Genomic DNA, 56,240 nt, shown 5'->3' with positions numbered 1-56,240 from the left:
GTTCTGGGCGGCCACTACCCGCTCCACCAGCTCCGGCCATTGCCCGGCGGTGGAGCCGTTGCGGCCCAGACCGGTGTCGATCTTGAGGTGCAGTGTGGCCGTCTTACCGGTCTCACGGGCGGCGGTGAGCACGGCGTCGAGCTCCCAACCGCTGATCCCCAGGGACACGTTGTGTTCCAGTGCGTCAAAGAAGTCGGTGCTCGTGGTGTGCAGCCACGAGAGCACGGGTGCGGTGATCCCTGCGTAGCGCAACGCGAGTGCCTCACTCACGTGCGCGGTGCCCAACAGATCCGCTCCCGCTGAGAGCGCGGTGCGGGCCACCTCCGGGGCACCATGGCCGTAGGCGTCCGCCTTGACCACGGCGATCAATTTTCGTCCGCGCGCCAACTGCGTTAATCGGACCACGTTGTGCCACACGGCCGAGAGGTCGATGACCGCGCTGCGCTCGCTGGGTTCTTCGGACTGCCACGACGTTGTTACGCTCACGCCCTCCATTGTGCCTGTTCCGCGCGCCGCCGCGCGCCTGACCACCATTACTGCACTGTGCCGCGGCGCTTCCCGCTAGGCTGGTCTGGTGCCCCAACAGACCCCGCCGCGCGTGCTGCTCGTGAGCATGCACACCTCGCCCGTGGACCAGCCCGGCTCCGGCGACGCCGGCGGCATGAACGTGTACGTTCTGCACCTGGCCCGTTCGCTGTCCCAGCGCGGTTGGGACGTGGACATGGCCACTCTCGACCGGGATCCTTTGCATCCCGCGGGCATCACGGTGGCTCCTCTGTCCAATGGTCTCCGCTTGCTCTCGGTGGCGCTTCCCGGGGCGGCCAGTGCACCCAAGGAACAGCTCCCCGAGTTCGCGGTCGAGTTCGGCCGCGCGCTCGCCACTTTTTACGACGACGACGACGACGCTCCCCTCCTCGTCCACGCCCATTATTGGCTGTCCGGGGTGGCGGCCCGTGAAATCTGTGAGGCTCTCAAGATCCCCCAGATGCTCACGCTGCACACCTCTGCGGCGGTGAAGAACCTGCGCGCCGGGCCGGGCGAGAATCCGGAACCCGCGTCCCGCGAGCTTGCCGAACGGGAGCTCGTGGCCAGCTCCTGCACCCTGGTGGTCAACACACCCGCCGAGGCCGATCACATGGTGGAGCTCTACGGGGCCTCCCGGGACCGGATTCGTGTGATTCCTCCGGGGGTGGATCCGGAAATCTTCTACCCAAGAGCGCAGACCGCCTCCGCTGATGATTCCGGTGAGCCTTCCGTCACGTCGATCGCCTCGATTGCTCCGTCTTCTTCTGCCCGTGCGGCGGGGCGGCCGTTCACCGTGTTGTGCGCGGGTCGCATGCAGCCACTCAAGGGTCCGCAGATTCTGGTGGCCGCCATGGGACTGTTGCGCCACGAGCACCCCGACTGCGCGATCAGGCTGATCCTTGCGGGGGTGGGCTCCCCAGATTTTCTGGCGGCGTTGCATCGGTTGGTCGCCGAATACGACGTGGCGGACGTCATCGAGTTCCAAGGCTCCATGCCGTCATCCGAACTGGCCGAGTTGATGCGTTCCGTGGATGCGGTGGCCATGCCGTCCTCGTCCGAGACCTTCGGTCTGGTGGCTCTGGAGGCCCAGGCATGCGGAACGCCGGTTCTGGCCACCGACGTGGACGGGCTGCGCTACGCAGTGGAGGACCATCGCACCGGATGGTTGGTGCCCGGGCGCACCCCGGAACTGTGGGCGGAGGCGCTGTACCGAGCGGCGTCGAACCCTGAGCACTGGCGGGCCATGTCCCAGGCTGCGGCGGAGCGGGCGCGCGAACTCACATGGGACCATGTGGCCGCCCAACATGAGGTGGCTTACACACGCTGCGCGGCCGAGCCCGTTAACACCTAGACTCGAGAGTGTGACCACCGCGTATCTCAGCCGTGAATCGTTGGCCAGGTATCTGGATCGATCCCGGATCACCGGCGCCGTAGCGACCCCCCGTGAAGCCAACCTCCGTAACATCCAGGGTTTCCTGGATGGCGACCAGCACCAGCACATGGGCGTCGAACAGACCAAGGACTGGACCTACAAGTCCGTGTTCAAGCTCATGCGTGATCGCGTAGGCATCAATGAGGACCCCAAGTACACGGAGGGCCAGGACTCCATTTCCGCCAACCTGTGCATTGCCGCGCTCGACAAGTACGCGGATGTTTTCAGTGAGGCCGTCAAGGGCCGCAAACGCTTGTTGTTCGCCACGGCACACCCCGCCGGGCTCGCACCCGTCTACGCCCGGCTCGCCCGAGTTGCCCGCAAGTCCGGTGCCCGTGTGCTGCGGGTGGACGGTGCCATCCCGTTCGAGGACGGTGACGTGCGGCAGGTAGAGGATGTCGTGATGGTCGAGCAGTACGGCGGTCTGCGACACACACACTCCCCCGAGCCTATGAAACTGGTTCTGGAGCAGTTGGCCGCAGAGGGTCGCGAGCAGCCGGACCTTGTCGTTTCCGACCACGGCATGGCCGGTTACGCGGGTTCGCGGGCCAAACTACGCACCATCGCCATGGGCGACTGCAACGACCCCGGTATCTTCGTGGCCGAGGCCCAGGGTGACGTGGAGGTCACCGTTCCCCTGGACGACAACGTGGCCCCGCACCTCTACAATCCGCTGGTCGACTACATCATTTCCCGCGCCGGTTTGGCGGGGCAGGACCGGCGATAGATCTGCAACCTGAGATTCTGAGCATTCTGCTGGGGTAAGAGTGGCGCGGGGATGCTTCGGATCTCAGGTACCCACTGAATCGGCGGCGCCCGGTACCGAAATGCTTCGGTACCGGGCGCCGCCGTCGGTTGAAAAACGTGTTTAGCGCTCGATCTCGCCGCGGATGAACTTCTCGACGTTCTCGCGAGCGGTGTCGTCATCGAACTGCTCGGGCGGGGACTTCATGAAGTACGAGGACGCCGAGGTCAGCGGGCCGCCGATGCCGCGGTCCAGGCCGATCTTGGCCGCGCGGATGGCGTCGATGATCACGCCGGCGGAGTTCGGGGAGTCCCACACCTCGAGCTTGTACTCCAAGGAGATGGGTGCATTGCCGAAGCCGTGACCTTCGAGGCGCACGAACGCGAACTTGCGGTCGTCCAGCCAGCCCACGTAGTCCGAGGGGCCGATGTGAACGTCTTTCGCGCGCATCTCGTGCGGCACGTTGGAGGTCACGGCCTGGGTCTTGGAGATCTTCTTGGACTCCAAACGGGAGCGCTCCAACATGTTCTTGAAGTCCATGTTGCCGCCCACGTTGAGCTGGTAGGTGCGGTCCAGCACGTAGCCGCGGTCCTCGAGCAATTTGGCCAGCACGCGGTGGGTGATGGTGGCGCCCACCTGAGACTTGATGTCGTCGCCCACGATGGGAACACCGGCGTCGCGGAACTTCTGTGCCCACTCCTCGGTGCCCGCAATGAACACGGGCAGTGCGTTGACGAAGGCTACGCCGGCGTCGATGGCGGCCTGCGCGTAGTACCGGTCAGCGTCCTCGGAGCCCACGGGCAAGTAGGAGACGAGCACGTCCACCTTGGCGTCACGCAGCGCCTGAGCGACGTCCACCGGTTCTGCATCCGACTCGGTGATCATTTCGCGGTAGTACTCGCCCAGGCCATCCAGGGTGGGGCCGCGCTGCACGGTCACGCCCAGGTTGGGGACGTCCGCGATCTTCATGGTGTTGTTCTCGGATGCCAGGATCGCGTCGGAGAGGTCCCGGCCCACCTTGGCCGCGTCCACGTCGAAGGCCGCCACGAATTCGACATCACGCACGTGGTAAGCACCGAACTGCACGTGCATCAGGCCGGGGACGGCCTCGGAGGGGTCGGCGTCGCGGTAGAAGTGCACGCCCTGAATGAGCGATGTGGCACAGTTGCCCACACCTGCAATGGCCACGCGAATGGGGTGTTCGGACACGGTTCTCCTCGGGGAATCAAGTAGTCAGTGGTCATTGTGCAGACCCGCGCCGACACACGGATGGCTGACCACCGCAGTGCCGCGCCGCACAGAACCAACTCCACAGTCTAGTCAAGCAACGGAGCGGTTAACGTACCGTTGCGGACAGTCATGCCTGGGGCTTACCAGGACAGCGCAGCCTCCACGAGCAGCAGCACAGAGACCGCCAGGAAGACCACCCCGGCGATCAGTTCCACGCCCACGGAGTGGGCTTGGAACCTTGCGGCCAGTGCCGGCACGGATCCGAACCACGCAACGGCGCAGAACCACGCCAGCCCCACCACGAACAACAGCACGGCCACGAGCATTGATTCCCACCACAGCGCATTCGCCGGAACCACCGAGGCGAACAACGCGATGAAGAACACGATGGCCTTGGCATTGGAGAGATTCGTGATGATGCCCTGCACCACCGCTCTGAACCCGGTCAGGTTCTTGGTACCCAGGATCCCCCCGCCGTGCGCGCTGGGCGCGGGTTCGGGAATTTGCTCGGCGGCCTCCACGGTGGCCGGCGACGGCGCCGCCTCACTCGAGCCGGGTACGGCACCGCCCGTCGGGCTCGCGTGGGTAGTCTCCGAACGACGTCGTGAATTCGCCTTGGCCGCGAGCGCCGAGCGAATGGAGCCGTAGCCCATCCACGCGAGGAACAGTGCACCCGCGATCTGGATGGTCAGCTTGAGGACCTCGTTCTGGTTGATCACCACCGTGACGCCGGTGAGCGAGAGGGTGATCCAGATGATGTTGCCGATCATCACGCCTAGTGCCGTGAGCATGGCCTTGCCGCGCGATGACAGGAACGCGTTGCGGAGGATGACCAGAATGTCCGGGCCGGGCGAGACGATGCCCGCGATCCACAGGCCGAGCAGGGCCAGGTACTGTGTGGTGCTCATGCGTGCTTGGAGTCCGTTGCCGCGCCCCAGATGTTGATGTCGGCATCCGTGACCAGAGAGTCGATGCGTTCGAGTTCAGCGTCAGAGAAGTCCAGGTTCTGAATGGCCGCCGCGGAATCAGTGATCTGTTCCGGGGACGACGCCCCCACGAGCGCCGTGGTGACCTGGCCTTCGGCCTGCGGACGCAGGACCCACGCAATGGCCATCTGTGCCAGCGTCTGACCCCGATCCTCGGCCATTGAATTCAGTTCCTTGATCTGCTCCAGGGTGTTGTCTGTCAACCATTCCGGGTTGAGGGACTTGCCCGCGGCAGCGCGAGACTCCCCCGGGACTCCGCCCAGGTACTTGTTCGTGAGCATGCCCTGGGCCAACGGGGAGAAGCTGATGGACCCCATGCCTGCCTCGGTGAGGGCGCCGAGCAGGTTCTTGCCGTCCGCGTGCTCGTTGGGCTTCTCGATCCAGCGGTTGAGCATGGAGTACGAGGGCTGGTGGATGAGCAGCGGGGTGCCCAGCTCCTTCATGATCTTCTGCGCCGCCAGCGTGAGGTCCGCGCTGTAGGACGAGATGCCCACGTAGGTGGCCCGACCAGAACGCACGATGTGGTCCAAGGCGCCCATGGTCTCTTCGAGCGGAGTGTCGGCGTCCGGGCGGTGGTGGTAGAAGATGTCCACCCGGTCCAGACCCATGCGTTCCAGGGACTGGTCGATGGAGTCCAGCAGGTACTTCCGCGAGCCGCCCACTCCCCCGTACGGGCCCGGCCACATCTGCCAGCCGGCCTTGGTGGAGATGATGAGTTCCTGGCGGTACCGGGCGAAGTCCTCACGGAGGATCCGGCCGAAGTTCAATTCGGCGGAGCCGGCCGGCGGGCCGTAGTTGTTGGCCAGATCGAAGTGGGTGATACCCAGGTCGAAGGCCTTGCGCAGGGTGGCGCGCATGTTTGCCACTGGGGTGTCGTCACCAAAGTTGTGCCACAGCCCCAGGGACAGCGCGGGCAGCTTCAAACCAGAGTTCCCCACCCGCCGATAGGGCATGGTTTCGTAGCGGTCCTGGGCCGCGGTCCAGACAGTGTCATCACCGAAAGTCAGCATGGGAACTAGTCTGCCACCTGACTCAAAGCGACCTGTTATTTGACTCATAAGCTTTCTCTCGAACACGTCAGGGATACTTGGGGAGGCGGGTTTCCGCCACCCCGTTAGTCCGTGTCTGACCACCAAATTCAGGAGATCGCACCGTGTCGCTCACCAATACCGCCATGGCCAGGTTGCGCGCCATGATCCTCAATGGTGAGCTGGGCCCCGGCGACAGGCTGCCCCCGGAGAAGGAACTGGCAGATCGCCTGGGCCTGTCACGTAGTTCGCTACGCGAAGCGGTCAAGGCACTCGAAGTGGTGCGGATTCTGGACATCAGGCAGGGCGACGGCACGTACGTGACGGAGTTGAACACCCAGCACCTCTCCGAGGCGATCTCTTTCGTACTGGAGTTGCATCAGAACTCATCAGTCCTGGAGCTGCTGGAAACCCGCCGCGTTCTGGAAGCTGCCGCGGTCGAATTAGCCGCAGCACGGATCTCGGAGGAGCAGCTCGAGAAAATCCAGCGGACTCTGGACGATACGGATGTGGAGAACATCGACTCGCTCGTGGACCAGGACCTGGCCTTTCACGGCATCATCGGAGATGCCGCCGGCAATGGCTATCTGAGCTCCCTGACGGGCAGCCTCAACTCACGAACTGTTCGGGCCCGCGCCTGGCGCGGGATGACGCAGCAGGGCTCGGCCGAACGCACTATGGAAGAGCACCAGGAGATTCTGGACGCCCTCCGCCGCAGGGACCCCGCGCTGGCCCGCGCCGCCATGATCCACCACCTTCAGGGCGTGGAGCGCTGGCTGCGCATTGCCCTGACCGAAACCCCCGTCTCAGACATCCCGGAAGACCTCAACGGCCCGGCCGATTGAGCATGTCAACCGGCCGGGCCGTTCTGGTTCGCTAGCATCGATCACTCGGCAGGGCGCAGGCGCAGAGCCTCCATACCACCGTCCACTGCAAGATCGACGCCACTGGTCGATGCGTTGAGTGGGCTGGCCAAATAGCAAATGGCGGAGGCCACCTCGTCCGGTTCCACGAGCCGTCCGTGCGGCTGGCGAGCGTTCAGGGCTGCCCGTTCGGCTTCGGGGTCGGGCGCCTTGGACAGCAAATTGCCGATCCAGGGGGTGTTGGCGGTTCCCGGATTCACGCAGTTCACCCGGATTCCCTCGCGCAGGTGATCCGCTGCCATGGCCCGGGTCATCGCGAGAATCGCACCCTTGGTAGCCGAGTACAGCACTCGTTCGGGCAGACCCGCGGTCGCCGCGATGGAGCACGTGTTGACCACGGACGCGTGCTTCGATTTCCGCAGGTACGGCAGCGCCGCCCGGGTCACGCGGACCATACCGACCACGTTGATGTCCCAGACGCGGTGCCACTCATCGTCGTCGTTGGCGGCGACGTCACCCTGGGCCCCGATTCCGGCATTGTTGATCACCACGTCGATCCCGCCCAGTTCGGCCACGACCTTGTCGATCGCGTTCTGGACCGAGGCGTCGTCGGCGACGTCGCACTGGACCTGAACCGCGCCCGTGGCAGCGTTCGCGGGGTTGAGATCGAGAACGGCAACTTTGGCACCTTTAGCCTGCAAAGCCCGGGTCGCGGAATCTCCGATCCCCGAAGCACCTCCGGTGACAACGGCCACCAGTCCATCGAATTCTTGTGAGCTCATGAATGTCTCTCCTCGTTACTTCGGTGCTGGCCGGTTCAGGAACGGGCAACCATGCGGTGACGCTGTTGACCGATACCCTCGATCTCCACCTCCACCACGTCGCCGTCCTTCAAATACGGGAACTTTCCGGACAGCGCTACGCCCTTGGGCGTGCCGGTGGAGATGATGTCCCCCGGTTCCAGCTGCATGTAATGGGACAGGTGCTTCACGATGTACTCGACCGAGAAGATCATGTCCGAGGTCCGCGATCCCTGCCGCGGCTCGCCGTTGACTGAGGAACCCAGTGCCACGTCGTGCGGGTCGAACTCATCCGCGGTCACAACCACCGGCCCCAGTGGCATGTAGTCCTTGATGCACTTGCCCTTGGACCACTGGCCCCCCGAGTCTTCGATCTGATAGGCACGCTCGGACAGATCGTCCGCCAGGGTATAGCCGGCAATACATTCCGCAGCTTCTGCTTCGGTCTCCAAATAGGCCGCTTGCTTGCCCACCACGATGACCAGCTCGACTTCCCAGTCGCTCTTCTCTGACCCCGGTGGCAACGCGATGTTGTCGTTGGGGCCGGTCAAGGTGTTGGGAGTCTTGAAGAAGATGATGGGCAGTTTGGGAGGTGCGTCACCCGACTCGGCAGCGTGCTCCACGTAGTTCTGGCCGATGCAGATCACCGCAGAAGGCCTGGTGAGTGGCGCACCGATGCGCTGACCGGTGATGTCCGCGTTCGACAGCTCGCCGCGTTCCAGGGCAGCTCGCAGGGATTCGATCCCCCCGGTCGCGAAAAACTCCGGGTCGAAATCCTTCACCGCTGCGGAAGCATCGTAATGCGCCCCCTGATATTCGACGACCGGGATTTCTTGCCCCTTCTCGCCCACTCGCATCAGTTTCATGTGTTCCTCCGTGTATCTCGTTGAGCAGTAGTGTCTTTGGATCAGTGATTGGTGATGAGCCCCGCATCCGCGGCTGCGGACCAGAATTCGTCCGGGACAGGTGTCTCGAAGAGCTCCACATTGCGGCGCACGTGGTCCGGAGTCCTCATCCCCACCACGCTGGTCACGATCGCCGAATGGCGCATCGGGAAGGCCAGAGCTGCGGCAGGCAAGGTGGTGCTGTACTCTGCCGCGAGATCCGCCAGTTTCCTGGCCCGCGCGAGGAGCTCCGGCGGAGCGGCGTCGTAGTTGTAATGCGCGTCGTCCGGGACATCCTGGCGGGCCAGGAGACCCGAGTTGAAAACTCCCACCGCATTGACTTTCACGTTGTGCTCCACGCACGCGGGCAGCAACGATTGAGCCGCCTCCTGTTCCAGGAGCGTGTACCGGCCGGCCAACATGATGATGTCCGGTTGAGTTTCCCTCACGAACCGTTCCAGCATTTGCCACTGGTTCATGCCGGCACCCCAGGCTTGGATCACGCCTTGCTCGCGCAGCTCTGACAAAGCGGGTACTGCTCCGTGCAACGCCTGCTCCCAGTACTCATCCGGGTCGTGGATATAGGCGATGTCCACCCGGTCCAGTCCCAGGCGTTCCAAGGATTCCTCGAGGGACCGCTTCACGCCGTCCGAGGAGTAATCCCGCACGCGGTACAGGTCATCAGGAACTTCGAATCCCTCGGTGTCCTTTCCCTGAGGATGTGGGTTGTCCCGGAGCAAACGTCCCACCTTGGTGGAGAGAATGAACTCGTCGCGCGGCTTGGTCTGCAGAAATGCGCCGAGCCTCCGTTCCGAGAGTCCCAACCCGTAGTGCGGTGCGGTATCGAAGTGGCGAATTCCCAAGTCCCACGCCGTTTCGAGCGCCTCACGGGCCGTGGCGTCATCGACCGTGCGGTATAGGTTTCCGAGCTGTGCCGCCCCGTAACCCAGTCGACCGTGACGGGCGATTGCTTCTTCGAGTGATGGCTTCATAACGGTTGTCCTCTTGACGTTCACAAGTTGTTCTGGTGGTTGCTGTGCGGAGCGCTCTCCGCATTGGTAGCGGTCGCACTGGTAGCCGTCGCTGTCTGCTCACTCAGGCCGTAGATCCGCTGCGCGGTCAAGGATGCGATTGACTCGAGCGCTGGCCCGGTCAGGTCGGGTTTCAGCAGCTGGATCTGGAACTGAATGCAGTCCCGTGGTCGGACCCATCCCTTCCCCGATACCGGTGCGTCAGAACCGAGCATGACGCGTTCGTGGCCGAAGTTCCTGAGCGCAAACCGCAGCGGCGCGCTGCACAATTCAGCGGCCTCAGGTGTCAGCACTGTTCGCGAGGACTGCTCGGTTGCCGGCTCCGATCTGGCTCTCTGCGGCTGATACGGCGGGGGCATTTCGGCGACCAGGCCCGAACACTTCACAACCACCCGGGGGTCGGCCGCCAGCGTTGCGATGTCGTCACGCCAGCGCGTCAGGTCCTGCCCCAGCGGAGGCTTTCCCAGATGGTCAAGCACCAGGGTTCCGTCCGTGTCGAGCATCCGCAGCATGTGCGTCACCTCCACGAGCTGGTGGGCCCGAACGCACACGTCGAACGGCAATCCGGCCGAATGCACTGCAGCAATGACGCCGACGACGTCGCGAGACGCCAATTCTCCCGGGCCAAGTTCTTGCAGGTTGTGTCTGACTCCAGCCACGCGTGGTGTGTCTGCGAGCGCGCTCATCGTGTCCTGAGTGGCACCCATCCCATGGGGTAATGCCGCGATGATGCCCAGGACCTTGTCGTTCCGTTCGGCAATGTCGAGCAGCCATTCCAGCTCAGCTCTCTCGTAGCCGACGTCGACCCCCGCCTCCACCAGCACCGAGGGCAGAGGTTCCGATTCCTCGAACAGGTCCTCCGTGGGAAGGCCTGCTCCTCGGACCCAGTTCCACGGCAGGTGGTGCAGATCCCACAGGTGACGGTGGGAATCCACCACGGGCACCAGGGTGTGCTCGGGGGCCGACGTCGTCTGATTCATTACTACGCAGCCCTCCCCGCGCCGGTGGTGTTCACCAAGGTAGGAGTTTCCGGGATCACGCCTACCGTGAGCAGGAGATTGGCGTACTGGCGCTGCTCACCGGTGGCGATGACCACAGCCACGTCATTATCGCGAGCACGGTCGTAGAACGTGAACCGTTCCAATCCCGTCAATTCGACCTGGGATCCGAGGGTCTCGCCGTAGCCCTCGACGGCCGGCGAAGCGGCGCCGTCGGCGTTCTCCATGTACTCGGCGGCCTCTACCGGAACCGTGGTAATTAGGAGCTCCAGAACCTGGTCCGCCGTCAGCAACCCCGGTGCCACGTTGAGCGGGATCCGTGTGGCGCGAGGGCCCACCCCCGTGACGTGGGGGTAGTTGCCATCGGCGATGAGGATCTTGGTTCCGTGACCGCACCGGGCCAATGCGGCCAACAACTCTGGATGGGTGATTGGTGTTCGCATCATGAGTTACTGCCCGCGGTCTGCTTGTCGGTCACGGACTTGACCTCACCGAAAATCTCTTCTTCGATCTCCTCGAGGGAACGGCCCTTGGTCTCCGGCACCCGCAGAATCGTGTAAGCCGTTCCTGCCACTGACAGGACCGCGAAGACCATGAAGATCCACGGGCCCATGCCTGCGAGCAGCATGGGGAACACCAGGGCGAAGGTCGCATTGAGCAGGTACTGCGTGAAGGTGATGATGCCGGTACCGATAGCGCGAGTCTGCAGCGGCAGGATCTCCGGAACGTACAGCCAGAACACCGGGCCCAGTCCGAAGCCGAAGGAGAAGGTGTAGACGAACACCGCAGCCACGGCGATCCACCCGGATTCGGCGAAGAAGGTCAAGACGACCATCGCCACTGCCTGACCAGCCATGGAGACGGCGAGCATTTTCACACGGCCCATCTTGTCGATCAGCGGTAGAGCAATGGCTGTGGAGATCACCAGGGCCGTGCCCACGCCGTAGTTGGCCACGGCACCGGGGTTGTTACCAAGCCCCTCCACGTCCTTGAAGATGATGGGCGCGTAGTAGACCACCGCGTTGATGCCGGTCCACACCTGGAAGAACGTCAGGATGGCAAGAATGGTGAGCGGTTTCCGCGCGTCGGACAGGACACCGCCCAGGCCCTTGGTGGGGCGGTCCAGGACCTCTTCGATTTCCTGGATTTCCTTGGCCGCGAATTCCTTACCACCGCGCATGGTCCGCAGAACGTTGAGCGCGTCTCGGGAACGACCACGCATCATCAACCAGCGAGGTGAGGGCGGAGCGATGACCATACCCACGAAGAAGATCACTGCAGGAATCACGCCCAAGCCGAGCATCCAGCGCCAGCCGTCGGGGGTGCTGTGGAAGATGTCGCCCACCGCGTAGGCGGCCAGGATTCCGACATTCACGGCAAGCTGGTACAGGCCGGTCAGCAGACCACGAACACGCGTGGGTGCCAACTCCGACAGGTAGATCAAGCCGAACATGTTGGCAATACCGATACCGAATCCCAGGAAGAACCGCGCAGCCATCAGGCCAACGGGGCCCGAAACAATGGCGCAGAACAAGGATCCGAGAATGAAGATCACACCACCAACCAGCAGGATCTGCCGCCGGTCGAAGCGACGAGCCGCAATGGTGGAGACCACGATGGAGGGCAGCGCGCCGTAGAGCAGCAGCGAGGTGATGAGGCCGGTCTGTGATGCCGTGAGGCCAAATTGGCCCTCGAGCAATGGCAAGGCACCCGAGATGGCCCCGGAGTCGAAGCCGTACAACAGGCCGGACAAGCCCGCCAGTACCGCGACCAGGTACACCTTGCGCGGGATCGGCTCGCGCATGAAGTCTGCCTGGGCCGCCATACCGGGAGCAGCCGACGTTGCTGCGCCAGTTGTACGTGTGTCACGCGTTTCGCCGTGAATTTCAGGCGCGCCAGCGGCGCGCGATGAACCGAAATTGGACATGAGAACCCCTAAAGGTCATTCGTGGGTCGGCATCTTTGCCGGCCCTCACGTTGGATGAGGTAAAAATCAGAACTGAGGCGGGCGTCGCTAGACGCTGACACCCACGGGGGTGTCGGTGGTCGCCCACTCGGCACCGTTCGGGAACTCGTACCGGGCCAAGGATGGCTGGGACATTTCCGCTGTGGAGCCCGGCGCTTCGGGCGGCCAGTACCGTCCGTCATGGACGTCCACGGGTGTCAGAAAATGTTCGTGCAAGTGGTCCACGAACTCGATCATGCGGGAGTTGTCCAGCTGCCCGGAGATGGCAATGGAATCAAAGAAGGACAAGTGCTGGACCAGTTCGCACAGGCCCACTCCCCCTGCATGGGGGCACACCCGCACGCCGAAGTGCGCAGCGAGTAGCAGGATGGTGATGTTCTCGTTCACACCTGCCACGCGGCAAGCGTCCATCTGCAGAACTTGAAGACTCTTTGCCTGAAGCATCTGTTTGAACACCACGCGGTTCTGCACGTGCTCACCTGTTGCCACGGGAATTGGAGCGATCGCCTCGGCAATTGCCGCATGCCCGAGGACATCGTCCGGGCTGGTGGGCTCTTCGACCCAGGCCAGGTCGTAGGGAGCCAATTCACGAACCCACTCGATGGCATCTGCGACATCCCATCGCTGATTCGCGTCAATGGCGATCGGGAAATCCGGGCCACACACCTCGCGAGCCTTGCGGACTCGACGGATGTCGTCCTGAAGATTGGCTCCCACTTTGAGTTTGATCTGTGGGAAGCCATCGGCCATGGCTTCACGCGCTAGCCGCTCGAGCTTCTCATCGGAGTAGCCCAGCCACCCCGGAGAGGTGGTGTAGGCGGCGTAACCCTCCGCTCGCACTCGGTCGATGCGTGCCTGCTTTTCTTCCGCCCCGCGCCGCAGGATATTCAGAGCCTCCTGCTCCGACATGGCATCGGTGAGGTATCGCAGATCGATGAGCCCGAACAGTTCCTCGGGCGACATCTCCGCCAACAGCAGCCACAAGGGCTTATTGGCCTTCTTGGCCTTGAGATCCCACAGGGCATTGATAACAGCGCCGATGGCCATGTGCATCACGCCCTTTTCGGGGCCGAGCCAGCGCAACTGTGAATCGTTATTGAGTTCTCGCCACACACTTCCCAGGTCATCCAGGAGGGGTTCGACCTCCCGTCCGATGAACCGTTGGACGACCACCTCAATGGCCGCTGCTTGGACGTCGTTGCCACGTCCGATGGTGAAAACGAAGCCGTGGCCTTCCACTCCGTCGGGGTGGTCGGTGCGTAGTTCAAGGTACGCCGCTGAGTAATCGGGATCGGGGTTCATGGCGTCCGATCCGTCCAACTCCTTGGAGGTGGGGAACCGAATGTCTCGCACTCGGCTTTCGACAATGGTGCTCATGCTTGGCCTTTCGCAGGCGGATCGCTGAAGTGTGCTCTCGGGTCCAGGCGGCGGGTTCATCCGATGTCTGCTCAATGGTGTTTGTTGCGAGTCATCCACCGCTTGTGACTGGAGTCACGTGATTGACGTCTCCCACAGAGTAAACATCTGATGTTTAGTCCGTCAAGAGCCCATTACGCGATTTTTTGCCGCTCTTTTTCCTGATTGGTCCGATGGTTATGGGAGTCCACCACGCCGAAACCCGTAGCCAGAAGCGCACCGGCCACGTTGTGCCAGATGGTGGCCACCGCTGAGGGCAGTGCGCTCATGGGTTCAAAGTTCTGATGACACAGCGCCGCAGCCAGTCCAGCGTTCTGCATACCCACTTCGACGCTGATTGCCCGGCGTTCGCGGTAGCCCAGTCGGGCCAACCTCGCCGCCGCCCAACCCAGGGCAAACCCGAAGGCGTTGTGCAGCACCACCGCCACAAAGACCATCCCCAGTGCGGACGCAAGAACCTGCGCGTTCGCGGCCATAATGCCCGCGATCACCACGGCCAGAGCGGCAATGGAGAGCCATGGGATCACGGAGCTGACGCGAGAAACCAGACGTTTTGCGACGATGCGAACGAGCACACCCAATAGCACGGGGATCAGAACAATGGTGAGGATCTGCTTGAGCATGGCGGCAAAGGAGACGTCCACGTAGCTACCGGCCAGCCACAGAATCAGCAGCGGTGTCATGAGGGGTGCGACCAGGGTCGAAACGGCCGTGGTGCACACGGACAATGCAACGTTGCCATTTGCCAGATAGGCCACGATGTTCGATGAAGCCCCGCCCGGTGCCGACCCCAGAACAACCATCCCGACAATCAGAATCGGGTCGAGCTGCAGAGCTACACCCACGCCCAATCCGGCCAGGGGCATGATGATGTACTGGGCAATCGCACCCAGGATCACCGCGTGGGGCTTGGTGGCAAGAATCTTCAGATCGGGTAAGGCAATGGTCATACCCATGAAGAACATGACCACTCCGAGCAGCGGCGTGATCGCCGGCCCGAGAGCCGAGGCTTGCTGATGGAACACCAAGCCGAGCAGGCCAGCGAGAATAATGATGAGAGGAAAGGCCAGCACGGACATGCTGGACCGAGAGAGGCGCGCCAAGGGAACTCCTGATTGAACAGGAGCAGACATCGGATGATTATGACGTGAGCCTGATCATACACACGCGGTGCGTGGATACCAGCTCATTGCGCACCGCCGGCGGAACATCGGATGACCTCATGATCACCCACCCCGAGCCAACCAAATACGTGAACGATCAGGTGCGCGTTTGCTTCGTTGAATTCAGAAACGGAAAAGCCGCGACAACCAGGAATCCGTCGATTCCGGTCGCCGCGGCTTTAGCCCTGCTCAGACGCGCAGCACGGCAGCGGTGTTGGGCGCCAGCGTGACCTTTCCGGGGGTGTCCAGCCCGGGCTCGACGCCGCTCGCAAACAGCACCTGGGGCGCGTCACCACCCATGAGGGGCAGCTCGCGTTCCTGGTCGGACAGGTTGATCGCGGTGACCACACCGTGCTCTGATTCGGGTTCGCTCATGCGCTTGAACACGAACCACTGCTCGTCGTCATTGGCCTGGGTGGCCATGGTGGCCCAGTCCTGGTTGGTCAGCTCGGGGGTGTTGCGGCGCAGCGCGATCAGGTCGCGATAGGCGGTGAAGATCCGTTCGTGATCGCCCTGGTGCACCTCGTCCCACTTGAGCTTGGAGCGCTCGAAGGTCTGCGGGTCCTGCGGATCCGGCACGGACGCGTGGTCCCATGCCATGGCCGCGAACTCAGCCTTACGGCCCTCGGCCACAGCCTTACCCAGCTCCGGTTCGGGGTGAGCCGTGAAGAACTGCCACGGTGTGCTCGCGCCGAATTCCTCGCCCATGAATAGCATGGGCGTGAACGGCTGGGTCATCAGCCATGTGGCTGCGCACAGTGCACGGTCAACGCTCATGGTGTGGTTCATCCGGTCACCGGCCGCGCGATTGCCCACCTGGTCGTGGTTCTGCAGGAACGTGACGAACTGCCACGGGGACACCTCGGACGGGTTGATTTCCCGACCGTGCGAACGCCCGCGGAACGTGGAGTACGTCCCGTTGTGGAAGTACGCGGTGTGCATGGTCTTCTCCAGGGCGTGCAGGGAATCGAAGTCCCCGTAGTACCCGTGGTTCTCCCCCGTGAAGGCCACGTGAGCGGCGTGGTGCACATCGTCCAGCCACTGAGCATCCATGCCCTGCCCGTGTTCCTCGGCGGGGATGATCATGCGCGGATCGTTGAGGTCTGATTCCGCAATCGTGAACTGGCCTTTACCCGTGCGCTCGGATTCTTCGGCCACTCGTTCTGCAATTTCCTGCAGGATGTGCTTGGCGCGGGTGTCCGCGAGCGCGTGCACGGCATCCAGGCGGAATCCGTCCACGTGATACTCGCGCAGCCACATGGTCACGTTGTCCAGGATGTATTCGCGCACCCCGTCCGAGCCCCAGTCGTCCAGGTTGATCAGGTCACCCCAGCTGGAGGCACCAGGCTTGAAGTAATCTGCGAACAACGGCAGATAGTTACCGCTGGGACCCAGGTGGTTGTAGACCACGTCCTGGATCACACCGATTCCCTTGGCATGGCAGGCATCTACGAAGCGCTGATAAGCCTCGGGGCCACCGTAGGATTCGTCCACGGTGTACCAGGCCACCCCGTCATAGCCCCAGTTGTGGTCGCCGTTGAAGCCGTTGACCGGCAAGAGCTCTACGTAATCCACGCCCAGGTCCGCCAGGTAGTCGAGCTTCTCGATGGCCGAGTCCAGCGTGCCCTCGGGTGTGAACGTGCCCGGGTGCAGTTCGTACAGCACGGAATCCTTGAGCAACGGAGGCCGCCAGGCGGCGTCGCTCCACTGGAATTCCTCCGGATCAAAGGTGCAGGACAGATCGTGCACACCCTGCGGCTGGCGCCGCGAGCGCGGATCCGGCAGCACGTCGGAGACAGAGGTGCGTTCCTTGTCCGTGCCCTCGTCGAAGACCTTGGTCAGCAAGTAGCCGTAACGCACGGTTCCCGACGCCGCCTGCTCACCTTCCGCGAGCGTCCACCACCCGGGTCGCTCGGCCAAGCCCTCCATGGGGTGGTCGACGCCCTCCACGCGGACGGTGACTTCGCGGGCGTGGGGTGCCCACACGTCGAAACGATGATCGTTGGTCATGCTCAGCGGTCCTTTCGGCGCAGCAACGCCACGGGATAGATGTCAAGGAGTTCGGCGAGCTGTACGCCGCCGGTCGAGGTAAAGGTGCGGCGGGTCAGGATGTCTTCCCAATCGCCGTCGCTCAGGTTCACAGTTTCGTCCGTCCAACCGCCGGCCTTGGTCAGACCCACGGGGAAGCGCGTCACCACGGTGGCCGCGCCTCCGCGGTCGAAACCCAACGCGTGATCGGCCAGGGCACCAGTGATCTTGAGCGGTTCGTAGCCGGTGAACAACTCGGGGTGTTCACGGCGCAGTCGCAGCGCCCGGGAGGTCAGCAGCATGCGGGCGGCACCGGTCTCGTCCACCGACGGCGAGCCGCCGTCAGTACCCGGAAGTCCTGAGTCCAGAGCGGTGAGCAATTCATCGCGAACTTCGAAGTCCACGGGACGCCGGTTGTCCGGGTCCACCAGGGACGGCTCCCACAGCTCCTGTCCCTGGTACACGTCCGGCACGCCCGGCAGGGTCAACTGCAGGGCGGTCGCCGCCATGCCGTTGGACCAGCCCGGGGCGGTGGCGCGCTCCACGAAACCCTCCACGATGCCCCTGGCTCGCGGGTTGGTGAAGACGAAATCGATGAAGCGGGTCAGTTCCTTCTCGAACTCCTCGTCACCATCCACCCACGCCGTGGACACGGAAGCTTCACGCACGGCCTTCATCGCGTAGTCCACCGCACGGTCACGCTCGAGCGGCCACGCACCCACGATGGCCTGCAGTACAAGGTTGATTGCCGGGCCGTCCTGCAGGGAAATCCCCGCGTCGCGGGCTCGCGAGTACAAGGTGGCGAGCACCTCGGACCAGGCCTTGGCCGATTCGGACAGCACCGTGATACGAGCGCGGACCGAGGCCGAGCGCTTGGTGTCGTGCGTGGTCAGAGCATTCATGGTGTCCGGGGATTCCCGCTGCCGCTGCGCGGCCAGCTCGTGGAATTCGGCTGGTGTCAGTGAGAACACGGAGGGATCACCGCCCACTTCCGTCAGGGACGTCAGTTTGGTGAACCGGTAGAACGCGGTGTCCTCCACGCCCTTGGCCATGATCATGCCGGAGGTCTGCTGGAAACGCTTTGCAACCTCGGTCATTTCCTCCACCGACGCCGCTGCGTCACCCAACACTGCGGCGAGATCGTCGATCACGGCGCTCAGTTCCGGGCGGGCCTTCTTCGCGGCAGCCACGGCTTCGCGTTGATAGTCGACGCCGAACGGCAAGTAGGTGCGGTACACCGGGAAGTTCGCGAGGATTTCCGCGAGGCCGTCGTAGGCCTGTTCGTCCGAATGTCCGAAGTTCTCGGGGAGGTTGCGCACCAGTCGGTGCACCTCGGCGGCCAGACCCACATCGGCCATGCGGCGCTTGGTGTCGTGGATCAGTTCTTCCCACCGCACGGGGTCGCCTTCGCGCAGCTTGGTGTCCAGGGAGGCCAACTCGTAGTGGCCCTCCGGGTTGGTCAGCACGCGGTCGATCCAGCCGAGCGAGTCGTAGCCCGTGGTGCCCGCGGTCTTCCACTGCTGCGGCAGCGACTCTCCGGGTTCCAGGATCTTCTCGACCGTCGTCCAGGCACCGCCGGTGACATCCGCGAGCTTCTCGAGGTAGTCCTCGGGGTCGCGCACGCCGTCCGGGTGGTCGATACGCATGCCGTCCACGAGCTTCTCGTCGAACCAGCGGCGCACCTCCACGTGGGACTCGTCGAATACCTTCTGGTCTTCCACGCGCACGCCGGCCAGCGTGGTGACCGTGAAGAACCGGCGGTAATTCAGCTCCGAATCACCGCGGTGCCAGTTCACCAGTTCGTAGTTCTGCTTGGCGTGCGCTTCCTGCGGCGAATCGCCCTCTTGATAGCTGCCCTCCGCCAGCGGGTACACGTTCTCGTAATAACGCAGGGCGCCGTCCTCGACGGTCAGCGCGGAGAGGTCTTCGTCCCCGTCACCCAAGACCGGAATCAGGAGCTTGCCATGACCTGCGTCCCAATCCACGTCGAAGGAATCAGCGTGCGGGCTGTTCTTGCCGTCCTTGAGCAGCGACCACCACCACGGGTTCTCCTGCGGTACGGCCACACCCTGGTGATTGGGAACGATGTCCACCACCACGCCCATTCCGGCGTCTCGGGCGGCCGCCGAGAGCGCGGCCAGGCCATCCGCTCCCCCGCGTTCGGGATCGATTTCGGTCGGATCGGTTACGTCGTAACCGTGATCCGAGCCGCTCGTGGCACGCAGGATGGGCGAAAGATAGACCCAATCCGCGCCCAGGCGCTTCAAGTACGGGACGAGTTCCGCCGCGCGGAACAGGTCCTGCTGTGAGGTGATTTGCAACCGGTACGTTGAGGTGGGAGTCAGCACCCTTCCAGTCTTGTCGCTCACGCCCCGCAATGCCAGCCACTCCGCCACGAGCGAGAACGAGTCGTGGACAGGGTGCGCGACCGTTAACGCAACCGCCGACGCCGCCCGGTACCGGGCGGCGTCGGCGGTTGTGTCCGGCGCGCCCTCGGTCAGGGCGCGCTCACTCTGCGAATTGCTACTGAGCCTGGGGTGCTTGGGCGTAAGCGGCCACCGAAGCGGCCACGGACGCGTCCGGCTCTTCCTCGGGAGCTTCCCACGCGCGCAGGACCACGGTGGACTTACCGGCCAGCGTGATCTGCGTGGAGTGATCACGGATCTCGCCGTCACCGTGCTCGCCGGCCGTGTCCAGGATCTCTTCCCACTTCTCGCCGTAGTTGGCTGCGGGCAACGTGAACTCTACTTCCTCGGGAGCCGAGTTGAAGTAGACGATGAAGTTGACGTCCACGATCTGGCGGCCGCGCATATCCTCGCCCGCAATGCCCTGACCGTTGAGCCACATACCCATGGAGCGGGTCAGCGGTTCGTCCCAGTCCTTCGGCACCATGGGGGTGCCGTCAGCGTTGAGCCACGCAATGTCCGGCATGGGATCTTCGTCCGAGCGCTCACCCATGTCCACGGGGCGACCGTCGAAGAACTGCGAACGGCGGAACGTGGGGTGGTTCTGGCGCAGGTGCGTGATCGCTGCGGTGAACTCGATCAACGGGCCGTCCATGCGCTCCCAGTTGATCCATGACAGCTCGTTGTCCTGACAGTACGTGTTGTTGTTGCCGTCCTGAGTGCGGCCCAGCTCGTCGCCGTGCAGCAGCATGGGCGTGCCCTGGGACAACAGCAACGTGGTCAGGAAGTTGCGCTGCTGGCGGGCGCGCAAGGCCAAGACATTGGGATCGTCCGTGGGGCCCTCCTCACCGCAATTCCAGGAACGGTTGTGGGACTCGCCGTCATTGTTGCCCTCGCCGTTGGCATCGTTGTGCTTCTCGTTGTAGGACACGAGATCGCGCAGTGTGAAGCCATCGTGAGCGGTCACAAAGTTGACGGACGCGAACGGACGGCGGCCACTGTTCTCGTAAAGATCCGCGGAACCGGTGATACGGGAGGCGAACTCGCCCAGGGTTGCGGGCTCACCGCGCCAGAAGTCACGCACGGTGTCGCGGTACTTACCGTTCCACTCGGTCCACTGCGGCGGGAAGTTACCCACCTGGTAGCCGCCGGGGCCGATGTCCCACGGCTCGGCAATGAGCTTGACCTGCGAAACAATCGGGTCCTGCTGCACGAGCTCGAAGAACGTGGAGAGCTTGTCCACATCGTAGAACTCACGGGCCAGGGTCGCGGCCAGGTCGAAGCGGAAACCGTCCACGTGCATCTCGGTCACCCAGTAACGCAGCGAATCCATGATCAGCTGCAACGAGTGCGGGTGGCGCACGTTCAAGGAGTTACCGGTGCCGGTGTAGTCCATGTAGAACTTGTGGTCGTCGTCAACGGTGCGGTAGTACGCGTTGTTGTCGATGCCCTTCATGGACAGCGTGGGACCCATGTGGTTGCCCTCGGCGGTGTGGTTGTAGACCACGTCCAGGATCACTTCGATGTCGGCCTGGTGCAGTGCCCGCACCATGGCCTTGAACTCCTGCACCTGGCTGCCCAGGTGAGAGGCCGAGCTGTACTCGTTGTGGGGGGCGAAGAACGCAATGGTGTTGTAACCCCAGTAGTTACGCAGACCCTGATCCAACAGCGTGGAGTCCTGCACGAACTGGTGCACGGGCATGAGCTCAATGGCGGTCACGCCGAGCTTCTGCAGGTGTTCGATGACCGAGGGGTGTGCCACGCCCGCGTACGTGCCGCGCTGCTCATCCGGAACGTCCGGGTGCTGCATGGTCAGGCCCTTGACGTGGGCTTCGTAGATCACGGACTTGTGGTACGGGGTGTGCGGGGTGCGGTCACCCTCCCAGTCGAAGAACGGGTTGATCACCACGCCCTTCATCATGTGCTCGGCGGAGTCCTGATCGTTGTAGGAGTCCTCATCGCCAAAGTGGTAAGAGAACATGGACTCGTCCCAGTCCATGCCGCCTTCGACGGCCTTGGCATAAGGGTCGAGCAACAATTTGTTGGGATTGCAGCGCAGACCCTGGGAAGGATCCCACGGGCCGTGCACGCGATAGCCGTAGCGCTGACCGGGCTGCACCTGGGGGAGGTAGCAATGCCACACGTAGCTGTCCACGGCGGTGACGTCCACGCGGGTTTCCTGGCCGTCCTCGTCGAACAGGCACAGCTCCACTTTTTCGGCCACTTCCGAGAAGAGGGCGAAATTGGTGCCTGTGCCGTCGAACGTGGCGCCTAACGGATAGGCGTGACCGGGCCAAACTTCCATGGGGTTGTCTCCTAGAGATTGATGTCATGGCGAACGACGTTGCGTACGCGCGGGCGCGTTGGGACGTCATTGGCCAACACCCAAGAATAGCGGGTACTTACTGTCGCGTTGTGCGTAATACCTTGCGCACGTTGGCCGCCAACACCGTGGGAGGCACCGGGCCCTCTCCGTCCACGCGCGAGGCGAGCGCGTGCACACCGGCTCCGAGGGCGGCTGCGGCGGCCCAACGGCCGTCCTCGCGGGCCCACGCGCCCAGGTTGCGGAGGGCATCCGGGTGCTCGGCCACGTGAGCCACCACGGTGCCCAGAATTCCGGCGAGCGTGTCGCCCGAACCCGCAGTGGCCAGCCATGGACTGGCTTGCCCGATGCTCAAGCACACTTGCTCGACCCCGTCCTCGTCGGAGCCGGGTGACGCGATGATGGTGGTGGCGCCCTTGAGAAGAACCGTGGCACCGGTCAGCCGCGCCGCCTCGCGTGCCCAATGAACGGGTGCTGCTTCGATGCGGTCGCGGTCCGGGGCATCATCCGTGACACCGAACCCTTTGAGCCATTCGAAGACCTGCTCCAATTCCCCCGCATGCGGGGTCAGAATCTTCTGAGCCCCGAGCCGCCCGTCCGCGACAGCCTGTGCCGCTGGGGTGAGGGCACCGGCATCGAGAACGGCGGGCTCCGGGGACTCGATCACGGCCTGAACGCGTGCGGATTGGCTTTCATCGTCCGCGACACCGGGTCCCGCCAGCCATGCCTGGACGTGCACGTCCCAGGGCTGATCGTCCGAACACACAACCTCGGGGCTCTGGGCCAACACCATGCCGCGGGTGGTGGCGTCACCCAGGAAACGAATCATGCCCGCGCCGGAGTTCACCGCGGCGTTGGTGGACATGATGGCCGCACCCGGATAACTCGGGGTACCCGCCACCACACCCAGCACCCCGCGCGTGTACTTGGTGTCCGTGGGAGTGGGACGGGGCCAAGCCTTGAGAATGTCCCTGGCTTCGAGCCGGAAGACCGAGGGGTCTTCCAAGCGCTCCTCAATCCCAATGGGTATGACCGTCAGCTGACCGGAGACCTGCTCCCCCGGAGCCACCACGTGGGCCACCTTGGCCGCGCCGAACGTCACGGTGGCGTGAGCCTTCAACACCGGCTCGGGAGCCTCCCCGGTATCGGCATCCACACCGGACACCACGTCGCACGCGACGATGCGAGGACCCGTGGGGCTGGTGCGTTGAAAGGCGTTGAAATCCTGAACGAGTGCAGCGACCTCGCCCCGCAGACCGCCCGAGGCGCCGGTGCCGAGCACGGCGTCAACCACGAGGTGCGCGGACGTCAGTTTGGACAGGGCCTGACCACGATCCACGGTGTGAAATCCGGCGATCGATGCATCGGGCTCCGCATTCGGGTCGCTTGCCTCGTCCTGCCCTTCGAGTCGAACCACGGATCCGCCCAGCGCGCGCAGTGCCTTGAGCCCCTGCGGATGAGCCTTGGACCCGGTCAGAATTGCAGTCACCATCACGCCCGCACGGCGTAGGAACGATCCCGCCCATAAACCGTCTCCACCGTTGTTGCCGGAGCCCACCAGGATGATGGCTGTGGTGCCGGACAGCAAGCCCTTGCGATTGGCGCGGCGTAGATGTGTTTCGCAGACCCGGGACAGCCCCAGTGCGGCTCGGCGCATCAGGATGTCCCCGTACCCCGCATCGAGCAGGGGTTGTTCGGCAGCGCGTACGCTGGCGCCGGTGTATGCGTCAATCACTTCTGGGACCTCCCGATCCTTCGGCCACAACGAATGCCACGGCCATCCCGCCGTCATGGGAAATCGTCACGTGCCACGACTCCACGCCCCGGCGTTCGGCCACTTCTGCCACCGTACCCGTGGTGTGTAAACGGGGCGCACCGTGTTCGTCATTGGTGATCCAGCAGTCCTGCCAGATCATTCCGGGCGGAGCCAGCAGCGCCTTGGCCGCGGCTTCCTTGACGGCGAACCGCGCGGCGAGCGAGTTCAGGGAAAGGTCGCGCTCGTGTTCCACGAACAAGCGTTCCCGCAACCGAGGCGTCCGCTCCAGCTGCCTCTTGAACCGTTCCACGTCCACGATGTCCACGCCCGTTCCCACGATCATGCCCGCCAGCCTACCCGCGGGTGCGGACACGAATAACGACGGCGGGTGCCCACCGAAAATTCGGTGGGCACCCGCCGTCGGCGATGCGTGGGACGAGAGTCTTACTCGACGGTCACGGACTTGGCGAGGTTACGCGGCTGGTCCACGTCGTAGCCCTTGGCCGTGGAAAGCTCCGCAGCGAAAATCTGCAACGGCACGGTGGCCAGCAACGGCTGGAGCAGCGTGGGTGCCTCGGGCACGTAGAAGATGTGATTGGCGAAGTCCTTGACGGCCTCGTCACCTTCTTCCGCAATCACGATCGTCACGGCACCGCGAGCGCGGATCTCCTGAATGTTGGAGACCACCTTAGCGTGCAGCGAATCGCGGCCCTTGGGAGAGGGAACGATCACGAACACGGGCTGGCCCTCATCGATCAGAGCGATGGGGCCGTGCTTGAGTTCACCGGCGGCAAAGCCCTCGGCGTGAATGTACGCAATCTCCTTGAGCTTGAGCGCACCCTCCATGGCCACGGGGAATCCCACGTGACGGCCCAGGAACAGCACGGACGACGCGTCCTTCATGGCCTGTGCCAGATCCTTGACGTCGCCCTCGATCTCGTCGAGCACACGCTGGATCTTGGCGGGCATGGCCTCCAGCTCGGTGAGCATGGTGGCGATCTCGTCCTTGAACTTGTTGCCGCGCAGCTGTGCCAGGTACAGCCCTAACAAGTAGGCCGCGGTGATCTGCGCAAGGAACGCCTTGGTGGAGGCCACTGCGATCTCGGGACCGGCGTGCGTGTAGAGCACGGCGTCCGCTTCGCGGGGAATCGTGGAACCGTTGGTGTTGCAAATGGCAACCACCTTGGCGCCCTGTTCCTGCGCGTGCCGCACGGCCATGAGGGTATCCATGGTCTCTCCGGACTGGGACACGGCCACGACCAGGGTCTTCTCATTGACAATGGGGTCGCGGTAACGGAACTCGTGGGCCAATTCCACTTCGGTGGGAATCCGGCACCAGTGCTCAATGGCGTAACGAGCGACCTGACCGGCGTAGGACGCCGTGCCGCAGGCGATCACCACGATCTTGTCGATCGAGCGCAGAACGGTTTCGTCAATCTTGATTTCGTCCAGGGTCAAGCGACCGGACTCGTCCAGGCGGCCCAACAGGGTCTGCTCCACGGCGGAAGGCTGATCGTGGATCTCCTTCTCCATGAAGGACGGGTAGCCGTCCTTCTCCGCTGCGGCGGCATCCCATTTGATGTCAAAGGGCTTACCCTCCGCCGGGTTGCCGTTGAAGTCCACGATCTTGTAGTCATCGGCGGTGATGGTGACGATTTGGTCCTGCCCCATCTCCACAGCCTTCTTGGTGTAGTCGATGAAACCGGAGACGTCAGAGCCCAGGAAGTTCTCGCCCTCGCCCAGGCCGATGACCAACGGGGAGTTACGGCGGGATGCCACCACGCGGTCCGGGTGATCGGCATGCACAGCCAGCAGGGTGAACGCGCCTTCCAGACGACGGCTCGTGTCCTGCATGGCCACGGTCAGGTCCTTGGAGTCGGCGGGCTGCGCGTTGTAGGTGCGAGCCAACAGCACCGCGGCGACCTCGGTGTCGGTCTCGGACACGAAAGTCTCGCCCTCGGCGGCCAGCTCACGCTTGATTTCATTGAAGTTCTCGATGATGCCGTTGTGGATCATGGCGAGCTTGCCGCCGTCCACCACGTGCGGGTGCGCGTTGACGTCCGACGGTCCACCGTGGGTGGCCCACCGGGTATGACCGATGCCGATCTGGGAATCCGGCAGCGGATCGGCCTCCAGCTCGGCCAGAAGGTTGGTCAGCTTGCCAGCCTTCTTGCGGTAATCCACTTTGCCGTCCGCGATGACAGCGACGCCGGCGGAGTCATATCCACGGTATTCGAGGCGACGCAAACCCTCGAGAATCACGTCCAACGCGTTGTGTCCACCGGCTTTGACGTCCGGGGATCCTACATAGCCCACAATTCCACACATGCGGAGAACTCTACCGGAAACCACCCGCGTCACTGCTGTTACCTGCCACACCACCGGCCATAGACTGGTCTGAACATGAGCACACAGTCACTGACTCATCGCGCATCCCCGTTTGTGGAGCTGGACCGACAGACGTGGTCGCGCTTGTCGCACGAAATAGACGTGCCCCTTACCGCGCAGGAAATCGAGAACCTGCGCGGTCTTGGTGACCGCCTGGATGTGGATGAGGTGCGTGAGGTCTACCTCCCCCTTTCCCGTTTGCTCACGCTCTATGACGCCTCCGCGAATCACCTCAACTCGGAGACCAACGCCTTCCTGGGTGAGGATCACGCACGAACCCCTTTCGTCATTGGCATCGCGGGTTCCGTGGCGGCCGGTAAATCGACGACTGCGCGCTTGTTGCGTGAAATGCTCTCGCGCTGGCCGTCCACCCCCAACGTCCAATTGGTTACCACGGACGGGTTCCTCTACCCGAATGCGGAGCTGGTCCGTCGCGGGCTCATGGATCGCAAGGGGTTCCCGGAGTCCTACGATCGCCGTGCGCTGTTGCGTTTCATGTCCGAGATCAAATCCGGCGCACCCGAGGTGCGGGCGCCCAAATACTCACACACCACCTACGACATCCTCCCGGACGAGGAGATCGTGGTGACCAAACCCGACGTCGTGATCGTGGAAGGCCTGAACGTGCTCGCGCCCGCCAAGCTGAGCCCGGGAAACCGTGCGGCCCTGGCACTGAGCGACTTCTTCGACTTCAGTATTTACGTGGACGCACGCACCAGTGACATCGAGCACTGGTACGTTGAGCGATTCCAGGCGTTGCGCAGCTCAGCGTTCGCGAATCCTCAGTCCTACTTCCACCGCTACGCCAACCTCACGGACGCCGAGGCCGTAGAAGTGGCCACGGATATTTGGCGACGCATCAACGAACCCAACTTGGAACAGAATGTTCGCCCTACCCGGGGACGGGCGCGACTCATACTTTCCAAGGACCAAGATCACAAGACCAGACGCGTGCTACTTCGAAAGAATTGATACCTTTCGATGACTAATTCATGACTTGTCACTAGTGCGTATACCAATAATGCGGGAATTAGCAAGGTAGCTTTCTAATTTAAGTGTGATGTTGGATAACTTTGCTCTTTTTTGTTTCCTGTTGGCCAGCGGTCTGGGTAATCTATCGCCATGCTTAATGGTTTCAAAGAATTCATCATGAAGGGCAATGTCCTCGACCTTGCCGTCGCCGTCATCATCGGCGCTGCCTTCGGCCAGATCGTCAACGCTCTGGTTGAATCCGTCCTCATGCCCGCCATCTCCGGCATTGTGGGCTCTCCCAACTTCGACAATTTCGCGCTGGTCACCTTCAACGGCAACGACATCAAGTTCGGTGTCCTGCTGACCGCCATCGTCAACTTCCTGCTGATCGCAGCCGCTGTCTACTTCGCCATCGTCCTGCCGATGAACAAGATGATCGAGGCTCGCAACCGTCGCCTGGGCATCGACCCCGCCGCCGAGGAAGCCGATCCCAACACCCTGCTGCTCACTGAAATCCGCGACGCACTGGTTGCAGGCAAGGGTGGCACCGTGGACGGCCCCGGTTCCAAGACCCTGTAATTCTTTCCAACTATCCCGACTACTGCTGAGGCCCCGCTTCCAGAAGGAAGCGGGGCCTCAGTAGTTAAAAAGCGAACCGGAACCGGATCAGCTCAGGCGAAGGTGCTGCTCCACGATCTTCACTAGTGCCTCGGCTTCATGTCGGGCCTGCTCGTGACTGGCGGCCTCGACCATGACACGCACCACCGGTTCGGTACCGGACGGGCGCAATAGGACACGCCCTTCTCCGCCAAGGCGCTCCTCGGTCTCCGCCACTGCGGCAAGTACCTCGGGGTGAGTCTTGGCAGCGGCCTTGTCCACGTTGGCCACATTGATCATCGTCTGCGGCATGCGGGTCATGACGGAGGCCAATTCGGACAGCGGCATTCCGGTCTGCGCAACGCGTGAAGCCAACATCAGGCCGGTCAGCAGACCGTCACCGGTCGTGGCGTAATCGGCCATGATCACGTGACCCGACTGCTCGCCACCCAGGTTGTAACCGTTGGCGACCATGGATTCCAGGACGTACCGGTCACCCACCGCTGCTCGTTCCAGGCGGATGCCCTGCTCTTCGAGTGCCAGCTGCAGACCCAGGTTGCTCATGACCGTGGCCACCAGGGTGTCCTGGTTGAGCTTGCCTGCGTCCTTCATGGCCATTGCAAGGATGCACATGATCTGGTCGCCGTCCACCTCGGTACCGGTGTGGTCCACGGCCAGGCAGCGATCGGCGTCGCCGTCGTGGGCGATGCCGAGATCCGCGCCGTACTTGATGACCGCTTCCTTGAGTGGCCCCAGGTGGGTGGAGCCCACGCCGTCATTGATGTTGAGGCCGTCCGGCTGGGCGCCGATCACGTGAATATTGGCACCGGCGTCGCGGAAGGCATCCGGCGAGGAACCGGATGCCGCGCCGTGGGCACAGTCCAGAACCACCGTGAGACCGTCGAGACGCTGCGGAATCGCGCCGACCAGGTGCAGGATGTAGCGGTCCTCGGCGTCCGAGAGCCGGTTGATGCGGCCGACTTGAGCACCCGTGGGGCGCAGGAACTCGCGCTTCTCGTAGACTTCCTGGATTTTGTCCTCGATGGAGTCCGGCAGTTTCTTACCCCCGTGGGCAAGGAACTTGATGCCGTTGTCCGGAGCGGGGTTGTGGGATGCGGAGATCATGACACCGAAATCGGCGTCGATGTCCGCCACGAGGTACGCCGTGGCCGGAGTGGGAATCACCCCGGCGTCGTAGACGTCCACGCCGGAGCTCGCCAGACCGGCGGTGACCGCCGCCCCGATGAACTCGCCGCTCGCGCGACCGTCCCGTGCGACCACGGCTCGAGGTCGGACGCCGGGCTTGGCGTGCCCGTGGCCCAACACGATCGCGGCTGCTTGAGACAGCTCCATTGCAAGGTCAGCTGTGAGGAGGCCGTTCGCGAGTCCGCGAATGCCGTCCGTTCCAAAAATTCTAGACATCGCCTGTCATCCTACGACGTGCCACGCGAGAACCGCGAAGCGCATCGACTAGTCGTTGCCGGGTCGGACTACCGGAAACCCGTCCGGGTTGACTCCGTTGTCGTCCATGACGTCGTTGGAACCGCCCACGATCTTGGGGTCGGGCGTGCCCACTACGGAGTGGTCCTTATTCGGGTAGTCGAACTGGGACAGGACGTGGCGCATGGCTTCCAGGCGGGCGCGCTTCTTGTCGTTGGACTTGATCACGGTCCAGGGAGCGTCCCCGGTATCCGTGTAGAAGAACATGGCTTCCTTGGCCTCCGTGTAGTCATCCCACTTGTCCAGGGATGCCACGTCGGTCGGTGACAGCTTCCACTGACGCACGGGATCCGTACGACGAGCCTGGAAACGAGCCAACTGCTCGGCACGGGTCACCGAGAACCAGAACTTGATCAGGTGGGTGTCTGAGTTCACCAGCATGCGCTCGAACTCGGGGGCCTGACGCATGAATTCGTAATACTGCTGCGACGTGCAGTAACCCATCACGCGCTCCACGCCGGCACGGTTGTACCACGAACGGTCCATCAGCACGATTTCGCCACCGGAGGGCAGGTGCTTGATGTAACGCTGGAAGTACCACTGGGTCTGCTCGATGTCGGTGGGCTTCTCGAGCGCCACCACGCGAGCACCACGTGGGTTGAGGTGCTCGGTGAAGCGCTTGATCGAACCACCCTTGCCCGCGGCATCGCGGCCTTCAAAAATGATCAGCAGCTTCTGACCTGTTTCCTTGATCCAGAGCTGAAGTTTGAGGAGCTCGATCTGCAGAGCACGCTTGGTCTTCTCGTACTCCTTGCGGCTCATCTTCTCGTCGTACGGGTAGCCGCGCTTCCACGCATCGGAGCGGGACAGTCCGGCATCGTCGTGGAGCTTGCGGCCGAGTTCCGCAATCTCGTCCAGCTCAGCCGCGTAATCCTCGACCACGGAGATGCGGTGGTGCTCTTCCTGGTCGATCTCGCTCGTCACGACATCCTTTTCCTGGGCGAGTTCCTCAGCGACGGCCTTCTTGTCCTGGTCCTTCTTCGCCGAAGTCTTGCTCTGGTTCTGGTCCGCTTGCGTGCTCATCCGGGCCCTCTCGTGGATTCGGGTGCGGAGCCACTGTGCTCCGCGTCCCATTTTACGCCCCATTTGCTTCTTGTTCGGGTCGCGTTGGCCGGTTGCGCGGGCACGAGTCGCCGACGCCGCTCCCCCACCACGTACGCGCTAGGCCACTTGAGACGCGAAACCGCCATATGTGCCATTAGAACCTTGCCGCGCACATTGTGCGCCGTTAGAACCCTTCTACAGCTGCGCAAGGGCTCTACCGAAACATGAGATGCCTGCAAGGGCTGTAGCGACACTTAAAACGAAGCGGGCCCCGCGCTTCGGCAAAAGCCGAAATGCGGGACCCGGTTCGTAAACGCTGGATTAGCGCTTGGAGTACTGCGGAGCCTTGCGGGCCTTCTTGAGGCCTGCCTTCTTGCGCTCGATGACGCGGGCGTCACGAGTCAGGAAGCCGGCCTTCTTGAGTGCCGGGCGGTTGTGCTCCAAGTCAATCTCGTTCAGTGCACGGGCGATGCCGAGACGCATGGCACCGGCCTGGCCCGAGGGGCCACCACCGGAGATGCGAGCGGTCACGTCGTAAGCGCCTTCGAGGTCCAGCAGACGGAACGGATCGTTCACTTCCTGCTGGTGGAGCTTGTTCGGGAAGTACTCGGCCAGTTCGCGGCCGTTGACGATCCACTTGCCGGACCCGGGGACCAGGCGCACGCGGGCGATGGCCTGCTTGCGACGGCCGACAGCCTGACCGGAAACGGTGAGGGGTGCGCGCTCGGAAGCGGGGGCACCACCTTCGACGGGGCCGGTGGATTCCGAGGTGTAGCTGCTCAGCTCCTCGGTGCCGTCAGCACCTTCGACAATCTCGGTAACTTCTACTTCTTCAGTATTCTGAGCCACGATTCTCCTTGTTGTGCTCTCGTTGGCCCGAATTACTGGGCGACCTGGGTGAATTCGTAGGGCTTGGGCTGCTGTGCCGAGTGCGGGTGCTCGGGGCCTGCGTAGACCTTCAGCTTGGAAAGCTGCTGAGCGGCCAGCTTGTTCTTGGGCAGCATGCCCTTGATGGCCTTTTCCACTGCACGGGTGGGGTTCTTTTCCAGCAACTCTGCGTAGTTGGTGGACTTGAGACCGCCCGGGTAACCGGAGTGGCGGTAGGCACGCTTCTGTTCCAGCTTGGCGCCGGTCAGTGCGACCTTTTCTGCGTTGATGATGATGACGAAATCGCCCATGTCCACGTGGGGAGCGAAGGTCGGCTTGTGCTTCCCGCGCAGCAGTGTTGCGGTCTGGCTGGCAAGACGACCCAGGACTACGTCGGTGGCGTCGATGACGTGCCACTGACGCTGGACGTCACCGGGCTTCGGAGTGTACGTACGCACGTTGATCTGCCTTCGTTTGTCTACTGATGACACGAGAGACCGTGTCGGGTTGTTTCGCTGTGCTTCGGGGCCAGGGTGAGAGCCTGGCGGCATCCGCGCTCCCGCAACCCGGTGCACCAATCGGTCGTGCGCTCTGCAACATGAGCAACCGCTTTGGGTACACGTGACCGAGGCGGGCACGCACAACAGCAATCAATGTTACCGGAAGCTTCAAATCCGCGCCAATTAACGGATCCTCCGCGTTTCCACACACACGACGTCCGCCGACGGCGCGCTCCCACCTATCGCGGTCAGAATCCCGTCAGGGTCATCGCCAGGGGCAGTACCAAGGCCGCGATAATGCACAGGATCATGGGAAGGAAGCGCCGTGAGTTTCCTCCGGCGATAGCCCCGAGCAGGCCGAGGGGGAAAGAGAGCCAGGTGCCCGCGGAGTACCCCAGCAGGGCGAAACTCACGGCGGCCAGGCTAAGGAAGGCACACACCCACGCCACTTTCGGGGCGATGGGCCCGTCCCAGATGGGACTCGTCTGACGTTCTGAGGTTGCGCTGGTCATGAATGCCTCCGGGTCAGAGCCGCAAAGATGAGTGCTCTTCTACCGAGACTACGCGTTCAACCAGTCGGTAACCAGGGGTTCAGTCCTCCGGACGCTTGGCCCGAGTCTGTTCCGCACGGGCGGCCAGTTCGTGATCCGCGGGGTACTCGACGGATTCCAGAACCAACCCGTGCGGGGGTGCGAGCAACACGCGAGCGTCGCGCACGCGCGCCTCCAACCGCTCCCCCAACCAGTCCTGTTCGTAGCGCCCCTGGCCCACCCGTGTTGCGGCGCCCACCACGGAGCGGACCATGTGGTGGCAGAATGCGTCCGCCTGCAGCCGCACCGTCACAAGACCCGAAGCATCCCGTTCCACCGACGCGGATTGCAGTTCGCGAATCGTCGTTGCGCCCTCCCGCGGCTTGCAGAAACTCAGGAAGTCGTTCAGCCCCAGTAGATCGGTCACTGCGGCATTCATGGCAGGGACGTCGAGCTCCTCATTGACCCACCACGCAAAACCACGCGTGAGCGGATCGTGGCCGCTGGCGGCGTCGGAGATGCGATAGGCATAGCTACGCGACAACGCCGAGAACCTAGCGTCGAAACCGGCGGGTGCCAGAGCGGCGTCGTGAATCACCACGGCACCGAGGGCTGGTTGAAGACCCAGAACCGACCGGTCCTTACCGAGCACTCGATTGAGCGCACCGTTCAACCTGCGCACCAGAGCCGCCCCGGGGGCAACCTCCGCGCCACGCGTCACCGTCTCCCACGCATCGACCGGAACATCCACGTGAACGGTCTGACGGCGAGCATGCACACCCGTATCCGTGCGACCGGCCACCACGGTGCGCAACGGATGGCGCAGCACCAGCTCGAGCGCGGCCTCCACCGCTCCCTGCACCGTGGGCAGGGAAGGCTGCGCCGCCCACCCGCTGAACGGAGCGCCGTCGTAGGCCAAATCGATCCGCAGACGAACCAACTCACCCGACATGTTCATAACCTCCCGAAAAACGACGACGCCGCCGCAGGTTACCTGCGGCGGCGTCGATCAAGCAGCTACGTGCTTACTCGGAGATCTTCTGAGCGGCAGCGCCACCGGCCGGCTGGAAACCAGCGGCCTCGGCGTTGGCCGGGGAATCGAACCAGATCTCGGCGGTGGTACCGGAGTACCAGCGGGAGCCGGGAACGTGGTACTTCATGGAGTTCTTGTTGCCCTTGATGGAGAAGCCCTCGGGGGCTTCGCCGGACTCCAACGGTGCGTGTGAACCGGCGAACTCAGCGTCCTGGTTCTCGGCTGCGACCTCAGCTGCCTCTTCAGGGGTCTCGGGAGCCTGCTCTTCAGCGGGGATCTCCTGAGCCTTGACCTCTTCGGCAGTGGTATCAGCCGGGGTGTCGACCGGAGCAGCCGGGGCTGCAGCAGCCTTCTCGGTGGCCTTCTCGGCCTCGGCAACGGTGGACTTGGAAGCAACGGGCTCCATGACCAGCTCGATGACGGCCATGGGGGCGTTGTCGCCCTTGCGGTTACCGATCTTCGTGATACGGGTGTAACCACCGTCGCGGCCGTCCATGGCCGGAGCAATGGCGGTGAACAGCTCGTGCACGACGGACTTGTCGTTGAGCTGACGCATCACACGGCGGCGAGAAGCCAGGTCACCGCGCTTGGCGAAGGTGATCAGACGCTCGGCCACCGGGCGAAGGCGCTTGGCCTTGGTCACCGTGGTGGTGATGCGCTTGTGCTCGAACAGCTGCTGAGACATGTTCGAGAGCATCATGCGCTCGTGGGTAGGCCCGCCGCCGAGACGGGGTCCCTTGGTAGGGGTAGGCATAGTAGGTCTCCTGGTGGTCGGTCTCTCGCGTGGCTAGCAGGCTGCCTCGTGAGAAACGGGAAAGTTGTAAGACTTCAGTCGAGGTCGACGTCGAACGGGTTGTTGTTCTCGTCCTCGTCCTCCAACGAAGCTGCGTGCGCGGCGAGGTCGTAACCTGGCGGGGAGTCCTTGAGAGCAAGTCCGAGCTCCTGGAGCTTGGCCTTGACCTCGTCAATGGACTTGGCGCCGAAGTTACGGATGTCCATCAGGTCTGCCTCAGAGCGTGCAACCAGTTCACCCACGCTGTGGATGCCCTCACGCTTCAAGCAGTTGTAGGAACGAACCGTCAGTTCGAGATCCTCGATGGGCAGAGCCATGTCAGCGGCAGCGGCAGCGTCCGTGGGAGACGGGCCGATCTCGATACCCTCAGCCGTGGTGTTGAGCTCGCGAGCCAGACCGAACAACTCGACCAGGGTGGTACCGGCGGAAGCAACGGCATCACGCGGGGTGATGGCTTCCTTGGTCTCCACGTCCAGGATGAGCTTGTCGAAGTCGGTGCGCTGCTCCACACGGGTGGCTTCCACGCGGAACGTCACCTTGAGCACCGGGGAGTAGATGGAGTCGACCGGAACGCGACCGATCTCGGCATCCGCTGACTTGTTCTGCGAAGCAGAAACGTAGCCGCGGCCGCGCTCGATCGTCAGTTCGATCTCCAGCTGGCCCTTGGAGTTCAGGGTGGCAATGTGCAGTTCCGGGTTGTGGACCTCGACACCGGCCGGAGCCGAGATGTCAGCGGCGGTCACTTCGCCGGGTCCCTGCTTGCGCAGCCACGCGGTCACGGGCTCGTCCTCCTCGGAGGAGAGCGAGAGCTTCTTGATGTTCAAGATCAGCTCGGTGACGTCTTCCTTGACACCGTCCACGGTGGAGAACTCGTGCAGCACACCGTCAATGCGGATGCTGGTCACGGCGGCACCGGGGATGGAGGACAAGAGAGTGCGGCGCAGGGAGTTGCCGAGGGTGTAGCCGAAACCGGGCTCGAGCGGTTCGATCACGAACCGGGAGCGGTTATCAGCCACTACCTCTTCGGTGAGGGTGGGGCGCTGTGCGATGAGCACTGATGTTTCCTTTCAGCGTGCCTCCGCCATATGACGCACGCAGGTGGTGGAAAACAAGGGGTGAGGTGCGCGGAGATCAGGCGAGATCACCGCGTCGATGCGCGGGCACCGAACCCTGAGGGTTCGGTGCTCACGCTGCACGCATCAAACGCGACGGCGCTTGGGGGGACGGCAACCATTGTGAGCGGACGGGGTGACGTCCTGAATGGAACCAACCTCGAGCCCGGTGGCCTGCAGTGCGCGGATAGCGGTTTCACGTCCGGAACCCGGTCCTTTGACGAACACGTCAACCTTGCGCATGCCGTGCTCCTGAGCACCCTTGGCTGCGGCCTCGGCGGCCTGCTGAGCGGCGAACGGGGTGGATTTACGGGATCCCTTGAAGCCCATGCCGCCGGCGGAAGCCCACGACAGAACGGCACCGGAGGGGTCGGTGATGGAAACGATGGTGTTGTTGAACGTGGACTTGATGTGGGCCTGGCCCTGAGTCACGTTCTTATTAACCTTGCGACGCGGCTTACGAGCAGCCGTCGCGCGAGTTTTCTGAGCCATGAATTCTCCTACAAAGATCTTCGACGTTGATCAGCCACCGGCTTGGGTGGCGACCACGATTACTTCTTCTTGCCGGCGACCGTGCGCTTGGGACCCTTGCGGGTACGTGCGTTGGTCTTGGTGCGCTGACCGTGGACCGGAAGGCCACGGCGGTGACGCACACCCTGGTAGCTGCCGATTTCGACCTTGCGGCGGATGTCGGCGGCAACCTCGCGGCGCAAATCGCCTTCGACCTTGTAGTTGCCTTCGATGTAGTCGCGCAGCTCGACGAGCTGAGCGTCGGTGAGATCCTTCACGCGCACGTCACCCGAGATGCCGGTGGCCTCAAGGGTTGCGAGTGCACGGGTACGACCCACGCCGTAGATGTAAGTCAGCGCAATTTCCAGCCGCTTTTCGCGGGGGAGGTCTACGCCTGCGAGACGAGCCATATTGGCGGTTCTCCTTGTACTGTCCGGAGGTCTTGAACACTGCGTCCCGAACAAGATGTTGCGTTCGGTCTCCGGCCTCCGTGCCGGGGGTTGCCGCACCGTGCGGTGCTAGCTGCAGTGTCCGTTCTGTCAATCCACTTGCGTGGGCGGGAGCGCTCCCGTCAGCCCTGGCGCTGCTTGTGCCTGGGGTTCGAGCAGATCACCATGACTCGGCCATTACGGCGAATCACCTTGCAGTTGTCGCAGATCTGCTTGACGCTCGGTTGGACCTTCATCGCATTCCTTCGCGTACTAGTGGTGGTGAATAACGCAGCAAACACCCCGCAGATCACAACGATCCGCGCGGTGCGTGGTGCCGCGAATTTCTACTTGTAGCGGTAGACGATCCGGCCTCGGGTTAGGTCATACGGGCTCAGCTCCACCACGACCCGGTCCTCAGGAAGGATTCGGATGTAGTGTTGGCGCATTTTCCCAGAGATGTGGGCAAGCACCTTGTGACCGTTGTTCAGCTCAACACGGAACGACGCGTTGGGCAGAGCCTCGACCACAGTGCCTTCGATCTCGATGACTCCGTCTTTCTTGGCCATATCCTCCGCTAACTTTTCGAGGGGTCCGGTTATCTATCCGGACGGTTTACAGGACTCTCTCCGCTGATTGCCGACAGCCACAATGCGCCCCTGCAGCGTGAGCTCGGGGTGGATTTGTGGACGGGCAGGGCTCAGCGGCGCGAGCACAGACAACCAACGCAATACTTTACGCGGTTGAGACTTGATATGCAATCCGGTAACGGGTAGTGAGTCACCTGCGACCTTCGCGGCGGGTCGATCCGGGGCGACGACGCCGCCGCGGGTCTAGACGTCCGCGGCCAGCTGGCCGCACGCGCCGTCGATGTCGGAACCGCGTGTATCACGCACCGTGGTGGGAATTCCGTGGGCGCGCAGACGCTCCACGAAGTTCTGCTCGACTCCAGGACGCGAGGCCGTCCACTTGGACCCCGGGGTGGGATTGAGCGGGATGGGGTTAACGTGCACCCAACCGGCACCGCGCTTGTTGAGCTTCTCCCCCAGCAAATCCGCACGCCAGCCTTGATCGTTCATGTCACGGATCAGGGCGTACTCGATTGATACACGGCGCCCGGTGGCGTCGTAGTACTCGCGGGCGGCATCCAGCGCCTCATCCACCTTCCACCGATTGTTGACCGGGATCAGTTCGTCGCGCAGTTCGTCGTCCGGGGCGTGCAGGGACAGCGCCAGGGTGATGGGCAACTTCTCCTGCGTGAACTTCCGCATCCCGGGCACCAGACCCACAGTGGACATGGTCAACCCGCGCGCGGAAAGTCCCAGACCCTCCGGTGACGGATCGATCAGGCGGTGTACCGCGCCCATGGTGGCCTTGTAGTTGGCGAGGGCCTCCCCCATGCCCATGAACACGATGTTCGACACGCGCAGCGGTGCTTCCTCTGCAGGACCCACCACACCGTCACGCAGACCTCGGATGCCCTGGACAACTTGGTCCACGATCTCCGCGGCGGAGAGGTTACGAGTCAGACCTGCCTGACCGGTCGCGCAGAACGGGCAGTTCATGCCACAACCTGCCTGGGATGAGATGCACATGGTCACGCGCTTGCTGTATCGCATGAGCACGGACTCGACCATGGCGCCGTCGAACAGCCGATGGACGGACTTGACCGTCATGCCCTGGTCCGCCTTGAGGTTCTTGACCGTGGTCAACAGTGGCGGCATGGCCGCTGCAACCAGTTCCTCGCGTTGTCCAGCCGGCAGGTCGGTCATCTTGTCCGGATCGGTTTCGAACCGTTCGAAGTAGTGCTTGGACAATTGCGCCGCTCGGAACGCCGGGTAGCCGGCGTCCTGCAGCATCTTCTTGCGCCCGGCCAGATCCAGGTCGGCCAGGTGCTGCGGGGGTTTACCCCGGCGAGCGGGTTTGAATACCAGCTGCCCGGGTTTAGGTCGTTCGGTGATCTCTACGTCGGTGGCCATGTCAGGTCCTTTCGCTCGTGCGTACCGCGCGTGCGGTTCAGGATGCGGCTATCGGGACGGGATGTACGCCCAGGGGTTCGAGTTCGGATGCGCCGCCGTCTTCAGCGGTGAGGACCCACAGGCCCTTGGAGTGCAGGCACACGCTGTGTTCCCACTGGCTCGCGTTGGCGCCGTCCACGGTCACCACGGTCCAGTCGTCGTCCAGGATCTTGGTCTCGATCCCGCCGCGCACCAGCATCGGTTCAATAGCCAGTGCCATGCCCGGGACGAGCCGGGGTCCGCGGTTGCGCACGGCGTAATTGGGAACGTCCGGGGCCATGTGCATGGCGGTGCCGATGCCGTGGCCCACGTAGTCCTCGAGGATCCCCAACCGCTGTCCGACCAATCCGTGGACGTAATCCTCCACAGCCTGACCGATGTCACCCACGTGAGTGCCGGTGGCCATGGCCGCGATGCCGCGCCACATCGCCGCGCGGGTCACCTTGGACAGCTCGACGTCCGCCGGGTCGTGGTGCTCCCCCACCAGGACAGTGCGAGCCGAGTCACCGTGCCAACCATCCACGATGGCACCGCCGTCGATGGAAACAATGTCCCCATCGAGCAACACCTGGTCCCCCGGGATTCCGTGAACAACGCGGTCGTTGACGGATACGCACACCGTGGCCGGATAACCGTAGTAGCCCAGGAAGTTGGACTCGGCATTGTTGGCCGCCAGGACGTCCCGGAAAGCTTGATCCACATCAGCGGTGGTGGCCCCGGGAACGGCAGCGGCCACGGCGGCGTCGAGCGCGCGCGAGGTCACCACCCCGGCTCGCGACATGAGCGCAAGCTGGGCATCGGACTTCAGTTCTACCTTGCGGCGACCAAACACGGTGCGCGCTTCCCTTCGTAGTGGTGAGTTCTATCAACGGCTAAGCCCTCGGAACGCGCTGTATGGCGCCGTTCCGAGGGCTCACACCCAAATTCTTATCTCAGCGAGATCGCATTTCAGCTGGCCAGCGCCGCCATGATGCGCTCGGTGACCTGATCGATGTCGCCCAGGCCGTCGACCTCGGTGACAATGCCGCGCTTCTCGTACACGCCAACGACCGGCGCGGTCTGCTGGTCATACACGTCCAGGCGGTGCCGAATGACGTCTTCCGTGTCATCGGTGCGGCCCTGATCCTGCGCGCGGCCGAGCAAGCGCTTGACGAGCTCGTCGTTGTCAGCGGTCAGCAGCAGCACGACATCCAGGTGAGTGCCATTGGCCTCGAGGATGCTGTCCAGCTCCTCGACCTGGGCCACGGTGCGCGGGTAACCGTCCAGCAGGAACCCGTTGTTCACGTCATCCTGTGCCAAACGGTCCCGCACCATGGAATTGGTCACGGAGTCCGGCACCAGATTGCCCGCGTCCGTGTACCGCTGCGCTTCCTTGCCGAGTTCGGTCTGCTCTTTGATATTGGCTCGGAAAATGTCCCCGGTGGAGATCGCAGGAACGTTCAACCGTTCACAAATGCGAGCCGCCTGAGTGCCCTTGCCAGCGCCTGGCGGTCCGATGATCAACAAACGGGTCATGGTTTCTCCTTGCACGAACTTCTCTGGTCCCCCACCACTTTACTGGCAACAGCCCGGCAGCGGGGCGGATCGTACGGATCCGCGGGACTTGGTGGACAACTACTTACGCAGCAACCCCTCGTAGTGACGCTGCTGCAGCTGCGCGTCGATCTGCTTCACGGTGTCCAAACCCACGCCCACCATGATCAGCAGCGAAGGACCACCGAACGGGAAGTTCTGGTTGGCGTCGAACAACACCAGAGCGATGAGCGGGATCATGGACACGATGCCCAGGTAGAGAGCACCCGGGAGCGTAATGCGGGACAGCACGTAGCGCAGGTAGTTCTCCGTGGGCCGGCCCGCGCGAATTCCGGGGATGAAGCCGCCGTATCGCTTCATGTTGTTGGAGACCTCTTCCGGATTGAACGTGATGGACACGTAGAAGTACGTGAACGCCACGATCATCAGGAAGTACGTGACCATGTAGACCGGGTGGTCACCGGATGTCAGGTACGTGTTGATCCAATTGACCCAACCGGGCACCGGAGAGCCGTCATTCGGCATCCCGAACTGCGCGATCATGGACGGCAGCATGAGCATGGATGAGGCGAAGATGATGGGGATCACGCCGGCCATGTTGACCTTGAGTGGGATGTAGGTGCTGGTGCCGCCAATGGTTCGACGACCCACCATGCGCTTGGCGTACTGCACCGGGATGCGACGCTGCGACTGCTCCACGAACACGACGCACGTGATGACCACGAGTCCCACGGCGCACACGGCCAGGAACAGGCCCCAGCCGCGGGTGCGAAGGATGTCGCCCAGTGCGGACGGGAAGGTTGCGGCGATCGAGGTGAAGATCAGCAAGGACATGCCGTTGCCGACACCGCGGTCGGTGATGCGTTCGCCCAGCCACATGATCAGCGTGGTGCCGGCGGTCATCGTAAGAATCATGATGACCAGGATCATCAGGGAATCGTTCGGGATGATCGGCAAGGGGCAGTCACCCAACAGCGCGCCGGATCGAGCCAGCGAGACCACGGTGGTCGCGTTGAGCGCGGCCAGCCCAATGGTCAGATAACGAGTGTACTGAGTGAGTTTGGTCTGCCCCTGGGCACCCTCTTCGTGGAGTTCCTGGAACCGGGGAATCACCACGCGCAACAGCTGCACGATGATGCTCGCCGTGATGTACGGCATCACACCGAGCGCAAAAATGGACAACTGCAACAGTGCGCCACCGCTGAACAGGTTGACCAAGTCGTACACGCCACCGGTCGTGTTACCCAGTGCTAGACACTGCTGTACGTTGCCGTAGTCCACGCCAGGCGCAGGAATGAAAGTGCCCAACCGGTAGATCACGATGATCCCGAGGGTGAACAGCAGCTTGTTGCGCAGTTCCGGCGTTGTGAACGCCCGTGCGAAAGCACTGAGCACAGGTCCTCCTCCAAAAACTTCAGTGTTGGCCCGGCCGGTCCCGACCCCGGGCAAGTCTAGCGAAGGATGTTGCGCGCACACGCGAGAGGTGAGCGCGAACACCCTGATAAAAAGCAGCGGGCCCCGTGCCGACAATACGGCACGGGGCCCGCTTCAGTTCAGGGTTACACCCTACAACCGATTACTGCGTTCAGTCTCACGCGGTCTGCGTGGAACCGCCGGCAGCTGCGATCTTCTCAGCCGCGGAGGCCGAGAACTTGTCCGCGGTGATGTTCAGTGCAACGGAGATCTCTCCGGTGCCCAGAACCTTGACCGGCTGGTTCTTGCGCACTGCACCCTTGGCAACGAGATCGGAAATACCGATCGTGCCGCCCTCGGGGAACAGCTCGCCCAGACGATCCAGGTTCACGACCTGGTACTCGACGCGGAACGGGTTCTTGAACCCGCGCAGCTTGGGCAGACGCATGTGCAACGGCAGCTGACCGCCGGCAAAACCGGCCTTCACCTGGTAACGCGCCTTGGTGCCCTTGGTACCGCGACCGGCAGTCTTACCCTTCGAAGCCTCACCACGACCCACACGGGTCTTGGACTGGTGAGATCCGGGGGCCGGACGCAGGTGGTGAACCTTCAGAGCGTGCTGCTTCTTGCTCCCAGTGTTTTCAGCCATGGTCACTCGGCCTCCTCAACCTCTACGAGATGCGACACGGTATTGATCATGCCCGCGGTCGCTGCATCGGCCTTGCGCTCCACCACGTTGCCCGGCTTCTTCAAACCGAGGGAACGAAGGGTGTCGCGCATGTTCTGCTTCTGACCGACCACGGAGCGGATCTGCTTGATACGCAGTGTGGCACCGTTGGCCTGAATACGCTTTCCGTTCATCAGGCACCTGCCTTCTGGATATCGCGCAGCAGCGGGCCCGGAACAACCTCGTCCATGGGCAGGCCACGACGGGCAGCCACGGAAGCGGGCTCTTCGAGCATACGCAGGGCCTCAATGGTTGCGTGCACGATGTTGATCTGGTTGGACGAGCCCAAGGACTTGGACAACACGTCGTGGATGCCCGCGCACTCGAGTACGGCACGCACCGGACCGCCGGCGATAACACCGGTACCCGGAGTGGCCGGACGCAACATCACGACACCGGCAGCGGCTTCGCCCTGCACGCGGTGCGGAATGGTGCGCTCTTCCACGCGAGGAACCCGGAAGAAGTTCTTCTTGGCTTCCTCGACGCCCTTGGAGATGGCGGCGGGAACTTCCTTGGCCTTGCCGTAGCCCACGCCAACCATGCCGTTGCCATCGCCAACCACCACGAGGGCGGTGAAGCTGAAGCGGCGGCCACCCTTGACCACCTTGGAGACACGGTTGATGGTCACGACGCGCTCGAGGAACTTGTCCTTCTCTTCCTCGCGACCGCCACGGCCACCACGGCCGCCGCGCTCGTTACGACCGCCGCGCTCGCCACGGCCACCGCGCTCGTTGCGGTTACCGCGACCGCCGCGGCCACCGCGGTTGTCCTCGGTTCCCTGCTGAGCCTCAGTAGCTTCGTTGGAAGCGTTGGTGGCTTCGCTCACCTTGGTTTCCTTCTCATTGTTCTGCTCGCTCACAGCGCCAGACCTCCTTCACGGGCACCATCGGCCACCGCGGCCACACGGCCGTGGTACTTGTTACCGCCACGGTCGAAGACAACCGTTTCGACACCGGCAGCCTTGGCGCGTTCGGCGACGAGTTCGCCGACACGCTTGGCCTTGGCGGTTTTGTCCTCCGAGGCGGCCCGCAGGTCAGCTTCCATGGTGGAAGCTGACGCCAGGGTTACACCCTTGTCGTCGTCGATCACCTGAGCGACCATGTGACGCGCGGAACGGGTCACTACGAGACGGGGACGCAGAGCGGTACCCGAAACGTACTTGCGTACGCGGCGGTGACGACGTGCGCGCTGAGCGGACTTCGACTTGCCCTTGATTACGAGAGCCATGATTACTTACCAGCCTTTCCGGCCTTGCGGCGGATCTGCTCGCCGGCGTAACGCACGCCCTTGCCCTTGTAGGGGTCGGGCAGACGCAGCTTGCGGATCTTTGCGGCAACCTGGCCAACCTGCTGCTTGTCGATACCGGCGACGGTGACTTTGTTCGAACCTTCCACGGACAGCGTGATGCCGTCCGGAGCCTCGAACGGAACAGGGTGGCTGTAACCCAGAGCGAACTCCAGGTTGGCGCCCTTGGCCTGAACACGGTAACCGGTTCCGACGATTTCCAGCTGCTTGCTGTAACCCTCGGAGACACCCTGGACCATGTTGGCGATCAGGGTACGAGTCAAACCGTGCAGAGCGCGGGACTCGCGCTCGTCGTTGGGGCGGGCAACCTGAACGGTGCCGTCTTCAACAACCACGGTGATGGGAGCGGCCACGGTGTGAGTCAATTCGCCCTTGGGGCCCTTGACCTTCACCACGGAACCGTCCACAGCGACCTCCACACCGGCGGGCACAGAGATCGGGAGACGTCCAATACGTGACATGTTCTCTTCCTTTCTTTGTTCTGTGCTGCCGATTACCAGACGTACGCGAGGACTTCCCCGCCCACGCCCTTCTTGCCGGCCTGCTTGTCAGTCAGCAGACCCGAAGAGGTGGAGAGGATCGCGATGCCCATGCCGCCGAGAACCTTCGGCAGGTTGGTGGACTTCGCGTAAACGCGCAAACCCGGCTTGGAGATACGGCGAACGCCTGCAATGGAGCGCTCACGGTTGGGGCCGAACTTCAGGGACAGGGTGAGGGTCTTACCGACCTTGGCCGGTTCCTCACTCCAGTCCGCGATGTAACCTTCGGCCTTGAGGATGTCCGCAACCCGAGCCTTCAGCTTGGAGTACGGCATGCTCACGGTGTCGTGGTATGCGGAGTTCGCATTACGCAGACGCGTCAGCATGTCTGCGACAGGATCTGTCATTGTCATGTTTGGGCACATGCCCTTCCTCGTCACGGTTTCCCGACCGGTTACAGCCAGTCGGGACCTCTGACGTCGCGGGAATTAGTTGGTCTTGAACGGGAAGCCGAGCGCCTTGAGCAGCGCGCGACCCTCGTCGTCAGTCTTTGCGGTGGTCACCACGGTGATGTCCATACCGCGCACACGGTCGATCCGGTCCTGGTCGATTTCGTGGAACATGGACTGTTCCGTCAAACCGAAGGTGTAGTTGCCGTTGCCGTCGAAGTGACGGTCGGACAAGCCACGGAAGTCACGGATACGCGGCAGGGCCAGCGTGACCAGACGGTCCAGGAATTCCCACATACGATCGCCACGCATGGTGACGTGAGCGCCGATGGGCATACCTTCGCGCAGCTTGAACTGCGCGATGGACTTCTTGGCACGGTTGACCACGGGCTTCTGGCCGGTGATGGCGGTCAGGTCCTTGATGGCGGAATCCACCAGCTTGGAATCCTTGGCTGCCTCGCCCAGACCCATGTTCACGACAACCTTGGTGATGCGGGGCAGTTCCATGACGTTCGTGTAACCGAACTCTTCCTGGAGTGCCGGCGCAACGGTTTCCTGGTACTTGGTCTTGAACCGCGGGGTCATCTTGGTTTCGGTCGTTTCGCTCATCACAGATCCTTGCCGGTGCTCTTGGACACGCGAACGCGAACGGTCTTCTGCTTGCCGTCACGCTCCACGGTCTCGGTGCGATAGCCCACGCGGGTCGGCTTGCCGGTCTCCGGGTCCACGAGCATCACGTTCGAGATGTGAATGGGAGCCTCGGTCTTGACGATGCCGCCGGCTTCGCCCTGGGCGCTGGCACGCTTGTGCTTGGTCACCACGTTGACACCTTCGACAACCACGCGGGAAGTCTCGGTGATCACACGCAGGACCTTGCCCTGCTTGCCCTTGTTCTGCTTGTTGCCGGAAATAACCTGAACCAGGTCTCCGGTCTTGATCTTGAATTTCGCCATGTCAGAGCACCTCCGGAGCCAGCGAGATGATCTTCATGAACTTCTTGTCGCGCAGCTCGCGGCCCACGGGGCCGAAGATACGCGTGCCACGGGGATCCCCGTCGGTCTTCAAGATCACTGCGGCGTTCTCGTCGAAACGAATGTAGGAACCGTCGGAACGGCGCCTCTGCTTCTTGGTACGGACCACAACTGCCTTGACAACGTCGCCCTTCTTGACGTTGCCACCGGGGATTGCGTCCTTAACGGTGGCGACAATGACGTCACCAATGCCTGCGTAACGGCGTCCGGATCCACCGAGTACACGGATGGTGAGGATTTCCTTCGCACCCGTGTTATCGGCGACCCTAAGCCGCGACTCCTGCTGAATCACTGATTTCTCCTGTCGTCGCGCCGGTTCTCATCCATATCTGGACGATGTCGAGCCTTGCGGAACGGTAGATATTTGAACGCTTCGCTGAACGGTGCTCCCCGTGGCCGTAGGAGGGGCCCGAGGCGTTTTCGCAAAGCACGTACGCGCTGGGTTTGTGGCGTGAGTGATTCGAAGTAATTCAGACGAACTAATCGTCTGCTTCGCTGCCCCACCGAGGATCGGTCTGCTCAACCAGAATCCGTGAACGGGCAACGGCACGCGGTGAACATCGCTTGGCGATGCCGCGTGGTACTTCGCGCGTAAAGCCGCACGAAGACGCTGGTTCATGCCCCGATTTCCCTGCGGAAATCACGGTCCGCCGGGCGGGCCGTGGGGCATTGTGGATTCTGACTCAGCAGTGTCGAAGTCAGTGATGTGGGCACACGTGTGCCACACGCGTACTGATCCACTGTACAGCCCACGGACTGGTAGGTCCAACTGGGCGGTTCCGGCAAAGCCACGGGCCCCCATCCGAAGATGAGGGCCCGTGTGTCGGCTCAGAGCCGGCATGCTTTGTCGATCTCGGGAAGCCTTACTTGGCCTTCTCGATGATCTCCACGATGCGCCAGTTCTTGCTGGCGGACAGCGGACGCGTCTCGGCGATACGCACGAGGTCACCGACACCAGCGGTGTTCTCCTCGTCGTGCGCCTTGATGCGCTTGGACTTACGCATGACCTTGCCGTAGAGGGCGTGCTTCACACGATCCTCGACCTGCACGACCACGGTCTTGTCCATCTTGTCGGAGACTACGTAGCCGCGACGGGTCTTACGGTCACCGCGCTCGGCCGTGGCCTCGTTGTTAACCTGCTCGCTCACTTGGCATCATCCTCAGACTTGGCGGCCTTCTTGCTTTTCTTGGCTGCCTTCTTGTCGGTCTCTACAGCAGTCGCCTGGACCTCTTCGCGGATGCCCAGCTCGCGCTCACGGAGCACGGTGTAGATGCGGGCGATGTCACGCTTGACGGACTTCAGACGACCGTTGCTCTCGAGCTGACCGGTTGCGGACTGGAAGCGCAGGTTGAACAGCTCTTCCTTGGACTTCCGCAACTGCTCGGTCAGAGCACTGTTGTCGAGCTCCGCGAGGTTTTCCATGTTCAGATCCTTAGATCCAATGGCCATTGATCATTCACCACCTTCGCGACGCACGATACGTGCCTTCATCGGGAGCTTGTGGATTGCCAAACGAAGCGCCTCACGGGCGACCTCTTCGGACACGCCGGAGATCTCGAACATGATGCGTCCGGGCTTGACGTTGGCGACCCACCATTCGGGAGAACCCTTACCGGAACCCATACGGGTTTCGGCAGGCTTCTTGGTCAGGGGACGGTCCGGGTAAATGTTGATCCAGACCTTACCGCCACGCTTGATGTGACGGGTCATTGCGATACGCGCGGACTCGATCTGACGGTTGGTGACATATGCCGGGCTCAGTGCCTGGATGCCCCACTCGCCGAACGATACCTGGGTTCCGCCCTTAGCCTGGCCCCGACGCTTGGGGTGGTGCTGCTTGCGGAACTTAACACGACGTGGGATAAGCATTACTTACCACCCTCTGCGTTGGGCGCCTCCGCAGCGTTGTTCTGCTGCGGGGCTGCGGCGGAGTCGTTACGCTCACGGCGTCCGCCACGGTCGTTACGGTCATTGCCACCACGACGACGACGCTCGCCGCCACCGGCGCCACCGCGACGGTCGTTGCGTCCGCGCGAAGACGGAGCAGCGGCCTGCTGTGCAGCCAGTTCCTTGGAGGTCAGGTCGCCCTTGTAGATCCAGACCTTCACGCCGATACGGCCGAAGGTGGTCTTGGCCTCGAAGAAGCCGTAGTCGATGTTCGCGCGCAGGGTGTGCAGGGGCACACGGCCTTCGCGGTAGAACTCCGAGCGGGACATTTCAGCGCCTCCCAGGCGGCCGGCGCACTGGATACGAATACCCTTGGCACCCGCACGCTGTGCGGACTGAATAGCCTTCTTCATGGCGCGGCGGAAGGCCACGCGAGAAGCGAGCTGCTCGGCGACGCCCTGAGCAACCAACTGTGCGTCGGTCTCGGGGTTCTTGACTTCCAGGATGTTCAGCTGGATCTGCTTGCCGGTCAGCTTTTCGAGCTCACCGCGGATGCGGTCAGCTTCGGCGCCGCGGCGGCCGATCACGATGCCCGGACGGGCGGTGTGGATGTCCACACGCACACGGTCACGGGTGCGCTCGATCTCGACCTTGGAGATACCGGCGCGCTCCATGCCCTTGGACATGAGTTCGCGGATCTTCACATCCTCGCGGATGTAGTCCTTGTAGCGCTGGCCCGGCTGGTTGGAGTCGGCGTACCAGTGCGAGATGTGGTCGGTGGTGATACCCAGACGGAATCCGTTGGGGTTGATTTTCTGTCCCACTTAGCGGACCTCCTCCTTCTCCGGGGTCGCCACGACCACGGTCACGTGGCTCGTGCGCTTGTTGATGCGGTACGCACGACCCTGGGCGCGCGGCTGGAACCGCTTCATGGTGGGGCCCTCGTCCACGTAAGCAGCGGAGACAACGAGGTCTTCCTGCTTGAACGCGAGGCCTTCACGGTCGGCCTTCTGCCGTGCGTTAGCTACGGCGGATTCGAGAACCTTGAATACCGGCTCGGAAGCTGCCTGGGGGGCAAACTTCAGAATCGCCAATGCCTCATTCGCCTGCTGGCCACGAATCAGGTTGACGACGCGCCGGGCCTTCATAGGCGTCACGCGGATGTAGCGCGCAGATGCCTTGGCTTCCATTGCTTTCCTTCTCTCGTCTTGTCGAAGAAGTGCTACGTGCTAACCAGAGGTCAGCGACGCTTGCCCTTCTTGTCGTCCTTCACATGGCCGCGGAATGTGCGGGTGGGAGCGAATTCGCCGAGCTTGTGCCCGACCATCGACTCCGTGATGAACACCGGGATGTGCTTGCGTCCGTCGTGCACGGCGATCGTGTGGCCGAGCATGTCGGGCACGATCATCGAGCGGCGGGACCACGTCTTGATGACGTTCTTGGTGCCCTTCTCGTTCTCCTTGGCGACCTTCAGGTAGAGGTGCTGATCAACGAAAGGGCCCTTCTTGAGGCTGCGTGGCATTAGTCAGGCTCCTTAGCGCTTGTTCTTGCCGGTACGACGACGACGGACGATGAGCTTGTCGCTTTCCTTGTTGGGGCGACGGGTGCGTCCCTCGGGCTTGCCGTTCGGGTTGACCGGGTGGCGACCACCGGAAGTCTTACCCTCACCACCACCGTGGGGGTGATCCACGGGGTTCATGACGACACCGCGGACGGTCGGGCGGATGCCCTTCCAACGGTTACGGCCGGCCTTGCCCCAGTTGATGTTGGACTGCTCGGCGTTGCCAACCTCGCCCACGGTTGCGCGGCAGCGCACGTCGACGTTGCGGATCTCGCCGGAGGGCAGACGGAGCTGGCCGTACTTGCCTTCCTTGGCGACGAGCTGCACGGAGGCGCCGGCCGAACGAGCCAGCTTGGCGCCGCCACCGGGACGCAACTCCACGGCGTGGAGCACGGTGCCCACGGGGATGTTGCGCAGCGGCAGGTTGTTACCGGGCTTGATGTCGGCGGACGGGCCGGACTCGACAACATCGCCCTGCTTGAGCTTGTTGGGAGCCACGATGTAGCGCTTGGTGCCGTCAACGAAGTGCAGCAGCGCAATGCGAGCCGTACGGTTGGGGTCGTACTCGATGTGAGCGACCTTGGCATCAATGCCGTCCTTGTCGTGACGACGGAAGTCGATGACACGGTACTGGCGCTTGTGTCCACCGCCCTTGTGACGGGTGGTGATACGACCGGTGTTGTTACGACCGCCCTTCTTGGGCAGCGGACGCACCAGAGACTTCTCGGGCGTTGTGCGCGTGATTTCTACGAAGTCGGCAACCGACGAGCCACGACGGCCCGGGGTTGTCGGCTTGTGCTTACGGATAGCCATAGTTGAAATTCCTCGTTAAAGTGGTCTCCGCTCAGGCGAGCGGACCGCCGAAGATGTCGATGGAACCTTCCCGAAGGGACACGATGGCACGCTTGGTGGCCTTTCGCGTTCCCCAGCCGAAGCGAGTGCGCTTGCGCTTACCGGGACGATTGAGGGTGTTGACGGACTCGACCTTGACACCGAAGATCTTCTCCACGGCGTACTTGATCTCGGTCTTGTTCGCTGAGGGGTCCACCTGGAAGGTGTACTTACCCTCGTCGATCAGTCCGTAGGACTTCTCGGAGACGACCGGGCGAATGATCACATCGCGCGGGTCCTTGTTGTAGATCGCGCTCACTTGGCGTCCTCCTGGTTCTTACCCGTAGCGGACGCAGCAGCAACGAACGAGTCGTAAGCGGCCTTGGTGAAGATCACGTCGTCCGAGACGAGCACGTCGTACGTGTTGAGCTGGTCTGCGTACACGGCGTGCGTGTTGACCAGGTTGCGCACGGACAATGCAGTGACATCGTCGCTGCGGTCCAGAACAACCAGCACGTTCTTGCGTTCGGTGATCGAACGCAGTGCTTCCTTGGCGGCCTTGGTGGACGGCTCGGAAGCAGTCACCAGATCGGCAACCACGTGGATGCGGTTGTTGCGAGCCCGGTCCGAGAGGGCACCGCGCAGGGCAGCCGCCTTCATCTTCTTGGGCGTGCGCTGCGAGTAGTCACGCGGGGTCGGACCGTGGACAACGCCACCGCCGGTCATGTGAGGAGCGCGGATGGAGCCCTGACGAGCGCGACCCGTGCCTTTCTGCTTGAACGGCTTACGGCCTGCACCGGAAACTTCGGCGCGGGTCTTGGTCTTGTGCGTTCCCTGGCGAGCAGCGGCCAACTGAGCGACGACGACCTGGTGAAGCAGTGCCACGTTGGTCTGCGCGTCGAAGATCTCAGCGGGCAGCTCGACGTTTACGGTTTCAGTTGCCATGGCTTATCAGGCTCCCTTCACTGCGGTTCGGACGAGGACGACCGATCCCTTGGGGCCCGGCAGGGCGCCCTTGATGAGCAGCAGGGAGTTGTCGGCGTCAACAGCGTGAACGGTCAGGTTCATGGTGGTGTGACGGGCGTTGCCCATGCGACCAGCCATCTTCATGCCCTTGAAAACACGTGCGGGGTAAGACGCGCCGCCGATGGATCCCGGCTTGCGGTGGTTCTTGTGTGCACCGTGGGAGGCGCCAACGCCGGAGAAGCCGTGACGCTTCATAACACCGGCGGTGCCCTTGCCCTTGGTGGTGCCGACGACGTCGACCTTGGTACCGGCGTCGAAGATTTCGACGGACAGTTCCTGGCCGAGCTCGTAGTCAGCGGAGTCGGAAGTACGAAGTTCGACGACGTGGCGGCGCGGGGTTACTCCGGCGGCGGCGAAGTGGCCAGCCAGCGGCTTAGAAACCTTGCGGGGATCGATCGCACCGAAGCCGATCTGAACGGCGTTGTAGCCGTCCTTGTCCTCGTTGCGCAGCTGCGTCACGACGTTGGAGTCGGCCTTGACCACGGTCACCGGCACGAACTTCCCGTTCTCGTCCCAGACCTGGGTCATGCCGAGCTTGGTGCCCAGCAGGCCCTTAACCTGGCGTTCGAAAGTGGTAGTCATTGGGGTGCGATCCTTTTTACAGCTTGATTTCGATGTTCACGTCAGCCGGCAGGTCGAGACGCATGAGCGAATCGACGGCCTTGGGCGTGGGGTCGATGATGTCGATCAGCCGCTTGTGTGTGCGCATTTCGAAGTGCTCACGGCTGTCCTTGTACTTGTGCGGCGAGCGGATCACGCAGTAGACGTTCTTCTCCGTGGGCAGCGGGACGGGTCCCACTACCGTGGCGCCTGCGCGCGTCACCGTCTCAACGATTTTCCGGGCCGAGACGTCGATGACCTCGTGGTCATAGGACTTCAGCCGGATGCGGATTTTTTGTCCCGCCATGGCGTCGTGACTCTCTTTCTTCAAGTACTTCCCTGTGTGGAGCTTTCGCTCCTTGTGTTTTGGCGCTTATATCGCCACTTCACACAGGCTGAATCCGGTAGAACCGGGTTCCTCACCCTGCTGAAGCACCGACACCCGAACTCGGGCGTGTCGCGGAAAACGCAAACACGAGTTCGCACAAATAATTTCTATGGTGTCGATTGGATGGCTGTTCACGTGGTTCCCATGGAGGCCATGGCTCGTTGAGGCTGCTTCGGTGTACCGGTTCGCCCGACGCGGTCGGGACCTTTTTACGGGCACACGCCGACACGTGAACAACAGCGACCATTCTGCCAGAGATTTACACGCCTTTGCAAACGCGCTCTTCTCATCCCCCGCCCGCAGGCCGTACGCAAGGCCGACGACGCCGCCGCGGCCGGCCGAGCGTCGTCGTCGCCGTACTGCCAGACGCGTAAGGCCCCGCCAGCAAGAAACTGGCGGGGCCTTACGGAGTGGTGTATCGGGCTAGCCGACGATCACTTCAGTCATCAGAGATTACTTGATGATCTTGGTCACCTTGCCGGAACCAACGGTGCGGCCACCCTCACGGATAGCGAAGCCGAGGCCGTCCTCCATGGCGATGGGCTGGATCAGCTCAACGCTCATTTCGGTGTTGTCACCGGGCATGACCATCTCGGTGCCTTCGGGCAGCGTGATGACGCCGGTGACGTCGGTGGTGCGGAAGTAGAACTGCGGACGGTAGTTCGAGTAGAACGGGTTGTGACGTCCGCCTTCTTCCTTGGACAGGATGTAGACGTTTGCCTCGAAGTCCGTGTGCGGGGTGATGGAACCCGGCTTGCAGACAACCTGGCCACGCTCGACATCGTCGCGCTTGAGGCCACGCAGCAGCAGACCACAGTTCTCGCCCGCGAGGGCTTCGTCCATCTGCTTGTGGAACATCTCGATACCGGTCACGGTGGTCTTCTGGATCGGGCGGATGCCGACGATCTCGACCTCGGAGTTGATCGGCAGGGTGCCACGCTCGGCACGGCCGGTCACAACGGTGCCACGACCGGTGATGGTGAAGACGTCCTCAACGGGCATCAGGAACGGCTTGTCGGTGTCGCGCTCCGGCTCCGGGATGTTCTCGTCCACGGCCTCCATGAGGTCCTCGACGGACTTGACCCACTCAGCGTCGCCCTCGAGAGCCTTCAGCGCGGACACGCGCACCACGGGTGCGTTGTCGCCGTCGAAGCCCTGGTCGGACAGCAGTTCACGAACTTCCATTTCAACGAGGTCCAGCAGTTCCTCGTCGTCGACCATGTCGGACTTGTTCAGTGCGACCAGCAGGTAGGGAACGCCCACCTGACGGGCGAGCAGAACGTGCTCGCGGGTCTGTGCCATGGGGCCGTCGGTAGCGGCAACCACGAGGATTGCGCCGTCCATCTGAGCAGCACCGGTGATCATGTTCTTCACGTAGTCCGCGTGACCGGGGGCGTCAACGTGTGCGTAGTGACGCTTCTCGGTCTGGTACTCGATGTGAGAGATGTTGATGGTAATGCCGCGCTGCTTCTCCTCCGGAGCGGAGTCGATGGCACCGAAGTCGCGCTGCTCGTTGATGTCCGGGTACTTGTCAGCAAGCACCTTGGAGATCGCAGCGGTGAGCGTGGTCTTGCCGTGGTCAACGTGGCCGATGGTGCCGATGTTGAGGTGCGGCTTGGTGCGCTCGAACTTGGCCTTCGCCATGATGTGTTCCTCCTAGAACATTGAGGTGAGACTTACTCGACGACTCCGAATGTCCGGAGTCTGCTATCACAGCGCATAGCACTGCTGCAGTCGAAACCTGTGCAAGTCTACTTTGGCTTTAGTGGTTTATCGAAATTCGGGGACTAGTCCCCGGTGGGCTTACTCGCCGCGGTTCTTCTGGATGATCTCGTCGGCGACAGCCTTGGGGACCTCCGAATAGCTGTCGAACTGCATCGAGTACACGGCGCGACCCTGGGTCTTGGAACGCAGGTCACCGATGTAGCCGAACATTTCGGACAGCGGCACGAGGGCCTTCACCAGCTTGACGCCGGTGACGTCCTCCATGGACTGGATCTGACCACGACGGGAGTTCAGGTCGCCGATCACGTCGCCCATGTACTCCTCGGGGGTGCGAACCTCCACGGACATCAGCGGCTCGAGGAGCACAGGGTTGGCGCGACGAACGCCTTCCTTGAACACCATCGAACCGGCGATCTTGAACGCCATTTCGGACGAGTCGACATCGTGGTAGGCACCGTCGAGCAGGGTGGCCTTGACACCGACCATGGGGTAACCGGCGAGAACACCCAACTGCATGGCGTCCTGGATACCGGCATCCACGGAGGGGATGTACTCGCGCGGGATGCGGCCACCGGTCACCTTGTTGTCGAACTCGTAGAGTTCCTCGGCGTCCAGCGGAAGCGGCTCGAAAGCGACCTGCACCTTTGCGAACTGACCGGAACCACCGGTCTGCTTCTTGTGGGTGTAGTCGACCTTCTCCACGGGCTTCTTGATGGTCTCGCGGTAAGCCACCTGCGGCTTGCCCACGTTGGCTTCGACCTTGAACTCGCGCTTCATGCGGTCCACCAGGATGTCCAGGTGGAGCTCGCCCATGCCGCCGATCTCGGTCTGGCCGGTCTCGTCGTTGAGGGACACCGTGAAGGTGGGATCCTCAGCGGAGAGCTTCTGAATAGCGGTGGAGAGCTTTTCCTGGTCACCCTTGGTCTTGGGCTCGATGGCCACGAAGATCACGGGTTCGGGGAAGCTCATGGACTCCAGAACGATGGGGTCCGAGGGATCGCACAGGGTGTCACCGGTGGTGGTGTCCTTCAGTCCGATGGCCGCGTAGATGTGACCGGCGGAGATCTCGTCCACCGGGTTCTCCTTGTTGGAGTGCATCTGGAACAGCTTGCCGATGCGCTCCTTCTTGCCCTTGGTGGAGTTCAGCACCTGCTCGCCGGCCTTGGCCTTACCGGAGTACACGCGGATGTAGGTCAACTGACCGTAGAACGGGTGAGCCGCGACCTTGAACGCCAGAGCAGCGAACGGAGCGTTCGCGTCTGCCGGACGGGTCATGACCTCTTCCTCGTCCTTCACGGAGTGACCCTGCACGGAGAGCACGTCCAGCGGAGTGGGGAGGTAGTCAACGACTGCGTCGAGCATGGGCTGCACGCCGCGGTTCTTGAATGCCGAACCACACAGCACCGGGTATGCCTTGGAGTTGATCGTCAGCTCACGGATACCGTGCTTGATCTCGTCCTGAGTGAGCTCTTCGCCGTTGAGGTACTTCTCCATGAGGTCGTCGTTGGCCTCGGCCACGGACTCGACCAGCTGGTTGCGGTATTCCTCGGCACGCTCCTGCAGATCCTCGGGGATCTCGCGGATTTCGTACTTGGCACCCAGGGACACGTCACCCTTGGAGTCGCCCTCCCACACGAAAGCCTTCATGGTGAGCAGGTCGACAACGCCCACGAAATCGTTCTCGGCGCCGATGGGCAGCTGCAGAACGAGCGGGGTTGCACCCAGACGGGACTTGATGGTGTCCACGGTGAAGTAGAAGTCAGCACCGAGCTTGTCCATCTTGTTGACGAAGCAGATACGCGGAACTTCGTACTTGTCAGCCTGACGCCACACGGTCTCGGACTGGGGCTCAACGCCCTCCTTGCCGTCGAAAACTGCCACGGCGCCGTCGAGCACACGCAGGGAGCGCTCGACCTCGACCGTGAAGTCCACGTGACCGGGGGTGTCGATGATGTTGATCTGGTTGTCGTGCCAGTAGCACGAGGTCGCGGCGGAGGTAATGGTGATGCCGCGTTCCTGCTCCTGCGCCATCCAGTCCATCGTGGATGCACCGTCGTGCGTCTCGCCGAGCTTGTGGTTGATGCCCGTGTAGAACAGGATTCGTTCGGTGGTCGTGGTCTTACCGGCATCGATGTGAGCCATGATGCCGATATTGCGGACCTTGTTCAGGTCGGTAAGCACGTCAAGTGCCACGATGGTTCCCTTCGTAAAGGTTGGTGCCGGGCCCAGGTGTCGACCCCGCTGTTGGCGGGGTCGACACGACTATCGGATTTTACCAGCGATAGTGGGCGAAGGCCTTGTTGGACTCAGCCATCTTGTGAGTATCCTCGCGGCGCTTCACAGCGGCACCCAGGCCGTTGGAGGCGTCGAGGATCTCGTTCTGGAGACGCTCAGTCATGGTGTTTTCGCGACGAACCTTGGCGTAGCCGACAAGCCAGCGCAGGGACAGCGCGGTGGCGCGGCCTGCCTTGACCTCGACGGGAACCTGGTAGGTGGCGCCACCGACACGGCGGGAGCGGACCTCGAGGGCCGGCTTGACGTTGTCGAGGGCCTTCTTCAAGGTTGCGACGGGGTCGGCGTTGGTCTTGTTACGAACACCCTCCAGGGCGCCGTAGACGATGCGCTCTGCGGTGGACTTCTTGCCGTCCTGCAGGACCTTGTTGATCAGCTGCGTGACAACGGGAGAGCTGTAGACGGGGTCTACGACGAGGGGGCGCTTGGGAGCGGGACCTTTACGAGGCATTACTTCTTCTCCTTCTTGGCGCCGTAGCGGGAACGAGCCTGCTGGCGACCCTTGACACCCTGGGTGTCGAGTGCGCCGCGCACGATCTTGTAGCGAACACCCGGCAGGTCCTTCACACGACCACCGCGCACCAGCACGATGGAGTGTTCCTGCAGGTTGTGTCCCTCACCGGGGATGTACGCGGTAACTTCCACGCCGCCGTTGAGCTTGACACGAGCCACCTTACGGAGAGCCGAGTTCGGCTTCTTGGGGGTGGTGGTGAACACACGGGTGCACACGCCGCGCTTCATGGGGTTGCCCTTGAGCGCGGGGGCTTTGGTCTTGACGACCTTGGACGTCCGGCCCTTGCGGACCAGCTGCTGAATAGTTGGCACAGTGCCTCCTGTTTGGGCAGACCTTGCGTTCACCGGGTGAACGGCCTGCTGACTGCGGATTGGTGAGTCACGGAAGCAGGCATGACAAAAAATGGCATCTAGGTACAAACCGCGTACCAAAGGACAGGGTCCAATTTGCCATTGAATCGAAAATGCACACGCTCGTGACCGAGCAATTCCTAGCTACCATAGCAGCTGTCGCGGGCAACTGCGAACTGGCGACGAGACTCAGCTAAAAGGTCCGGGAACGGGAGCGGGTGCCTCACGTAAGAATGTCCGCGTAGTTCCCTGGGGTG

General features: G+C 62.8%; 63 protein-coding genes (1 of these 63 running past the window's edge). 5 read left to right on the top strand and 58 right to left on the bottom strand.

Features of this window, described 5'->3' with window-relative positions:
• A protein-coding gene (gene alr / locus EWV37_RS13265; protein ID WP_238663273.1) for an alanine racemase crosses the window boundary here: on the bottom strand, window positions 1-495 show its beginning. The gene continues 1,524 nt to the left of window position 1, outside the view; only the first 495 of its 2,019 coding nucleotides appear in the window; the start codon lies at window positions 493-495; the stop codon falls past the left edge of the window.
• Between the two features lie 79 nt (window positions 496-574).
• Between alr and EWV37_RS13260 the strand changes: the two genes are divergently transcribed.
• Both EWV37_RS13260 and EWV37_RS13255 read left to right on the top strand, forming a co-directional pair.
• Window positions 575-1,876, top strand: a complete 1,302-nt coding sequence (locus tag EWV37_RS13260) for a glycosyltransferase (protein WP_238663271.1) — start codon at window positions 575-577, stop codon at window positions 1,874-1,876.
• Between the two features lie 10 nt (window positions 1,877-1,886).
• Window positions 1,887-2,684 (top strand): phosphatase, encoded by a 798-nt coding sequence (locus tag EWV37_RS13255; protein WP_173674345.1) that lies wholly within the window; start codon window positions 1,887-1,889, stop codon window positions 2,682-2,684.
• A 141-nt stretch (window positions 2,685-2,825) separates the two neighbouring features.
• On the opposite strand, the gene EWV37_RS13250 is transcribed toward EWV37_RS13255, so the two are convergent.
• The 3 genes from EWV37_RS13250 to mgrA all read right to left on the bottom strand — a co-directional run bounded on the left by EWV37_RS13250 (window position 2,826) and on the right by mgrA (window position 5,928).
• The gene (locus EWV37_RS13250; RefSeq protein ID WP_129702132.1) at window positions 2,826-3,911 is read right to left on the bottom strand and encodes an inositol-3-phosphate synthase; all 1,086 of its coding nucleotides are present in this window, start codon (window positions 3,909-3,911) and stop codon (window positions 2,826-2,828) included.
• A gap of 161 nt (window positions 3,912-4,072) precedes the next feature.
• Window positions 4,073-4,840 carry a LysE family translocator gene (locus EWV37_RS13245; protein WP_129702130.1) on the bottom strand — a complete coding sequence of 256 codons (768 nt, stop codon included), beginning with the start codon at window positions 4,838-4,840 and terminating at the stop codon, window positions 4,073-4,075.
• Window positions 4,837-5,928 carry an L-glyceraldehyde 3-phosphate reductase gene (mgrA, locus tag EWV37_RS13240; protein ID WP_129702128.1) on the bottom strand — a complete coding sequence of 364 codons (1,092 nt, stop codon included), beginning with the start codon at window positions 5,926-5,928 and terminating at the stop codon, window positions 4,837-4,839. The genes EWV37_RS13245 and mgrA overlap by 4 nt, the downstream gene beginning before the upstream one ends.
• Before the next feature lie 143 nt (window positions 5,929-6,071).
• On the opposite strand from mgrA, the gene EWV37_RS13235 reads away from it, so the two are divergent.
• Entirely contained in the window at window positions 6,072-6,791 is a 720-nt protein-coding gene (locus tag EWV37_RS13235) for a FadR/GntR family transcriptional regulator (protein WP_129702126.1), read from the top strand.
• Between the two features lie 41 nt (window positions 6,792-6,832).
• On the opposite strand, the gene EWV37_RS13230 is transcribed toward EWV37_RS13235, so the two are convergent.
• From EWV37_RS13230 to glmS, 14 genes are all read right to left on the bottom strand, one after another.
• A complete protein-coding gene (locus tag EWV37_RS13230; protein WP_129702124.1) occupies window positions 6,833-7,591 on the bottom strand; it encodes an SDR family NAD(P)-dependent oxidoreductase in 759 nt (252 codons plus the stop codon).
• A gap of 35 nt (window positions 7,592-7,626) precedes the next feature.
• On the bottom strand, window positions 7,627-8,475 hold the full coding sequence (locus EWV37_RS13225; protein ID WP_129702122.1) for a fumarylacetoacetate hydrolase family protein: 849 nt from the start codon (window positions 8,473-8,475) through the stop codon (window positions 7,627-7,629).
• Between the two features lie 41 nt (window positions 8,476-8,516).
• Entirely contained in the window at window positions 8,517-9,485 is a 969-nt protein-coding gene (locus EWV37_RS13220) for an aldo/keto reductase (RefSeq protein ID WP_129702120.1), read from the bottom strand.
• A 20-nt stretch (window positions 9,486-9,505) separates the two neighbouring features.
• Entirely contained in the window at window positions 9,506-10,504 is a 999-nt protein-coding gene (locus EWV37_RS13215) for an amidohydrolase family protein (protein WP_129702118.1), read from the bottom strand.
• A 2-nt stretch (window positions 10,505-10,506) separates the two neighbouring features.
• Complete coding sequence (locus EWV37_RS13210) at window positions 10,507-10,968, bottom strand: RbsD/FucU family protein (RefSeq protein WP_129702116.1); 462 nt, start codon at window positions 10,966-10,968, stop codon at window positions 10,507-10,509.
• Window positions 10,965-12,347 (bottom strand): sugar porter family MFS transporter, encoded by a 1,383-nt coding sequence (locus EWV37_RS13205; protein WP_129702114.1) that lies wholly within the window; start codon window positions 12,345-12,347, stop codon window positions 10,965-10,967. Before EWV37_RS13205 ends, EWV37_RS13210 begins: the two co-directional genes overlap by 4 nt.
• A 189-nt stretch (window positions 12,348-12,536) precedes the next feature.
• Window positions 12,537-13,865 (bottom strand): enolase C-terminal domain-like protein, encoded by a 1,329-nt coding sequence (locus EWV37_RS13200; protein ID WP_129702112.1) that lies wholly within the window; start codon window positions 13,863-13,865, stop codon window positions 12,537-12,539.
• Window positions 13,866-14,038: 173 nt separating this feature from the next.
• Window positions 14,039-15,007 carry a bile acid:sodium symporter family protein gene (locus tag EWV37_RS13195; RefSeq protein WP_165189431.1) on the bottom strand — a complete coding sequence of 323 codons (969 nt, stop codon included), beginning with the start codon at window positions 15,005-15,007 and terminating at the stop codon, window positions 14,039-14,041.
• Between the two features lie 249 nt (window positions 15,008-15,256).
• A complete protein-coding gene (gene treZ / locus EWV37_RS13190; RefSeq protein WP_129702109.1) occupies window positions 15,257-17,077 on the bottom strand; it encodes a malto-oligosyltrehalose trehalohydrolase in 1,821 nt (606 codons plus the stop codon).
• Window positions 17,078-17,079: 2 nt separating this feature from the next.
• Window positions 17,080-19,443 carry a malto-oligosyltrehalose synthase gene (gene treY / locus EWV37_RS13185; protein ID WP_129702107.1) on the bottom strand — a complete coding sequence of 788 codons (2,364 nt, stop codon included), beginning with the start codon at window positions 19,441-19,443 and terminating at the stop codon, window positions 17,080-17,082.
• Window positions 19,444-19,618: 175 nt separating this feature from the next.
• Window positions 19,619-21,805, bottom strand: a complete 2,187-nt coding sequence (gene glgX / locus EWV37_RS13180) for a glycogen debranching protein GlgX (RefSeq protein WP_095796607.1) — start codon at window positions 21,803-21,805, stop codon at window positions 19,619-19,621.
• Window positions 21,806-21,902: 97 nt separating this feature from the next.
• Entirely contained in the window at window positions 21,903-23,558 is a 1,656-nt protein-coding gene (locus tag EWV37_RS13175; protein ID WP_095796606.1) for an NAD(P)H-hydrate epimerase, read from the bottom strand.
• Window positions 23,551-23,922: a holo-ACP synthase gene (locus EWV37_RS13170; RefSeq protein WP_095796605.1), complete on the bottom strand. Its 372-nt coding sequence runs from the start codon at window positions 23,920-23,922 to the stop codon at window positions 23,551-23,553. Before EWV37_RS13170 ends, EWV37_RS13175 begins: the two co-directional genes overlap by 8 nt.
• A gap of 101 nt (window positions 23,923-24,023) precedes the next feature.
• Window positions 24,024-25,907 carry a glutamine--fructose-6-phosphate transaminase (isomerizing) gene (gene glmS / locus EWV37_RS13165; RefSeq protein WP_129702105.1) on the bottom strand — a complete coding sequence of 628 codons (1,884 nt, stop codon included), beginning with the start codon at window positions 25,905-25,907 and terminating at the stop codon, window positions 24,024-24,026.
• Window positions 25,908-25,982: 75 nt separating this feature from the next.
• Here glmS and coaA point away from each other — a divergent pair, with 75 nt between their 5' ends.
• Both coaA and mscL read left to right on the top strand, forming a co-directional pair.
• A complete protein-coding gene (coaA, locus tag EWV37_RS13160) occupies window positions 25,983-26,939 on the top strand; it encodes a type I pantothenate kinase (protein WP_095796603.1) in 957 nt (318 codons plus the stop codon).
• 150 nt (window positions 26,940-27,089) lie between these two features.
• Window positions 27,090-27,518: a large conductance mechanosensitive channel protein MscL gene (gene mscL / locus EWV37_RS13155; RefSeq protein ID WP_095796602.1), complete on the top strand. Its 429-nt coding sequence runs from the start codon at window positions 27,090-27,092 to the stop codon at window positions 27,516-27,518.
• A gap of 87 nt (window positions 27,519-27,605) precedes the next feature.
• Here mscL and glmM read toward each other — a convergent pair whose 3' ends face one another.
• The 40 genes from glmM to rpsL all read right to left on the bottom strand — a co-directional run bounded on the left by glmM (window position 27,606) and on the right by rpsL (window position 55,944).
• Window positions 27,606-28,958 (bottom strand): phosphoglucosamine mutase, encoded by a 1,353-nt coding sequence (gene glmM, locus EWV37_RS13150; RefSeq protein WP_095796601.1) that lies wholly within the window; start codon window positions 28,956-28,958, stop codon window positions 27,606-27,608.
• Window positions 28,959-29,006: 48 nt separating this feature from the next.
• Window positions 29,007-30,059, bottom strand: a complete 1,053-nt coding sequence (gene ppk2, locus EWV37_RS13145; protein ID WP_202976221.1) for a polyphosphate kinase 2 — start codon at window positions 30,057-30,059, stop codon at window positions 29,007-29,009.
• 342 nt (window positions 30,060-30,401) lie between these two features.
• A complete protein-coding gene (gene rpsI / locus EWV37_RS13140; RefSeq protein ID WP_016997081.1) occupies window positions 30,402-30,929 on the bottom strand; it encodes a 30S ribosomal protein S9 in 528 nt (175 codons plus the stop codon).
• Window positions 30,930-30,961: 32 nt separating this feature from the next.
• On the bottom strand, window positions 30,962-31,405 hold the full coding sequence (rplM, locus tag EWV37_RS13135; protein WP_016997080.1) for a 50S ribosomal protein L13: 444 nt from the start codon (window positions 31,403-31,405) through the stop codon (window positions 30,962-30,964).
• 290 nt (window positions 31,406-31,695) lie between these two features.
• Window positions 31,696-31,959 carry a hypothetical protein gene (locus tag EWV37_RS13130; protein ID WP_129702103.1) on the bottom strand — a complete coding sequence of 88 codons (264 nt, stop codon included), beginning with the start codon at window positions 31,957-31,959 and terminating at the stop codon, window positions 31,696-31,698.
• A 79-nt stretch (window positions 31,960-32,038) separates the two neighbouring features.
• Window positions 32,039-32,935: a tRNA pseudouridine synthase A gene (locus tag EWV37_RS13125; protein ID WP_129702101.1), complete on the bottom strand. Its 897-nt coding sequence runs from the start codon at window positions 32,933-32,935 to the stop codon at window positions 32,039-32,041.
• Window positions 32,936-33,002: 67 nt separating this feature from the next.
• Complete coding sequence (rplQ, locus tag EWV37_RS13120; protein WP_129702099.1) at window positions 33,003-33,764, bottom strand: 50S ribosomal protein L17, sunset domain variant; 762 nt, start codon at window positions 33,762-33,764, stop codon at window positions 33,003-33,005.
• Window positions 33,765-33,838: 74 nt separating this feature from the next.
• Complete coding sequence (locus EWV37_RS13115; RefSeq protein ID WP_095796598.1) at window positions 33,839-34,858, bottom strand: DNA-directed RNA polymerase subunit alpha; 1,020 nt, start codon at window positions 34,856-34,858, stop codon at window positions 33,839-33,841.
• A 144-nt stretch (window positions 34,859-35,002) separates the two neighbouring features.
• Window positions 35,003-35,407 carry a 30S ribosomal protein S11 gene (rpsK, locus tag EWV37_RS13110; RefSeq protein WP_012397714.1) on the bottom strand — a complete coding sequence of 135 codons (405 nt, stop codon included), beginning with the start codon at window positions 35,405-35,407 and terminating at the stop codon, window positions 35,003-35,005.
• A gap of 59 nt (window positions 35,408-35,466) precedes the next feature.
• The gene (rpsM, locus tag EWV37_RS13105) at window positions 35,467-35,835 is read right to left on the bottom strand and encodes a 30S ribosomal protein S13 (protein ID WP_095796597.1); all 369 of its coding nucleotides are present in this window, start codon (window positions 35,833-35,835) and stop codon (window positions 35,467-35,469) included.
• A gap of 161 nt (window positions 35,836-35,996) precedes the next feature.
• Window positions 35,997-36,110, bottom strand: a complete 114-nt coding sequence (gene rpmJ / locus EWV37_RS13100) for a 50S ribosomal protein L36 (protein ID WP_016997073.1) — start codon at window positions 36,108-36,110, stop codon at window positions 35,997-35,999.
• A gap of 90 nt (window positions 36,111-36,200) precedes the next feature.
• Window positions 36,201-36,422 carry a translation initiation factor IF-1 gene (gene infA / locus EWV37_RS13095; protein ID WP_016997072.1) on the bottom strand — a complete coding sequence of 74 codons (222 nt, stop codon included), beginning with the start codon at window positions 36,420-36,422 and terminating at the stop codon, window positions 36,201-36,203.
• Window positions 36,423-36,686: 264 nt separating this feature from the next.
• The gene (rlmN, locus tag EWV37_RS13090) at window positions 36,687-37,832 is read right to left on the bottom strand and encodes a dual-specificity RNA methyltransferase RlmN (RefSeq protein WP_095796596.1); all 1,146 of its coding nucleotides are present in this window, start codon (window positions 37,830-37,832) and stop codon (window positions 36,687-36,689) included.
• A gap of 37 nt (window positions 37,833-37,869) precedes the next feature.
• Complete coding sequence (gene map / locus EWV37_RS13085; protein WP_129702098.1) at window positions 37,870-38,703, bottom strand: type I methionyl aminopeptidase; 834 nt, start codon at window positions 38,701-38,703, stop codon at window positions 37,870-37,872.
• A gap of 116 nt (window positions 38,704-38,819) precedes the next feature.
• Window positions 38,820-39,386, bottom strand: a complete 567-nt coding sequence (locus EWV37_RS13080; protein ID WP_095796594.1) for an adenylate kinase — start codon at window positions 39,384-39,386, stop codon at window positions 38,820-38,822.
• A 99-nt stretch (window positions 39,387-39,485) separates the two neighbouring features.
• Window positions 39,486-40,799 (bottom strand): preprotein translocase subunit SecY, encoded by a 1,314-nt coding sequence (gene secY, locus EWV37_RS13075; RefSeq protein ID WP_095796593.1) that lies wholly within the window; start codon window positions 40,797-40,799, stop codon window positions 39,486-39,488.
• 196 nt (window positions 40,800-40,995) lie between these two features.
• Entirely contained in the window at window positions 40,996-41,466 is a 471-nt protein-coding gene (gene rplO / locus EWV37_RS13070) for a 50S ribosomal protein L15 (protein WP_095796666.1), read from the bottom strand.
• Between the two features lie 2 nt (window positions 41,467-41,468).
• Window positions 41,469-41,678: a 50S ribosomal protein L30 gene (gene rpmD, locus EWV37_RS13065; RefSeq protein ID WP_095796592.1), complete on the bottom strand. Its 210-nt coding sequence runs from the start codon at window positions 41,676-41,678 to the stop codon at window positions 41,469-41,471.
• Window positions 41,678-42,403, bottom strand: a complete 726-nt coding sequence (gene rpsE, locus EWV37_RS13060) for a 30S ribosomal protein S5 (protein ID WP_095796591.1) — start codon at window positions 42,401-42,403, stop codon at window positions 41,678-41,680. Before rpsE ends, rpmD begins: the two co-directional genes overlap by 1 nt.
• Window positions 42,400-42,771 (bottom strand): 50S ribosomal protein L18, encoded by a 372-nt coding sequence (gene rplR, locus EWV37_RS13055; protein WP_016997064.1) that lies wholly within the window; start codon window positions 42,769-42,771, stop codon window positions 42,400-42,402. Before rplR ends, rpsE begins: the two co-directional genes overlap by 4 nt.
• Before the next feature lie 2 nt (window positions 42,772-42,773).
• The gene (gene rplF, locus EWV37_RS13050; protein ID WP_095796590.1) at window positions 42,774-43,310 is read right to left on the bottom strand and encodes a 50S ribosomal protein L6; all 537 of its coding nucleotides are present in this window, start codon (window positions 43,308-43,310) and stop codon (window positions 42,774-42,776) included.
• 32 nt (window positions 43,311-43,342) lie between these two features.
• Entirely contained in the window at window positions 43,343-43,741 is a 399-nt protein-coding gene (gene rpsH / locus EWV37_RS13045; RefSeq protein WP_095796589.1) for a 30S ribosomal protein S8, read from the bottom strand.
• Between the two features lie 75 nt (window positions 43,742-43,816).
• Entirely contained in the window at window positions 43,817-44,386 is a 570-nt protein-coding gene (rplE, locus tag EWV37_RS13040) for a 50S ribosomal protein L5 (RefSeq protein ID WP_095796588.1), read from the bottom strand.
• Window positions 44,386-44,730 (bottom strand): 50S ribosomal protein L24, encoded by a 345-nt coding sequence (rplX, locus tag EWV37_RS13035; protein WP_095796587.1) that lies wholly within the window; start codon window positions 44,728-44,730, stop codon window positions 44,386-44,388. Before rplX ends, rplE begins: the two co-directional genes overlap by 1 nt.
• A 1-nt stretch (window position 44,731) precedes the next feature.
• Window positions 44,732-45,100: a 50S ribosomal protein L14 gene (rplN, locus tag EWV37_RS13030; protein WP_095796586.1), complete on the bottom strand. Its 369-nt coding sequence runs from the start codon at window positions 45,098-45,100 to the stop codon at window positions 44,732-44,734.
• A gap of 571 nt (window positions 45,101-45,671) precedes the next feature.
• A complete protein-coding gene (gene rpsQ / locus EWV37_RS13025) occupies window positions 45,672-45,956 on the bottom strand; it encodes a 30S ribosomal protein S17 (protein ID WP_016997057.1) in 285 nt (94 codons plus the stop codon).
• The gene (rpmC, locus tag EWV37_RS13020) at window positions 45,953-46,258 is read right to left on the bottom strand and encodes a 50S ribosomal protein L29 (protein WP_016997056.1); all 306 of its coding nucleotides are present in this window, start codon (window positions 46,256-46,258) and stop codon (window positions 45,953-45,955) included. Before rpmC ends, rpsQ begins: the two co-directional genes overlap by 4 nt.
• A 3-nt stretch (window positions 46,259-46,261) precedes the next feature.
• The gene (rplP, locus tag EWV37_RS13015) at window positions 46,262-46,678 is read right to left on the bottom strand and encodes a 50S ribosomal protein L16 (RefSeq protein WP_016997053.1); all 417 of its coding nucleotides are present in this window, start codon (window positions 46,676-46,678) and stop codon (window positions 46,262-46,264) included.
• Window positions 46,678-47,520: a 30S ribosomal protein S3 gene (rpsC, locus tag EWV37_RS13010; protein WP_016997051.1), complete on the bottom strand. Its 843-nt coding sequence runs from the start codon at window positions 47,518-47,520 to the stop codon at window positions 46,678-46,680. Before rpsC ends, rplP begins: the two co-directional genes overlap by 1 nt.
• Window positions 47,521-47,886: a 50S ribosomal protein L22 gene (gene rplV, locus EWV37_RS13005; protein WP_016997049.1), complete on the bottom strand. Its 366-nt coding sequence runs from the start codon at window positions 47,884-47,886 to the stop codon at window positions 47,521-47,523.
• A 50-nt stretch (window positions 47,887-47,936) separates the two neighbouring features.
• Window positions 47,937-48,218, bottom strand: a complete 282-nt coding sequence (rpsS, locus tag EWV37_RS13000; RefSeq protein ID WP_016997047.1) for a 30S ribosomal protein S19 — start codon at window positions 48,216-48,218, stop codon at window positions 47,937-47,939.
• A gap of 12 nt (window positions 48,219-48,230) precedes the next feature.
• Window positions 48,231-49,070 carry a 50S ribosomal protein L2 gene (gene rplB, locus EWV37_RS12995; protein ID WP_095796585.1) on the bottom strand — a complete coding sequence of 280 codons (840 nt, stop codon included), beginning with the start codon at window positions 49,068-49,070 and terminating at the stop codon, window positions 48,231-48,233.
• 31 nt (window positions 49,071-49,101) lie between these two features.
• On the bottom strand, window positions 49,102-49,407 hold the full coding sequence (gene rplW, locus EWV37_RS12990) for a 50S ribosomal protein L23 (protein WP_016997045.1): 306 nt from the start codon (window positions 49,405-49,407) through the stop codon (window positions 49,102-49,104).
• Window positions 49,404-50,033: a 50S ribosomal protein L4 gene (gene rplD, locus EWV37_RS12985; RefSeq protein WP_129702096.1), complete on the bottom strand. Its 630-nt coding sequence runs from the start codon at window positions 50,031-50,033 to the stop codon at window positions 49,404-49,406. Before rplD ends, rplW begins: the two co-directional genes overlap by 4 nt.
• Window positions 50,034-50,039: 6 nt before the next feature.
• The gene (gene rplC, locus EWV37_RS12980; RefSeq protein WP_095796583.1) at window positions 50,040-50,696 is read right to left on the bottom strand and encodes a 50S ribosomal protein L3; all 657 of its coding nucleotides are present in this window, start codon (window positions 50,694-50,696) and stop codon (window positions 50,040-50,042) included.
• Window positions 50,697-50,712: 16 nt separating this feature from the next.
• Window positions 50,713-51,021 carry a 30S ribosomal protein S10 gene (gene rpsJ, locus EWV37_RS12975; RefSeq protein WP_003803825.1) on the bottom strand — a complete coding sequence of 103 codons (309 nt, stop codon included), beginning with the start codon at window positions 51,019-51,021 and terminating at the stop codon, window positions 50,713-50,715.
• Window positions 51,022-51,555: 534 nt separating this feature from the next.
• The gene (gene tuf / locus EWV37_RS12970) at window positions 51,556-52,746 is read right to left on the bottom strand and encodes an elongation factor Tu (protein ID WP_095796582.1); all 1,191 of its coding nucleotides are present in this window, start codon (window positions 52,744-52,746) and stop codon (window positions 51,556-51,558) included.
• A 159-nt stretch (window positions 52,747-52,905) separates the two neighbouring features.
• Window positions 52,906-55,020 carry an elongation factor G gene (gene fusA / locus EWV37_RS12965; RefSeq protein WP_095796581.1) on the bottom strand — a complete coding sequence of 705 codons (2,115 nt, stop codon included), beginning with the start codon at window positions 55,018-55,020 and terminating at the stop codon, window positions 52,906-52,908.
• Window positions 55,021-55,099: 79 nt separating this feature from the next.
• The gene (gene rpsG, locus EWV37_RS12960) at window positions 55,100-55,570 is read right to left on the bottom strand and encodes a 30S ribosomal protein S7 (protein ID WP_095796580.1); all 471 of its coding nucleotides are present in this window, start codon (window positions 55,568-55,570) and stop codon (window positions 55,100-55,102) included.
• A complete protein-coding gene (rpsL, locus tag EWV37_RS12955; RefSeq protein ID WP_016998029.1) occupies window positions 55,570-55,944 on the bottom strand; it encodes a 30S ribosomal protein S12 in 375 nt (124 codons plus the stop codon). The genes rpsG and rpsL overlap by 1 nt, the downstream gene beginning before the upstream one ends.
• Between the last annotated feature and the right edge of the window lie 296 nt (window positions 55,945-56,240).

The organism is Kocuria carniphila, from assembly GCF_004136555.1.
Classification (GTDB): domain Bacteria; phylum Actinomycetota; class Actinomycetes; order Actinomycetales; family Micrococcaceae; genus Kocuria; species Kocuria carniphila.
The sequence above is the reverse complement of the archived record's forward strand: the minus strand, read 5'-3'. Positions and strand labels throughout refer to the sequence as shown.

Bases quoted from the DNA above. Each gene is read 5' to 3' on its own strand.
- mscL (WP_095796602.1), top strand. From the start codon at position 27,090: ATGCTTAATGGTTTCAAAGAATTCATCATGAAGGGCAATGTCCTCGAC.
- EWV37_RS13130 (WP_129702103.1), bottom strand. From the start codon at position 31,959: ATGACCAGCGCAACCTCAGAACGTCAGACGAGTCCCATCTGGGACGGG.
- rplP (WP_016997053.1), bottom strand. From the start codon at position 46,678: ATGCTTATCCCACGTCGTGTTAAGTTCCGCAAGCAGCACCACCCCAAG.
- rpmJ (WP_016997073.1), bottom strand. From the start codon at position 36,110: ATGAAGGTCCAACCGAGCGTCAAGCAGATCTGCGACAACTGCAAGGTG.
- glgX (WP_095796607.1), bottom strand. From the start codon at position 21,805: ATGGAAGTTTGGCCCGGTCACGCCTATCCGTTAGGCGCCACGTTCGAC.
- rpsH (WP_095796589.1), bottom strand. From the start codon at position 43,741: ATGACAATGACAGATCCTGTCGCAGACATGCTGACGCGTCTGCGTAAT.
- rplX (WP_095796587.1), bottom strand. From the start codon at position 44,730: ATGGCGAAATTCAAGATCAAGACCGGAGACCTGGTTCAGGTTATTTCC.
- rplD (WP_129702096.1), bottom strand. From the start codon at position 50,033: ATGGCAACTGAAACCGTAAACGTCGAGCTGCCCGCTGAGATCTTCGAC.
- rplC (WP_095796583.1), bottom strand. From the start codon at position 50,696: ATGACTACCACTTTCGAACGCCAGGTTAAGGGCCTGCTGGGCACCAAG.
- EWV37_RS13245 (WP_129702130.1), bottom strand. From the start codon at position 4,840: ATGAGCACCACACAGTACCTGGCCCTGCTCGGCCTGTGGATCGCGGGC.
- glmS (WP_129702105.1), bottom strand. From the start codon at position 25,907: ATGTGTGGAATTGTGGGCTATGTAGGATCCCCGGACGTCAAAGCCGGT.
- EWV37_RS13125 (WP_129702101.1), bottom strand. From the start codon at position 32,935: ATGAACATGTCGGGTGAGTTGGTTCGTCTGCGGATCGATTTGGCCTAC.
- rpsJ (WP_003803825.1), bottom strand. From the start codon at position 51,021: ATGGCGGGACAAAAAATCCGCATCCGGCTGAAGTCCTATGACCACGAG.
- treZ (WP_129702109.1), bottom strand. From the start codon at position 17,077: ATGACCAACGATCATCGTTTCGACGTGTGGGCACCCCACGCCCGCGAA.
- coaA (WP_095796603.1), top strand. From the start codon at position 25,983: ATGAGCACACAGTCACTGACTCATCGCGCATCCCCGTTTGTGGAGCTG.
- tuf (WP_095796582.1), bottom strand. From the start codon at position 52,746: ATGGCGAAGGCCAAGTTCGAGCGCACCAAGCCGCACCTCAACATCGGC.
- rplO (WP_095796666.1), bottom strand. From the start codon at position 41,466: ATGGCTGAAAACACTGGGAGCAAGAAGCAGCACGCTCTGAAGGTTCAC.
- EWV37_RS13215 (WP_129702118.1), bottom strand. From the start codon at position 10,504: ATGAATCAGACGACGTCGGCCCCCGAGCACACCCTGGTGCCCGTGGTG.
- EWV37_RS13225 (WP_129702122.1), bottom strand. From the start codon at position 8,475: ATGAAACTGATGCGAGTGGGCGAGAAGGGGCAAGAAATCCCGGTCGTC.
- ppk2 (WP_202976221.1), bottom strand. From the start codon at position 30,059: ATGAGCACGCAAGCGGACCAGAACCAGAGCAAGACTTCGGCGAAGAAG.
- EWV37_RS13170 (WP_095796605.1), bottom strand. From the start codon at position 23,922: ATGATCGTGGGAACGGGCGTGGACATCGTGGACGTGGAACGGTTCAAG.
- rpsS (WP_016997047.1), bottom strand. From the start codon at position 48,218: ATGCCACGCAGCCTCAAGAAGGGCCCTTTCGTTGATCAGCACCTCTAC.
- rpsK (WP_012397714.1), bottom strand. From the start codon at position 35,407: ATGGCTCAGAAAACTCGCGCGACGGCTGCTCGTAAGCCGCGTCGCAAG.
- EWV37_RS13205 (WP_129702114.1), bottom strand. From the start codon at position 12,347: ATGGCGGCCCAGGCAGACTTCATGCGCGAGCCGATCCCGCGCAAGGTG.
- EWV37_RS13220 (WP_129702120.1), bottom strand. From the start codon at position 9,485: ATGAAGCCATCACTCGAAGAAGCAATCGCCCGTCACGGTCGACTGGGT.
- rpsG (WP_095796580.1), bottom strand. From the start codon at position 55,570: ATGCCTCGTAAAGGTCCCGCTCCCAAGCGCCCCCTCGTCGTAGACCCC.
- rplR (WP_016997064.1), bottom strand. From the start codon at position 42,771: ATGGCTCTCGTAATCAAGGGCAAGTCGAAGTCCGCTCAGCGCGCACGT.
- rlmN (WP_095796596.1), bottom strand. From the start codon at position 37,832: ATGGCCACCGACGTAGAGATCACCGAACGACCTAAACCCGGGCAGCTG.
- glmM (WP_095796601.1), bottom strand. From the start codon at position 28,958: ATGTCTAGAATTTTTGGAACGGACGGCATTCGCGGACTCGCGAACGGC.
- mgrA (WP_129702128.1), bottom strand. From the start codon at position 5,928: ATGCTGACTTTCGGTGATGACACTGTCTGGACCGCGGCCCAGGACCGC.
- rpsM (WP_095796597.1), bottom strand. From the start codon at position 35,835: ATGGCTCGTCTCGCAGGCGTAGACCTCCCCCGCGAAAAGCGGCTGGAA.
- rpmD (WP_095796592.1), bottom strand. From the start codon at position 41,678: ATGAACGGAAAGCGTATTCAGGCCAACGGTGCCACACTGCGTATCAAG.
- EWV37_RS13200 (WP_129702112.1), bottom strand. From the start codon at position 13,865: ATGAGCACCATTGTCGAAAGCCGAGTGCGAGACATTCGGTTCCCCACC.
- rplV (WP_016997049.1), bottom strand. From the start codon at position 47,886: ATGGAAGCCAAGGCATCTGCGCGCTACATCCGCGTGACGCCTATGAAG.
- rplB (WP_095796585.1), bottom strand. From the start codon at position 49,070: ATGGCTATCCGTAAGCACAAGCCGACAACCCCGGGCCGTCGTGGCTCG.
- EWV37_RS13210 (WP_129702116.1), bottom strand. From the start codon at position 10,968: ATGATGCGAACACCAATCACCCATCCAGAGTTGTTGGCCGCATTGGCC.
- rplE (WP_095796588.1), bottom strand. From the start codon at position 44,386: ATGAGCGAAACGACCGAAACCAAGATGACCCCGCGGTTCAAGACCAAG.
- rpmC (WP_016997056.1), bottom strand. From the start codon at position 46,258: ATGGCCATTGGATCTAAGGATCTGAACATGGAAAACCTCGCGGAGCTC.
- EWV37_RS13230 (WP_129702124.1), bottom strand. From the start codon at position 7,591: ATGAGCTCACAAGAATTCGATGGACTGGTGGCCGTTGTCACCGGAGGT.
- rplQ (WP_129702099.1), bottom strand. From the start codon at position 33,764: ATGCCTACCCCTACCAAGGGACCCCGTCTCGGCGGCGGGCCTACCCAC.
- infA (WP_016997072.1), bottom strand. From the start codon at position 36,422: ATGGCCAAGAAAGACGGAGTCATCGAGATCGAAGGCACTGTGGTCGAG.
- rplF (WP_095796590.1), bottom strand. From the start codon at position 43,310: ATGTCACGTATTGGACGTCTCCCGATCTCTGTGCCCGCCGGTGTGGAG.
- EWV37_RS13080 (WP_095796594.1), bottom strand. From the start codon at position 39,386: ATGACCCGTTTGTTGATCATCGGACCGCCAGGCGCTGGCAAGGGCACT.